The organism is Streptomyces gottesmaniae (assembly GCF_031845845.1).
In the GTDB taxonomy this organism is placed as follows: domain Bacteria; phylum Actinomycetota; class Actinomycetes; order Streptomycetales; family Streptomycetaceae; genus Streptomyces; species Streptomyces akebiae.
In genome coordinates this window covers 56677-105794 of the sequence record NZ_JAVRFJ010000039.1, presented here as the reverse complement: position 1 = coordinate 105794, position 49118 = coordinate 56677, and the positions used below count along the sequence as shown (strand labels likewise).

The following is a 49118-nucleotide window of genomic DNA, read 5'->3' as shown; positions in this document are numbered from 1 at the left end:
CGCTCAGAGCAGGAACGGCGCGACGCCTTCCCCCGCTGGCTGCACACCTACAATCACCACCGCGGACACACCGCGCTGAAAGGCCAACCACCCGCCAGCCGCGTCCCCAACCTCTCAGGGCAATACACCTAGCGCTCCCCGTCCACCACGTCCGCCACCACGCAGCTGACGTTGTCGGGGCCGCCCGCCTCGTTCGCCTCGGTGACGAGGGCGCGTACGGCGGTCTCGGGGTCGGGGGCCGAGGACAGGGTGCGCCGGATGGCCGGGTCGGGGACGACCGAGGAGAGGCCGTCGGAGCACAGCAGGTAGCGGTCGCCGGGGTGGGCGTCGTGGAGGCGCAGGTCGGGCGGGGCGGTCGTCCCGCTGTTGGTCAACGCCTTGAGGAGCAGGGCGGGTTGGGGGTGGGCGGTGGCCTCCTCCGGCGTCAGGCGGCCCTCGTCGATCATCGACTGGACGACGGTGTGGTCATGGGTGATCCGGAACAGTTCGCCGGCGCGGAGCAGGTACGCGCGGGAGTCGCCGATGTGGACGAGGGCGAGCTGCGAGCCGGTCCACAGCATCGCCGTCAGGGTCGTGCCGTCGTCCCCGGTCCCCGCGACGTCCCGTACGGCGTCGGTCGCGCCGCGCACCGCGTCCTCCAGCACGTTCAGCACACCGCCCGCCGGGAGGGTGTCCCGGTCCAGGGTCCTCAGCGCTTCCACGGCGGCCGTGCTCGCGGGGGCCCCGGCGGGGCCGAAGCCGTCGGCTACGGCGAGGACGCGGGAGCCGGCGTAGGCGGTGTCCTGGTTGGCGGGCCGGACGAGGCCGGTGTCGGAAAGGGCGGCGTAACGGAGTTCGAGCATCGCGGTGTCCTCCTCGGACGTGTGGGTGAGGTGGTCCACGAGGAAGGCCGCCAGGTCGCGTCGGGTCGCCGTCTCGGCCTCGACGCCGGCCCAGTACGCCCGGATCTCCCAGGCGGCGGGGCCCGGCTCCAGCGCGCACACCGTACGGATACGGGCCAGCGGCATGCCCAGTCGGCGGAGCCACGCCACGAGCCGGGCCTGCTCCAACTGCGCGGCGGCGTAGTAGCGGTAGCCGGTGTCGGGGTCGACCCGGGCGGGGCGCAGCAGCTCCAGCTCGTCGTAGAGCCGTAGTGCCTTCGGCGACAGCCGGCACGCCTTGGCGAAGGCCCCGATCGTCAGCATCCGCATGGCTCCCCCTGGCTCTCGCGCTGTCCTGGCGTTCCTCGTTCCGCTCTCGATGCTGGGGCTTCACCGAAGGTGAAGGTCAAGCGCTGGTGCGGAGCCGAGTCGATCATCCGTTATCTTTTCGTGACTGACTCGGCCACATCCGATCACATACTGATCACACTCTGAAGGAACATGAGCGCGCACAAGGCAACACGTTCTCGTACCGGCTCTCGTACCGGCACCGGCACCGGCACCGGCACCGGCACCGGTATCGGCACCGGCCGTCGGCGGAAGGCCCGTGAGCCGCGCGCGAGAGTGCCTCTGCGGAGCGGCCTCGGGGCGGTGGCGGTCGTCGGTGTCGCCGGATTAGCCGCGGTGGGGTGGATGGGCGGCGGTACGGGCGAGACGGCACGTGAGCCCGCGGCCGGCACATCCGCCGAGCCCTCGCCCGAGCGGTCCCGGCGCTCGACCGCTCCCAGCCGGAGCGCCGACGCCGACGCGGGTGCCTCCGGCAGTCCCTCCTCCTCGCCCAGCCCGTCGTCGAGCGACTCCGGGTCGCCCTCTCCCAGTAACTCGCCCATCACCATCCCCAGAACCGGGCCCGGCACCTTCACCACGGCCTCCGGCGGCAGCCCCAAGGTGGGCAAGAGCACGCCCCTGCGCTACCGGGTCGACGTCGAGAAGGGACTGTCGCTGTCGGCCGCCGAGGTCGCGGGCGAGGTGGAGGCCGTGCTCGCCGACCCGCGCGGCTGGACCGCCGACGGCGAATCGGCGTTCCAGCGGGTCTCCCGCGGCCCCACCGACTTCGTCGTCAAGGTGGCGACCCCCGGCACGGTCGACGAGTTCTGCGGCCGGGTCGGGCTGAACACCCGCGGAGAGTTCAACTGCCAGGCCGGCGACGACGTCATGGTCAACCTCGAACGCTGGGAGCTGGCGACCCCCGTCTACGCCGACGACGTCAAGGCCTACCGCGCCCTGATCATCAACCACGAGGTCGGCCACTTCCTCGGCCAGGGCCACGTCACCTGCCCCGGCAAGGGCAAGCCCGCCCCGGCGATGATGCAGCAGATCAAGGGCATGAAGGGCTGCGTCCCCAACGTCTGGCCGTACGACAGGGACGGCCGCTTCATCACGGGGCCCGCGGTGCCGTGAGCCGGAACGGGCCGACGGCGACCCGGACGCCCGCGAGAACCGGGTCCCGTCACGTCACCCGCGGTTGTTAGCCTGCGCCGGAGCGCCAGTCAGCCGAAGACGTAAGAGAACGGAGCCCCCCGTGGCCCGCACAGCCGCCGCCCCCCGCATCGCCCTCGCCACCTACGACCCCGGGCCCAGGGTCAACCACGACCGGGATCTGCCGGTGCTGGTGGAGGCACTGCGGGAGGCCGGGGCCGACGCGGTGGCCGTGCGCTGGGACGACCCGGCGGCGGACTGGGCCGGACACGACCTCGTCGTCATCCGGTCCACCTGGGACTACAGCTGGCGCGCGGCCGAGTTCGTGGCCTGGGCGGAGAAGACCGGTGAGGCCACCCGGCTCGCCAACCCGGCCGAGGTCGTGCGCTGGAACACCGACAAGCGGTACATCGGCGATCTCGCTCGGGCCGGTGTGCCCGTCGTGCCGACGGACTATCTCGCGCCCGGCGACCCCGTGCGGCTCCCCGAGGCACACGAGTACGTCGTGAAGCCCACCTCCGGCGCGGGCGCCCGGTTCGCCGCCCGCTACACCCCCGAACAGCGGGAGACGGCGACCGCGCACGTCGAGCGGATGCGCGCCGAGGGGCTCACCGCGATGGTGCAGCCGTTCGTGACCAGCATCGACAGCGAGGGCGAGCGGGCCCTGCAGTTCTTCGGCGGCCGACTGCTGCACGCCAGCCGCAAGGGCGCGGTGCTCGCGCCCGGCACGGCGTACGACGCAGAGAAGACCGCCCACCCCGACCTGGAGCCCTGGACTCCGACCGCGGCCGAACTCGCCGTCGCCGAGCGGGCGTTGGCCGCCGTGCCGGGACGGCCCGAGCTGCTGTACGCGCGCGTCGACCTGGTCACCGGGGCGGACGGGCAGCCGTGTGTGATGGAGCTGGAGCTCGTCGAGCCCAACCTCTTCCTGTGGCTGCACCCGGCCTCGCTGCCCCCTGTGGTCGGGGCGATCGTGGCCGCCGCCACCGGCTGACCCCGCCCGCCGCCCTCACTCGAAGAGGCGGGAAATCCACGAAGCGGGCGTCCCGCCCGTGCCCGCTGCCTACCCTTCGGGGTTACAACAGCGCGTACGGGAACCACAACTGAGGGCGTGACCAGCATCGTGGGCGGATCGGAGTCGCGGCGCACTCCCGGTTTCCCGGCGGAGCTGACGAGCTTCGTGGGGCGACGGGACGAGGCGGCCGATGTCAGACGGTTGTTGTCGGCGGGCAGACTGCTGACGCTGACGGGGCCGGGCGGGGTGGGCAAGACCCGGCTCGCCGGGCATGTGGCGGGACAGGTGGCACGGGCCTTCCCGGACGGCGTGTGGCTCGTGCCGCTGGCGGCGCTGAGCGACGAGGCGTTCGTCCCGCACGCCGTCAACGACGCGCTCGGCGTCCGCAACGAGACCGTGCGGCCGCCGCTGGAGATCCTCGTCGATCATCTGCGCGAGCGACGCTTACTGATCGTGCTCGACAACTGCGAGCACCTGCTGCGCAGTTGCGCGATCCTCGCCGGGACGGTGCTGGCGGCCACCGAGGGCGTACGGATCCTCGCCACCAGCAGGCACCGGCTCGGGCTGGCCGGGGAGCAGCTGTTCGAGGTGCCGCCGCTGCCCGCGCCCGCGCCGGAGGAGCTGACCCCCTCGGCGGTCGAGTCCTTCCCCGCGCTGCGGCTGTTCGCCGACCGGGCGGCGGCCGTGGTCCCCGGCTTCACCGTCGGCGAGGCGAACCAGCAGGCCGTGGCCCGGCTCTGCCGCCGCCTCGACGGGCTCCCGCTCGCCATCGAGCTGGCCGCGGTCCGGGTGCGGGCCCTCGGCGTGGACCAGCTCGTCGAACGCCTCGACGACCGCTACCAGCTCCTGACCTGCGGCAGCCCCACCTCCGCGCCCCGCCACCGCACCCTGCGCTCCGCCGTCGACTGGAGCCATGAACTGTGCACCCCGCAGGAGCAGTTGGTGTGGGCGTGGCTGTCGGTGTTCGTCGGCGGCTTCGACCTGGCCGCCGCCGAAGCGGTCTGCGCCGGGAAGGACACCGGGACCGGGGAGAAGATCACCCCGTGCGCGGTGCTGGACGCCGTCGCCGGGCTCGTCGACAAGTCGGTGCTCGTCCGGGAGGAGCACGCCGGCCAGGTCCGCTACCGGTTGCTGGTCTCGCTGCGCGACTACGGGCTGGAGAAGCTGCACGACCTGGGCGAGGCGGCCGAGACCCGGCGACGGCACCGGGACCACTTCGCGCGCCTCGGCGCCGAGTACGAGCAGGCCTGGTTCGGCCCCGACCAGACGGAGATCACCGAACGCATCCGGATCGACCAGGACAACTTCCGGGCCGCCCTGGACTTCTGCCTCACCACCCCCGGCGAGGCCCAGCACGGGCTGCGGCTCGCCGCCGGGCTGTGGTTCCACTGGGTCGCGGGCGGCATCTGGGGCGAGGGACGGCACTGGATGGACGGCGCCCTGCGCGCCGGGGCCCGGCCCGACGTGGCCCTGACCCGAGCCATGTGGGCGGGCGCCCTGACCTCCCTGGTCCACAGTCGCTCCGCCGCCGTCCTGGCCGGCCTCGACCCGGTGCGGACCGCGGTCGACGCCGACGAGGAACTCCCGGTGCCCGCGCCGCCGCCCGTGCCGGCCGGCGCCCTCGTCCCGGGCCGGGCCCGCGCCTCCACCGCCTTCGTCGTCCTCACCCGCGTCGAACTGGCCTGCACCCTCGTCAGCCGGGGCCGTGCCGACGAGGCGATCCCGCTGTGCGCCGAGGCGGTCGCCCTCTGCGAGGCCCACGGTGAACAGTGGGCCCGCTCCTGGGCGCTGCGCACCCTCGCCCTCGCGCACTGGTCGGCCGGGCAGTACGACCGGGCCGCCGAGCACGCCCGCGACTGTCTGCGGCTGCCGTACACCGTGAGCCAGCACCAGAGCCTCGCCCGCACCCTCGATCTGCTCGCCGCCGCCGAGGCGCTGGCGGGCGACGCCGAGCGGGCCGGTGTGCTGCGCGGCGCCGTCGACCGGATCTGGCACGACATCGGCGGCAACCCCGTGGACGCCCTCCAGCCGGGCGGCCCGCGCGCCGCCGAACACCACGCGCGCCTCGCCCTCGGCGACCACGCCTACGCCCTGGCCCACCGTCGGGGCGGCCGTCTGACGCCGGAGCAGGCGGTGGCCTACGCCCTGGGCGAGCAGCGGGAGGGACCGGCCGCCGCGCGCACGGGCGGACGGCGGGACGGCGCGGGTTCGGCCTCGCGCACGGGTGTGCGGCGTGACGGCGTGGCCTTCGCGCCGAGGACGGACGACGGGCGGGACGGCTCGGGTCCCGGTGTGCGCGAGGGGGAGGTGTCCGCCGTACGCCGGAACGCGCGGGGCTCCTCCTCGGGCACGAGGGAGAGCTCCCTCACGGCCGGGGGCCCGGCCCGCGCCCCGATTTCGACGAAGGCCTCGCCCCCCGGCACCGTCCCCGTCGTCGACCCGGTCCCGCTGACCCGCCGTGAACTGCAGGTCGCGGCCCTCGTCGCCCAGGGCCGTACCAACAAGCAGATCGCCGACCACCTCGTCATCGCCCGCCGTACCGCCGAGGGGCATGTCGAACGCATCCTCGTGAAGCTGGGCTTCCACAACCGCAGTCAGGTGGCGGCCTGGTTCAGCGCGCGGGCGGGGCTGTAGCGGGCGGCGTACGCACCGGGCCGGGCAGTGGGGCGGACAGGGTGACCATGGTGCCGCAGGGGGTGTCGCGGACGTCGATCCGGGCGGGAGGGCCGATACCCGCGATCAGGGACTCCGCGAGACGGGGGCCGTGCCCCTCGGGCCGTCCCACCGGCGGGACGGCAGCACCGTACGTCACCTCGCAACGCAACCCGCCTTCCCCCAGACACAGTTCGACGAACGCCGGGTCGGCGCCCCGGGCGGCGGCGTCCGTGGCGATCTCCGCAGCGGCCTGCCCGAAGGCACCTCCGGCGGAGGCGCTCAACCGGGCGCGCAGCGACGCCTCCTCCACCAGGGCGCGCACCAGGGGGAGTTCGGGACCACGGAACTCCATGCGCAGCCTCAGCCCCTCGTTCACCCGGCGTCCCCCTCGTCGCCTTCACCCTCCACGCGGACCAGCAGCTGGGGCACCTCGTCGGCGCCCAGCTGCTCCAGCACCAGCCCCAGCAGTTCGCCGCAGCGCACGGTGACCTCGCTGCCGTCGGGGAGCGAGGCGGCGAGGCTGATCAACTGCCAGGCGCAGTGGGCCTCCATGAAGCACAGGTCGCGGAGGTCGAGGACGAAGTGGCTGGGCCCCGAGTCGTCACGGTGTTCAAGCGCCTCGCGCAGCGCCTCGACGAACTCGCTCCGGGTGCTCAGCTCGGCGGTGCCGGCCATCCGGCCGCCGTCCGGTGTCCCGGTGACCTCCAGGGAGTCCAGACGTTCCATGACCCGCAGCGGATGGACCTTGCCGACGCGGGCGGTCAGCTCGTCGTCGAAGCGCTGACGGTCGTACCAGCAGATCGCGGTGAACAGCGGGTCCGCGAAGAGCGGCGCCACCGAGGCCTCGTAGTCGAGCAGCCGGTCGTGGCCGAGGCCCGCCCGGGGCGCCCAGCTCATGTCGGCGGTGACCCGCAGCCCCGCCCAGCCCTCGTCGCAGGCACGGTCGACCTCGGAGGCGTAGGTGTCGATCGTGCGCCGCTCCTGGAACCGGCCGTCGGGCAGGTAGACCTCCGTGTTGCGCCTGACCGACAGCTGGCCGCTGTCCCGCGCCGCGGCCACCTGCCCGCTGCCCCGGTCCAGCAGCGACACCACCTCGTCGTCGCTCAGGTCGTCCGGGTCCATGACCAGCAGGACCTTCTCGCCGCGCGCCAGGCTCGTCCGGGTGTACGCGGTGAAGACCTTCCACGGCGACTCCCCGGTACCCTCCAGGTCCCCCTGCCCCATACACGCGTGATCCCCCAGCCGCAGCCGCTCGACGGGCACGGTTCGCTCCGCGGGGTGCTGGGGCGTCATGAAGGGCCTTCCCGTGAGGATCAGAACTCTGCACGGACAGTAGGCCCACCGGCGTCCCCAGCGGCCGGATGATCGCCAATCTTCTGCTTGGAAGGATTTCGGGGCAGGTCGGGGAGAAGTCCGATCGTGAATGTGCGCTGTCTGAACGGGGACGACCGGAGGTTTTCCGCTCTTAGGTGACCCTTTGCAACAAACCCCAGGTGAACTCCGCGACGCACTCCCGCCGCACCCCGTCCCCGTCCGGCGCGACGAACCGCAACCCCCACCGCGTCGGCGCCGTCCCCTCCAACGGTCGGGCCGGCGGGAACGCCCGTGCCACCTCGTCCACCGTGCAGGACCACGGGGTCAGATCCTCCAGGGCACGCGGTTCGGGCCCGGCCGCCCCCGGCGCCCGTACCAGCCACTCGTTCCACACCGCCCCGTTCGGCGCCAGCAGCACCTCGAACCGGAGGTCGTCCCACAACGGCACCGGCCACCGCCACGCCTCGCACTCCAGGTCCCCGATGCGGCGCCGGGTCACGGACTCGGGCGCGCCCAGGACCGACCGGTACCGGGACGCCGACCCCCGGGCCCGGGGGGAGCGCACCATGGCCTGCCACCGTCTGTTCGCCTCACGCATCTGCGCGATCGAGACGCCCAGCTCGCGCCGGGCGTCCTCGACGAGCTCCGGATTGTGGTCGGCCATCCGGCGCAGCAGCACGAGCTGGAAGTCGAGCGGGGTGAACGGGCCGGAGGGCCTATCCGGCCCGGGGCGCTTCGCGGAGGACATGCCCTCCATGGTCGCCCACGGCGCCGGACGCGGCGGCCGGCTCACCCGGGCGGCGCCCGTCCGGCAGGAACAGCACCGAGTTGACGTACCGGGGCCCGGAGAACGGCAGGACCCGCCGGAGCAGTCCCTTGGACGCCATGTGGGACGTACGCGCCTGGTGGGCCTCCAGGGTGGCCGGGTCCAGGGGGAGCCAGGTTCCGGCGGGGAGGACCCAGCCGGCGTAGCCGAGGCCGGCGAGCAGGTCGACGACCGGGGCGATCGGCTGGATACGGGATTCCAGTTCGACGAAGAGCGCCGGGCGGTCCCGGGCGAGGAGGCCGGACGCGCCGCGCAGGACGGCCAGTTCGTTGCCGTCGACATCGATCTTGACGAAGCCGACATCGGTCAGCCCGAGCCCGTCGAGGGTCACACAGCGGACGTCCAGCGCGCGGGCGTGGATGTCCCGGCGGACCAGGGACGACACACCGCGCCCCCCGTCGTCGCCCGGCGGCAGCCAGAGACGGGCCGTGCCCGGCTGGTCCGAGGCGGCGGCCTGGACGACACGGACGTTGCCGGGGACCGCCGAGACGAGCAGCCGGGCCAGCCGGGGCACCGGCTCGACGGTCACCACCCGCCCGGCGCGTCCCGCCAGCCGGCGCGTCCAGGGGCCGTACCAGCCACCGACGTCCACGGCCGTGCCGCAGCCCGGCGGGCACATGTCGTCGAGCCGGGCCAGCTCCGGCTCGAAGCGCGGGTAGACGAACCGGGCGGCCGCGGCGACCAGCCGGTCCGGGAGGAGCGGCGCGAGCCGCGCGGCGAGAGTGGTCACGAGTCCGACTTCCTGAGCAGCGCGGAGAGCTTGACGTGCTCGTCCTCCGTCACCTGCTCGCCCGATGACGGCAGCAGCTGCGGAATGCCGTCGACGATGGGGTAACGGCGGTGCAGCCGGGGGTTGTACAGCGACTCCGGCGCCCGGGCGGCGTCGGCACCGGAGTCGCCGAGGCGTTCCTCCTCGTGGACCACCAGATGCAGCGGCCCCTTGTCCAGCGGGCACGCCAGGATCTGGAGCAACGGGTCGTCGGGGTTCATGGAGGGGTCAACTCCTTGGCTGGTGCGGAGGATGGGGAGGACGGCGGGGGACTGTCGTGCTTGGGCATGCTCAGCAGCACGCCGACCGCCAGCACCGTGCCCGACAGCCGCAGCGTCAGCCGCAGGGGATCGTCGGGCAGCGACTCGCCGAACGACAGCGTGCCGAGCACGGCGGTGAACAGACAGGTCACCGTCGTGCAGACCGGCACGATCAGCGAGGCCCGGCAGCGCTGGAGCGCCGCCTGCGACATCACCAGACCGAACGCGCCGGTGAACATCAGGAGATACGGGTACGGGGAGCGCAGCAGGCCGACGACCGCGTCCCCGAGCGCACTGGTCGTCAGATAGCTCGACACGCCCTTGATCGCGAGCGAGCTGACGCCGTACAGCAGGCCCACGGCCACGCCGTACTCGACGCCCGTGGTCGGCAGCCGGTGCCGGTGCCGGGCGCGCCGCTCGGCGGACCGGTACAGCCCGACCCCCGCCGCCAGCGCGGGCAGACAGATCGTGAGGACCAGCGCGTACGGCGCCTCGCGGCTGACGGTGTCGGTGCCCTCGTCCAGCGACAGCACCACCATCAGCAGCGCGAGGAGGATCGCCCCGAGGGCGTACCGCTCCCGGCCCGTCGTCTCCTCGCCGAGCAGCCGCGCCGACAGCAGGACCAGCAGCACCAGGCCCGAGACGAAGATGCCCTGGGCCGCGGCGATCGGCAGTGTCCGGTAGACGGCCAGCTGGGCGGCGAACCCGGCGGCCAGCGACAGTGAGCCGGCGATCCACAGCGGGCTGCCGACGACCAGACGCAAGAGTTTGAACGGTTCCCGGACCGTCACCTGGGGCATCGCGGTGAGGGCTCGTTTCTCCAGGACGAATCCCGTGCTGTACAGCGCGTTCGCCAACAGGGCCGCGGCCACTCCCCACCACATCGCCTACGTCCTCCGCGCGTGCAGCAGCAGGATCGACGCCGCCGACGGGGCCGCGCAGACCAGCCGGTCCAGCGGCCGCAGCGGACGCGGTACGCCGTGGAAGGGCGCCCCGCGCAGCCGGACGACCTCGAAGCCGGACGCGGCCACGAACTCCCGTAGCGCGCGGGCGGTGTAGAGCCGCAGATGGCCCACGACCTCCGTCCCCGGGCGGCCGTGGATGCCGCGCAGGCTCACCTCCGAGAACACCGGCTGGACACCCGCGAGGAGCAGGGCGCGATTGTACCAGGCGGCCAGATTGGGCGTCGACAGCATCAGATGGCCGCCCGGACGCAGGACGCGGCGGATCTCGTCGAGAGCCGCGTCCGGGTCGACGAGGTGCTCGATGACCTCGCTGAACAGGACCGCGTCGGCGGACTCCGACCGCAACGGAAGCCCGCCGTCCGCCAGTTCACCGCGGATCGCGTACGGGACGCGGGTGCGGGCGCGGCGGAGGGCGTCCTGGGACCAGTCGACGCCGATGATGCGGTGGCCGGGCAGGAGGGGCGCGGCGGTGGCCGCCGCCGTGCCGTCGCCGCAGCCGATGTCGAGGATCGTGCGGGGGCCGGTGCGGGCCGCCGGGCCGAGGGCGGCCGCCAGCATGCGGGCCTGGGCGAGGCTGCGGGGGGTGCCGGAGGCGACCGGGACGGACGGGTCCTCGTAGAAGTCACGAAGTCCCTTCGCCGGCGCCCGGGTCGAGGACTCGGTGGACGAGGCGGGTGAGCTGGACGAGGTGGTCGGCATTACAGGTTGTCCTCTTCCGTCGCGTGCAGATAGTGCTCGAAGAGGTCGCGGAGGTGGGCGCCGTCGCCGTGGCTGAGCAGGGCCCGGGACCAGCGCAGGGCCAGGTGGAGGCGGCCCGCCGTCGAGGCGGTCGTGACGGTGAGACCGCGGGGCATACGGGCGGGGGCCGAGAACCAGACGGCGTGGGCACGGCCCGCCCCCTCGCCGAAGTTCAGCGCGTAGGGGATGCGGCCGATGTTGCTGAGCAGGGTGGTCGACGTCCAGGGCCCGGCTGCCCGGCGCAGGCCCCTGGTGAGGGTGGCACGCCAGGACACGGGGACCACCGGGGCGGTCAACAGGGAAGCGCCGTGGCCGAGTTGGGGTCGGGGGAGGGATTTCAGGGCGCGGGTGCGGTCCGCCGTGCGGCGCAGGAGCACGGCGAGCGGCGTGGTGGCCGGTTGCAACTCGGCGGGGAGGAAGGGGACTTCGACCAGGCGGGTGCCATTGCCGATCGGCATGTCCGTGTCCCTCGGGCGGTCGTCCACCGGCATGGTGATACGGAGGGGGCGGGGGCGGGCGCCGTGCTCCCGGTTCCAGTGGGCGAGCATCAGGGCCGTGGTGACCATGAGCTGGTCGTTCACGGTGTACGGGGCGGACTTCGGGCGGCGGGGCACGGGCAGCTCGGTGACGAGCAGGCCGTTGCCGGGGGACGGCTCGGGGGTGCCGGGGGCCACGCGGGCGGGGCGGGCCCAGGGGGAGGGGTTCGCCGTCTCGACCGGGGCCGGTTCGTCCTGGGCGGGGGCGGGGCGGACGGGTGGTGCGGCGGGGGCGTTGTCCTGTCCGCCGTACAGCTGCGCGGCGGTGGCGAGGATACGGAGGCAGGCCGGGCCGTCCAGCGCGGTGTGGTTGATGGTGAGGAAGAGGACGGTGCCGTTGTCCTTCGGGCGCCCTCGGGCGGTGTGTGCCGAGGGGTGTTCGCGCTGCTCGGCGGCGCGAGGTGCCGCCGCCCCCGCCCTGAGGCCGACCGCGTCCGACGCCTCGCTGCCCACCGCCGGGCCCGCTCCCTCCACCACCTCCAGGCGGATCGGCGGGGAGAGGGTCAGCGGCGGTGCCTCCATCAGGGCCCTGGTCCGTGCGTCCCGCAGCGCATGGGGCCCGGCGGACAGGAAGGTCACCACCTCCACCTCCGGGTCCCGCGTCAGCTCCCACTCGTAGCGGCGCCGGTACCAGCGCCCCGGGGCCTCGCGCATGAGGATGCGGGGGTGGTGGTGGAGCGCGGCGGTGAAGGCGGTGCGCAGCCGGTCGGGGTCGAGCCGGCCGGGGAGGTGGACCTCGATGTGGACGGTCTCGGGCTCCTCCTCCTGGAGGCAGTGGCGGGAGACCTCGTCCACCACGGGGAAGGGGATCCGCACGGGCCCCGGTGCGGCGTCGTCCCGCGCGGGACGGTCCAGCGCCGTCATCCCGGCTCCCCCCTTCCCGTACCACCGCTTCCCGTGCCACCGCTTCCCGTGCCGTCGTTCGCGGGACCGCCGGCGGCCGTACCGCCGTGCCCGGGGCCGTCGGCTCCCCTGCCCCCGCCGTCCTCCGGAGGCGTCGCCCTGAACTTCGGCTTGGTGAAGGGGATGCGACGGGTGGGGGTGTCGGGGTCCCCTTGCCAGGAGCCCGGCCCGCGCGCCGAGATCGTCGGGCTCGCGACCGATCCGCCGCCCTCCGTGACCGGCCCGCCGTTCAGCCTCTTGCCCACCCGTCGCCGCTGCGGCAACGGCTCCGTCGGTCCCTCCGCCCCCGGCGGACGCTCGAACTCCCGGGTGGCGCCGGGCCGTTCCGGTGAGGTCGCGACATCCGCGCCCACGCTCACCAGCGCCGCGAAGAGGCCGACAAGCGCGAGGAGTTGGGCCACGGGCCCGAACGCGCCCTCGCCCGCCGCCACCGGTTCCCCCGCTCCGAACGCGGCGGCGAGCCCGGCGCCGGCCAGCGCGAGGAAGGCGATCGGCACGAGCAGGGTGTGCCGTTTCCAGGCGAGGAGTGCCAGCAGCGGCACGAGGAGGGCGAAGAAGCCCGCGATGACGATGCCGACGAGGGTGAGCGCGATCGTGCCGAGCCAGAGACCGGGGCCCGGGGGCGTCGGCTGCGGAGCGTCCGGGTTGGGCTCCTGCCGGCGCCAGAGGGCCAGCCCGATGAGGGCCACCAGGCCGACGCCCGCGCCGATCAGCCCGGCCTCGTACGTCACGGACGGCTCGTACGACAGCTTGACGGTGCCGCCCGCGCCGCCGGGGACGCGCCAGCCCTGCTGCCAGCCGTCGAGCCGGACCGGGGTCAGCTCGCGGCCGTTCAGCGTGGCCTTCCAGCCGTCGTTGAAGTTCTCGTACGTCGTCAGGTAGGAGGCCGCGCCGTCGCCGACGGTGATCTCGCGGCGGTCGCCGAGCCAGTCCCGGATGCCCAGGTCCCGCCCGGAGGCGGCGGGTTCGGTGACCGTCCCCCGGGTGAGCGTCACGGCCGTGACCGCCAGGGCGCCCGAGTCCTCGGACTCGAAGGTGTGCCGGTCGGCGGCGTCGAGCTCCAACCCGCCGCCCGCACGGTCGCCCTGGCAGAGCGTCAGCTCGATGGGCCGACGCTCCACCAGGTCCCGGACCGTCCCCCGCGCGCTCGTCTCGTACAGCGTCCCGTCGACCTCGACCACCGGGCCGTCGCCGCACGGGAGCTCGAAGTCCCGGGTCGGGGCGGGCTGCGGTGTGCGGTACTGGTCGAGGGCGGGGACGTACGCCTCCGTGAGCCCGACCGGGAGTTGCAGGTCGTCGTCGGCGACGGGGTTGTGGACGGTCATCGGGGCCGTCTCGGTGACGGTGATGTCGAGCTGGTCGGTGTTGATCGGGTCGAAGCGGACCCAGCCGTTCTCGTCGACCGCGGCGATGACCGCGCCGTCCGGGGAGCTGATCTCGACCTGCGTCGGCCGGGCCGACAGCCCGCCCGCCGGTGCCAGGACGAGCGAACCGACCGGCCACTTGTCACCCCAGCGGAGGTGGATCGTCGGCTCGTCGCCCGCGATCCACGCCGTGGTCAGGTCGCCGTCGGTCAGGTTGCGGGGCGACAGCCCGGCCCCGAGCGAGGCCGTGGAGTCGGCGGTCGCCGTCATCCTGGTCTGCTGGTCGGGGGCGACCTCGTACAGCAGCTTGTCCAGCTCGTCGCCCGGCACGGGCACGGCCGTCGCCTTCATCTCGTACGTCCCCGCCGTGGTGGTGGCGAACGTGCGGTGCAGGCCCGGCTCGGTGCCCGTGGGCGAGAGGCCGGTCGGGTCGGCGGCCCGCTGGAGCGAGATCACCTCGGCGGAGGCGGCCGTGCCGTCGGGGGCCTGGGCGTCCGTCGGCAGCCGCAGCATCCGGGTGACCTTGACGCCGGGGAGGTCGATCTCGGCGAAGCCCGCGCCGACGAGACCGGTGTGCCGCTCCGCCGAGTCGAGAATCGTGATCTTCAGCCAACTCGTCTCGCCGGGGCGGGCGTTGACGGTCTGCGTGGAGCCGTCGGGCTGGAGGTTCGTGGAGCGTGAGCCCCGCTCCGTCTCCACCTTGATCCGGGTCGGCGCCGACCGCACCCCGTCCTGCGGCAGCGGGGTGACCTCGAACGTCTCCGGGATGTCCTGGCTGCCGTCGAAGTCGATCCGCAGCCACTGCCCGTTCGCCGACCCGGCCGCGCCCTCCGCCCAGGCGGTGTCCCGGTCGCCGTCGAAGGCGTTCACCGGGTCGTACTGCGGCAGATGGAACAGCCAGTTGCCGCTCGTCGACGCGGTCACCGACTCGGCACCCCGCAGCTCGGCCACCGTCTGATGATCGAGCCCGGACACCGGCAGGATCTGCTTCGGCTGCTCACCGGCGTCCTGCACACTCCCGCTCGGGTTCCGCTCGTCCGCCGTGTACGTGTACGACGTGTTGGCGTTGACCAGGCCGAACCGGGTGTCCGCCCGGCGCAGCCCGTCACCGACCACCTGGACGGCCGGGGTGCCGAGGCCGGGATGGTTGTCGCCGGTCAGCACGGTGGCCCGGTCACGCAGCTCCGGGTCGGCGGCCAGCGGCAGCAGCGACTCGGGCCCGCCGGAGACGACGGCGGTGTCCGCGATCGCCTTCAGCCCGGCCTGCCCGGGACGCGGTACGTCCTCGGCGGGCCGGTAGATCTCCACGGCCCGCTGTCGCGCGTACAACCCCTCGACCTGCAACGGGGTGCCCTCGGCGATCCGCCCGCCGGTCATGACCGGCCCGAGCCCGGTGACCCGCTCGTACCCCGACTGCTCCAGGGTCCGCTTCACGGTCGTGGTCGGCACGGCCCCGACCTGGTCGGGGTCCAGGTCATTGCGTACGACGACGTAGTACAGACCCGCCCGGCTCAAGTAGTCGGCGAGACCCGGCACTTCGCCGCCCGTGAGCAGCGCCTGCTCGACGGCGTCCATCGCGCGACGGTTGCCGGGGGTGCCGAAGGGCACGTAGTCGCGCTGCGCCCAGCGGGACTCGGCGAGCACGTCGAGGGGCTGGTCGACGGTGGTGCCCCAGGTGTGGATGCCGTGCGCGGTGGCCGGCACGACCAGCGCCCGCGAGTCCGGCGAGTACTTCTCCAGCCAGTCGGCCGTCGCCTGCCAGTACTTGGGCAGCTCCTGGAACGAACCGGGCTGCAGCACCGACCCGTTGAGGTACGGCCACAGCAGTCCGGGGACGACGAGTACGGCGGCGATCAGCGGAGCGAACCGCCGACCCCGCACCCGGCGGGCCCCGCGCGCCTGCGCGGCCACCCCCACCAGGTGCGCGAGCCCCAGCACGAGCGCCAGCGCCAGCCCGGTCTGGAACTTGTAGATGTTCCGGAAGGGCGCGAGGCCCCCGTTCAGCCAGTCCTGGACCACCCCGTGGAAGGGCGCCCCGAACGCACCGCCGTACCCGGCGAGCGTGATCAGCGCGACGACGAGCACGGTCAGCACCAGCCACCGCCGCTCCGGCATGTCCCGTCGCGCGAGACCGGCGAGGCCCAGCCCCGCCGCCAGCGCCGACGACAGGATCACGAGCACGGACGCGGCGACGGACCATCCGGCCGGCAGCCAGGGCTCACCGAAGTTCAGATACGCCACCCAGTTCCCGGCGCCCCGCAGCGCCTCGGTGGCCGACATCGTGGCCGTCGTGGTCTGCGAACTCTCCACGTACGGAAGGAAGTTCTCCCCGTAGAAGCCGAGCAGCAGCAGCGGGACCACCCACCACGCCGTCGCCAGGATCACGCCCGGCACCCACCAGGCGATCAGTCCGCGCTGCCGGGGCCCCGGCGTCCGGGTGAGCAGATACAGCCCGACGGGCAGCAGCGAGGCCAGGGTCGCGGAGGCGTTGACGCCCCCCATGAAGGGGATGACCAGCGCCGACCGCAGAGCCGCCACCCGTGCGCTGTACCGCTCGTTCGTCAGCGGCAACAGCACCCACGGCAGGAAGGCGCCGGGCAGCGCGGCGGCCGAGGTCGACCCGACGACCGTGGTGAACACGGGCCAGAGCGCGTAGGCGCCGGCGGCCAGCAGACGCGACGCGGAACTGCCGACTCCCAGCCGTTCCGCCAGCCGCAGCGCACCCCAGAAGGCCACCGTCACGATCAGCGACAGCCACAGCCGCTCCGCCAGCCACACCGGCAGCGCGACCAGATCGGTCAGCCCGTAGTACGGCAGCATCGGCCACAGGTAACCGACGTACTGGTCCGCGATGCCGCCGAACCCACCCCGGTCGTGCCACAGCTGGCCCAGGTCGGAGACGAACTGCCAGGGATCGGTGGTGACGCCGAGCTTGGTGTCGAAGGTCTGCCGCCCCGGCTGCGCCGCGACCAGCAGCACGAACACCACGGCCCAGAACCCCAGCAGCCAGCGCCGCGACCGAGGGCCCTCGGGGGGTCCCTCGGTCGTGCCCGGCGGCCGTACCGGCGCGGGAGGTGGAGCCTGGACCGTGCTCGTCATGGTGGACACCGCCGGAGGATGAGGAGAAGGTTCCAGGTGGCGAACTCACGCAGGCCCGGCGCCTTCACGACGGTCTCCGCGAGGAACGGCCAGTAGCGGGAGCGCGCCGACACGATTGTCACGTCGTCCCGGTCGCGCACCTGCCGCAGAGTGCGTCCGATGTGCACGGCGAAGAGGTTCTCGCCGAGGGTGTGCTTGGCGTCCTTACCCGTACGGCGCCGATAGCGGGCCCGTGCCCGCTCCGCCCCCAGGTAGTGCCAGGGCGCCCACTCGTGACCGCCCCACGGGGACAGCCAGTTCGTGAACGAGACATAGATCAGCCCGCCGGGCCGGGTGACCCGTACGAGCTCACTGATGAAGGTCGGCGGATCGGCGACGTGCTCCAGCACGTTGGACGTGAAGGTGACGTCCGCGACCCCGTCGGCCAGGGGCAGCAGATACCCGTCGGCGACGACGGCCCCGTCCGGCGGCTTCGTCCCCAGCTCCCGCAGATCCGGCTCGAAGAGATAGGCCTGCGCCCCGCGCCGCCGGAACTCCTCGGTGAAGTAGCCGCTCCCGCCGCCGACATCGACCACGGTCAGCCCGTCGACGGGCCCGCCCCGGTATGCCTCGACCTGGTCGACGGCATCACGGGCGAGCAGGGAGTAGCAGTACTCGGGATCGTCCTGCTCGCGCATGAAAGCGCGGAAAAGGGTGAGGGAGCGTCGAAAAGAGGGGTCCTTGAAACGAGTGTCGACTGCCGCGCCCCGATAGGGGCGCGGGGCTGCGTCATATGCGGCTCCGCCGCGTGGGCGCGACAAGCCACGACGCACCCGCACCCGCCAACGCACCGTCGAGGCACCCCGTTTGGCGCTCAAGGTGCCCAACCCCGCACCGCCTCCGCAGCGACCGCACGGAACTGCCGCACCGTATGCCCCCACCGATAATGCGCGGCGCGCTCCCGCGCCGCCTTCCCCATCAGCACCCGCCGATCGGTCGACAGCGTGAGCGCGCACCAGGCCGCCGCGAACGACGACTCGCCCCGGGCGAGCACACCGGTCTCCCCGTCCACGACGGAGTCCCGCAGGCCGGGCACGTCGAAGGCGACCGAGGGGGTCTCCCGCACGGCGGCCTCCGTGACGACCAGTCCCCATCCCTCCACCGAGGACGGATGCAGCAGCAACCAGGCCGCACAGAGCAGCCGGTGCTTCTCCTCCTCGGAGACATGCCCGGCGAACTCGACACCGGCCCCGGCCATCGCCTCCAGGCGCGCCCGCTCGGGCCCGTCGCCGACGATCACGAGCCGTCCGCCCGTGACCGGCCGTACCCGTTCCCAGAGCCGCAGCAGCAGATCGATCCGCTTGTACTCGACCAGCCTCCCCACCGCCACGAACAGCGGTTCGGGTGACCGATCGGCACGCGGGCCGGGCTCTTCGACGCCGTTGTGCACGACCCGTATCCGCTCCCGCTCCACACCGATCGAGCGGAGCGCGGTAGCCGTGGACGAGGAGACGGCGACCAGCAGGTTCCGGCGTTGCGCCGCCGTCAGCGACCAGTGTTCGAGTCTTCGGCCGAGCCGTGCGACCGGGGCCAGTGGGCCGCCGAACCGCTGCTGCCACAGATCCGTGTGCACATGGTTGACCAGGCACATCGTCGGACCGCGGTGCCAGAGCGGCGCGAGGTAGGGCATGCCGTTGCACACCTCGACGAGGAGGTCGCAGTCGCCGACCTGACGGGCGAAGGTCGACTTGGCGCGCAGATGGTGGCTCAGGTCGCCGCCGGCGGAGACGACCCGGTAGTCGCGGTAGGCCGCGGGGCCACCGCACAACAGGGTGACCTGGTGGCCGAGTCGGGTCAGTCCGTCGGCGAGCCGGTCGACGAGGAGCTCGGAGCCCCCCGCCGCCGGATTACCGAGGTCACGACGGGCGAGAAAGACGATCCGGCGCGGCTGTGGGGGGCCTGCCGAACGGTGCTGGTCCAGGCGCGGAAACACCTCGACCAGCGAGAACGGCACGTGCTGGGGCATGGGTGCTCCAACTCGTCTCGGGGTGCGGAACTCAGCGGGGAGAAGGACGTTCGCTGTGGGGGATGTTCCGGTGGGCGGGGGGTCCGGATGGGTCTGTTGGTTCCTACGGCTTCTGCGGTCTTCTGCGGTCTTCTGCTGGCTTCGGGTGGGTTCTTGTGGGCGAGGTGTGGGTGGGCTGTGCTCGGGTGGGGTGGACAGTTTTCGCCCAGCGGTTCGAAGCTGCTACTCACCGACGTGACAATTTCCGGGGTTTGTTGAACTGACGCCCTGTCACTTCGTGATGACAGCCTGGGACGACTCGGGCGTATCGGGGCGCCGCCTCCCGCGCGTGACCAAAACGGCACCCGTCGCGGCGAGGGCGAAACCGAGCACAGCACTACCGATCGGTACCGTCCGCCCCACCAGTCGCAGCAGCCCGCTGTCCTTCTCCGCCTGGTCCACCGCGAACTTCTGCGTCGCCGCGGTGAACGCGAGCTTCCGGCTGTCGAGCAGCACCGCCGCGTCCTCGTCGCCGCCGGGGGCCCGCAGCGTCCGGCGCGGCCCGGTCTGCGCGTAGAGCACACGTCCCGTGCTCTGGTCGACGACCAGTTCGAGACCGTGGTTGGCGTACCACTCCTCGGCGAGCACCTGCGGCCGGTTCGGCTCGTCGACGAGGGCGCCGGGCACGAGACGCGAGCCGGTCCGGGTGGCCGGAACCTTCGCGGTGAAGCGCAGCCCCTCGTAGCCCCGGATCTTCTTCCGGCCCTCGTAGTGGAGCGTCACCGTCGCGCCGAGCGTGTTGTCCCACCAGCGGTAGGAGCGTTTCTGCACGTCGAAGGGGAACTTCAGGTACGCCTCGCCCTCGATGTACGGCTTCTCCTCGCAGCAGTGCACCGGCCGGTTGGTCTTCCGGTCGCTGACCCAGCGGTGCGGGGTGAAGTCCAGCGCGTCGTGCGGGTCGGCCGCCGGCAGCGACTTGTCGGTGTCGACCGAGGTGATCACGTCCCACACCGCGGCCCCGCTGCGCTCACTTTCGGCCACATCGCCGCGTACCCGCTGGGTCACGGTGATCTTCTGGTCCGGCACGGTCTTCACCTGCTCCACGTCGAAGACGCTGCCGGTGCCGGTGTAGACGGCGGTCGTGTCGATGTCGATCGGATTCACTGCGGCCCGTGGCTGCACGTACCACGCGAGCAGCGGCGCGAGCACCAGCAGGAAGGTGCCCAGGCCCAGCAGGACCAGTGAGAACGGTGAGGCGGTACGGCGCATCCGGGCACTCCAGGGGGCGTTGGGAGGTGCGGCTCGGGTAGATGTGCGGCAAAGACGACGCCAGGGGAAGGTGCGCGTGACGTATGGGCCGGGAACCGTAGGCGGAGTCTTGACGCAGTGTCAATGCATTGCTGACACTGAGTCGGCGGGGTGCCTGGGTGGGGACGACCTGTCGATCGAGAGGCTGACCCTGCGATGTCCAGAATGCTCGCCGCCGTGCTCACCATGGTGGCCGCCGCCGCTCTCGCGCTGGGGGCCGCGCTCGGCATCGTCGCGCTGCTCGACGCGACGCCGGACCAGCCGAACACGCCGCTCATCACGTACGAGAACGCCGGCCGGGAGCGCTGAGGGGTGACCGGTGTCCCGGGAACCGTCACGGTCCGCTCCGCCTGGCACGACGTGCCGCGTCTCCAGGTGCGCGAGTTCGCCGCGATCGCCATGGCCGAGGCCCCCGCCCTCGCGGAGGAGATCCTGGGCGAGATCCGCCGCGAGTACCCGCACCTGCCCGTCGTCCTCGACGACTCCGGCGAACCGATGGCCCTCATCGGGATCCGCCGGGCGATCGAGGTCTTCGTGCAGCACCTGGAGACCGCCGAGGGCCGCCCCCGCGTCCCTCCCGGTGTTTTCCAGGAATTCGGCCGCGGCGAGGGCCTGAACGGCCGCAGCCTCGACTCCCTCCAGGCGATCTACCGCCTCGGCGTACGCCTCGCCTGGCGCCGCTTCGCGGAGATCGGCCAGCGCGTGGAGATCCCGCCGCCCGCGATGTACGAGCTCGTCGACGCCGGATACGAGTACCTGGACGGTCTGGTGGACCAGTCGGTGCGCGGTTACGCGGAGGCGGCGGCCCGGCAGGCGGGCGAGCGTCTGCGACTGCAACGCCGACTGATGGAGCTGCTGCTCGCCGAGCACCACCGGGGTGACCCGGCCGACGCGCTCGCCGAACGCGCGGCCCGGATCGGCTGGACCCTCCCGGAGAAGGTCGCCGTCGGGGTCCTGTTACGCCCGGCCCGTGAGGCCATGGCACCCGCCGTCGGCCAGGGCGTCCTGCTCGACATGGAGTACGAGCAGCCCCGCATGGTCGTCCCCGAACCGGACGCGGCCGGCCGCCACGAACTCCTGCACCGCGCGCTGACCGGCTGGTCCGGCGCGATCGGCCCGCCGGTGCCGCTGGCCGACGCGGCGAAGTCGCTGCACTGGGCGGAGGCGGCGGTGCGGTTGATGGAGCGGCGGCTGCTGCCCGCCGGAGAGGTCCTGCACTGCACCGAGCACACCGAGGCCCTCGTCCTCCTCCAGCCCGAGGAGTTGATCGACGACCTCGCCCTGCGGTGCCTGGCCCCGCTCGCCCACTGCGGCCCCACTCACGGCCGACGCCTCGCCGAGACGCTGCTCGCGTGGCTGGAGACCCGAGGCGGGGCACCCGAGATCGCCACGCGACTGGGTGTGCACCCGCAAACCGTTCGGTATCGTCTCCGGCAGATCCGTGAACTGTGGGGCGACGAGATCGATGATCCCGATCGCCGCTTCGAGCTGGAGCTGGTGCTCCGGGCGCAGCGGTTGCGTGGAGAGCTGGGGGATCCGCGCGGGAGGCGCTGAGTACGCCTGATGCGTCGGCGGATGCGGGCGGCTCGTGGTTGCTCGCGCGGTTCCGCGCGCCCCCGCGTCTCAGGGGCGCGCGGAACCGCGCGAGAAGCCCCGCCTGCCCGCACCCGGCGACGCATCCGACAGCACCCCGCCCCGAGGTCGATCGTCCGCGGTTATTGCCCGGTCAAGGCACTATGACTAGCCTGTGTTCGTCATGCCGATCGACCGTTGAAATTTCGAACACCGCCGCAGACAGACCGACCGACAGAGGAAGGGGGCCGACCGTGGGACGCCTTGTACCTGCCGTGACCCGGGCGCTCGACATATTGGAGCTCTTCCTGGACGGGGACGGCACGCTGTCCGCCCCCGACATCGTGCGCAGACTCCAGCTCCCCCGTACCACCGTGCACGAGCTGGTCACCACGCTCGCCGCCCGGGGGTACATCGTCCAGGTGCAGGGCCAGCCCGGGCGCTACCGCCTCGGGGTCCGCCCCTACCAGCTCGGCAGCCGTTACGCCGAGCAGCTGGACCTCGCCGCCGAGGGCCAGCAGGTGGCCCGGTCCGTCGCCGAGACCTGCGACGAGACGGTGCACGTGGCGATCCTGGAGTACACCGACGTCATCTACATCGCCAAGGTCGACTCCACGCACGCCGTGCGCATGGTCTCCGCCGCGGGCCGCCGCCTCCCGGCGCACTGCACCTCCGTGGGCAAGATGCTCCTCGCCTCCCTTCCCGAGGTCGAGCTGAACGCCCGGATCCCGGACGACGCCGACCTGGTCGCCATGACTCCCAACAGCATCACCGACCCGGCCGCTCTGCGCGAGGCCCTGGCCCAGATCCGTGAGCGGGGTCTCGCGGTGGAGAACCGCGAGTCCAACCCGGACGTCTCCTGCGTCGCCGCGCCGGTCCGCGACCGCACCGGCAGGGTCGTCGCCGCGATCTCCATCTCCGTCCCCATGATCCGCTGGAGCGACGAGCGCCGGATCGAGCTGGAGCAGCTCGCCGCCAAGGGCGCCGCGGAACTGTCCGAGCGCCTCGGCCACCGGAGCGTGGCATGAGCGCGAACACGAGTCACCCGGGGTACGAGGTCGCGGTCCGGGAGTACGCCGCCCTGGGCGAGGGCCCCACCTGGGACGCCGCTGCCCAGCGCCTGATCTGGATCGACATCCTCGGCTCCCGGGTCCACACCTACGACCCGGCCTCCGGCCGCCGCACGGTCCTCGTCACCGAGCAGCACGTCGGCGCGGTCAAGCCCCGCGCCGGCGGCGGCCTCGTCCTGAACCTGCGGGACGGCGTCGGCCTGACCGACCCCGACGGTTCCTTCCGGTGGCTGCACCACGAGCCGGTCCCGGGCCGTCGCGCCAACGACGCCGCCGTCGCCCCCGACGGCTCCCTCTTCGCCGGCACCATGCGCTACGACGAGGCCCCGGGCGGCGGCACCCTGGCCCGCTTCACCGCGGAGGGCCTCGCCACGACCGTCCTCGACGACGTCGCCGTGAGCAACGGGACGGGCTGGAGCCCGGACGGCGGTCTCATGTACTACATCGACTCGCCGACCCGCCGGATCGACGTCTTCGACTACACGGACACCGGCGACGGCGTCCGCCTGCCCGTCGACCGGCGCCCCTTCGTCACCATCGAGGACGGCGCCGGCTTCCCCGACGGACTCACCGTCGACGCCGAGGGCTGTGTCTGGGTCGCCCTGTGGGAAGGGAGCGCGGTCCGCCGCTACACCCCGACCGGCACCCTCGACCGCGTCATCAGCCTCCCCACTCCCCGGCCGACCGCCTGCGCCTTCGCCGGCCCCGACCTCACCGACCTCTACATCACCACGGCCCGCACGGGAACGCAGACCCCGCACCCCCTGTCGGGCTCCCTGCTGGTGGTACCGGGCGCGGGGAAGGGCTTGGCGCAGCCGGCGTTCGCGGGCTGAGCCACGGGGCACCTCCCGGTCCGGGGTTCCGTGGCACCGCCGAACGCGGTGCCACGCGCCGCGCGAGGGCCCGCCGGGGCGGGAGCGGCGCACGCACGCACGCGGCACCAGGTCGACGTGTTCGCCCCGGCCGGGAGAGCCGACCGAGGTTCGCCCGGACCGGGAGAGCCGACCGGCCAGGGCGCTGCCGCGGGCATCCGGCGGGCTGGCCGCCGGGCACGGCGGCCGACCGCGACGCCGCCCCGGCCAACGGACTGGCGGGGAAGGGGTGTTCACTCACGCACGGGTACACCGTTCTCTGCCGGGGAGGACGCGGCGGCGAGCGCTCGTACCGCCTCGATCTCGGCCGGCTCACGCAGCACCAGCGACACGGCCTCGATGTCCTGCAGCAGATCGGTGGGGTCGGAGGAGACCGTGAGCTCGGGGAAGGCCGTACGACCGGACGCCCCCGCCGGATCGCCCGCACCCGTCCCGAGACCCGGGAAGACGAGTGGGCCCGTGACCAGTGTGGCCGTGGCCCCGCTCTCCGGCGACCGCCTCCGCGTCGCCACCGCGTCCTGGATCGCCACGGCGGCGGCGAGGGCCTTCGCCCGGTCGGCCTCGTGTCCGAGGTCCAGCGCGGCGTCGTACGCGCGGCGCCGCAGATCCTCGTCCAGGTGACGGGTCAGCCGGAGCAGGGCGTCCCGGATGAACGTCTCCCGGCGGGTCAGGCGCAGCTCAGGGGTGGCGCGCAGCGTGAAGGGGACGCGGGAGCCGTCGACGGTCCGGGTCAGCAGGTACAGCGGCCGCAGCCGCCGATGGCTCCTGCGCACCCGCCAGCGGTCCTGCAGATACTGACCGCTGTGCGGCAGGATGAAGCCCACCGCGATGCAGATGGCCGCCAGGGCGACGACCGGCGGCGCCACGTCCGTGCTCAGCCAGTCCAGGTCGTGCCCCGTCCACCGGGCGACCACCGCCGTGAGCTTCGCGGCGTCGAACACGAGATTGAGCGCGCAGCCCAGGGCCAACGCCTGCAGGCCGCCGCGCAGCCACACGTCAAGGCTCTCCGCGCGGACCCAGTTCCGGATCAGCCGGTAGGTGATCAGGCAGGCCACCGTGTGCGCGACGAGGTAGAGCAGGATCTCCTCGCGCATGAAGGGCGTCGTGGCGTAGTAGGTGTCCAGGTCGCGCAGCCGCTCGCGGGGGACGTCCGCCAGCGCGAACAGCACCCACAGGACGACGATCACCCCCGAGTACACGGCGACGACCCACCGCATCAGCCGACGGGTCGCCGGCGAGCGGTCGGCGGGGCCGTTGCGCCAGGCGACGAGCAGCAGCAGACAGCACGCGCAGAACGCGGTGATCAGGGAGTACACCCAGGGCGCGGCGACGTTCGGCACGCCCACGACGCGGTTGGTCCACGCGATGACCGAGGGCACCGCGAACACGAACACGCAGCAGGCGAGCAGCAGCAGCCCGCCGACCGCCCGCAGCAGCGAGTCCCGCCACAGCTTCACGATGCTGGGCAGTTTGATCACCAGGGCGGCGGTCAGGACGGCCGTGGGGATCCAGAACGAGATGTACAGCTCACCGAAGAAGTCGGCGGGACCGGTGGCGCCGAGGGGCCCGGTCGTCGTCGCGGGCACGGCCGTCCCCCTCACCTCCTGTGCCGGCGATAGCCCAGGGCCGCCTGGATGGCCTGCCCGACCGGGTCGCCGGCCCCGGCTGTTCCAGCGGCTCCGGCGGCTCCGGCGGACCCGCTCTGCCCGGTGTCCACCCAGGGACGGAAGGCGGTCGCCAGCCGATGCCCGAAGTCCTCGGCCTCCTGCTCGTCCGACTCGTGCGAGCCGTTGCGGGCCGCGATGGGCGTACCGCCCTGCCCGAGGGCGGCCGACAGCTCGGGGGAGAGCGGCGGCACCGCGGACGCGTGCCCGGCCGGCTCGCCCGGCTCGGCCGGGCCGCCCTGGTCCGCGGGCACGAGTGCCGCCGCGTCCGCCCCCGGCAGAGGGTGATGGCAGTGCCCGGCGTGCATGTGCCACAACTCATGCCCCAGGATGACCAGTTGCTGCACGGTCTCGGCCCGCTCCTCGACGATCACCAGATCGAAGTCGGGGAACTCCATCCACAGTCCGGTCACCCCGATCCCGTCCGGGAACCGCTCGAACCGCAGTTTCACCGGCCGCCCGCCCCGCCGCGCGCTCATCTCCGCACACAGCGCCGCGCCCAACTCCCGTACGCCGACGGGCGCGTCGAGCCTGCCCCGCACCGCCTTGCTGAGCCCGGCCGTCAGCTTCCGCATCTCGGCGGCGGACCGCGGCGGCAGCAACGTGCCCCGCACCCTGGCGAGTACTCCGCGCACCCAACGCACTCCGCGTGGCCCGGTGGACTCGCGCGGCCCGGTGGATCCCATGGCCCGCCCGGTCCCGGTGCGCTCGCCGCGGCTCATCACCGGGCCTCCTCGTCGTCGATGCCGAGCAGCCCTTCGAGCATGACAGCGAGTGCCTCCTGCTTGCGAGGGGTGAGCCGTTGCCCGCGCAGCGCGAGCGTGACGACCCCGTGCCGGGTGGCGAACTCGACCAGCGGGCCGTCGTCGTCCGCGCCCCCGTCGAGTCCCGCCAGGACCCGCCCGAGCTCCCGGTGCAGAACGGTCGCGGCCGGGTCGGTGAAGAACCGGACGCCCTCCTCGATCCCGAAGAACTCGGCGAGTTCGGTCAGATCGGGCACGTTGGGCATCTTCCTGCCGAGCAGCAGCTGCCGGGCCCACTCGGGACTGATCGAGAGCCGCTCCGCGACCTCCCTGCCGACCTCCCCGGCCCGCTTCCCGCTCCGGGCGACGTACGCCTCGTGCACCGCCCGCAGCCGCCGGCGCACCCGGTCGTCGACCCGGTCCGGCACCGGCGTGCCCCCGTCGAGCAGGGTCCGCACCTCGTCCTCACCGAGGGCCGTACGTTCCGCCAGGGCCCCCGCGTCGAGAAGTCGGCCCCGGTCGGCACCGGTCTGCGCGATACGGACGTCGAGTCGGGCCAGGGTCTCGGCAAGGGCGTCGGGGAGCGAAGACACCCGCCGACCCTACGTGCCGCCGCCCACCCGGCACCATGAGAATCCAACGATCGTTGAATTTTGACGAACGATGGTTGGGTCGCGCCCCGTCAGGGGCGCGGGGACGGGGCCCCATTGACTCGCTCCGGCTTCGACCCTAACGTCCCGTTCGGCTCAACGAGCGCCGTCCGTAATGCCGAACGGCGAGCACCGAAGACCGAGCACCGAAGACCGAGCAGCGAGCACCGAAGACCGAAGACCGAGCACGGAACATCGAAGACCGAGTACCGAACACCGAGTACCGAACACCGAAGGGCCGCCCCGAGATGACCCGCACCGCCCGCTTCACCCTCGACCCCGCTTTCAAGGTCGGCGAGGTCAACCCCCGACTCTTCGGCTCCTTCGTGGAACACCTCGGCCGCTGCGTCTACACCGGCATCTTCGAACCGGACCACCCCAGTGCCGACGAGGCGGGCCTGCGCACCGACGTACTGGACCTGGTCCGCGAACTGGGCGTCACCACGATCCGCTATCCCGGCGGCAACTTCGTCTCCGGCTACAAGTGGGAGGACTCCGTCGGCCCCGCCGAGGACCGCCCCCGCCGACTCGACCTCGCCTGGCGCTCCACCGAGACCAACCGCTTCGGCCTCTCCGAGTACATCGCCTTCCTGAGGAAGATCGGGCCCAGGGCCGAGCCCATGATGGCCCTCAACCTCGGCACCCGGGGCGTCGCCGAGGCCCTGGAACTCCAGGAGTACGCCAACCACCCCGCCGGCACCGCCCTCTCCGACCTCCGCGCCGCCCACGGCGACAAGGACCCCTTCGGCATCAGACTCTGGTGCCTGGGCAACGAGATGGACGGCCCCTGGCAGACCGGCCACAAGACGGCGACCGAGTACGGCCGCGTCGCCGCCGAGACGGCCCGCGCGATGCGCCAGATCGACCCGAGCGTCGAACTCGTCGCCTGCGGCTCCTCCAGCCAGTCCATGCCGACGTTCGCCGAGTGGGAGGCGACGGTCCTGGCGGAGACGTACGACCTCGTCGACTACATCTCCCTGCACGCCTACTACCAGCCCGAAGACGGCGACATCGACTCCTTCCTCGCCTCCGCCGTCGACATGGAGTCCTTCATCGAGAACGTGGTCGCCACCTGTGACCACATCGGCGCCAGGCTGAAGTCCAAGAAGAAGATCAACCTCTCCTTCGACGAGTGGAACGTCTGGTACATCTCGGAGTGGCACGCGATCGAGAACTCCGGCGTGCGGGACTGGGCGGAGGCGCCCCGTCTGCTGGAGGACAACTACAGCGTCACCGACGCCGTCGTCTTCGGCTCGCTCCTCATCGCCCTCCTCCGGCACGCCGACCGCGTCACCGTCGCCTGCCTCGCCCAACTCGTCAACGTCATCGCCCCGATCATGACCGAGCCGGGCGGCCCCGCCTGGCGGCAGACTACGTTCTTCCCGTTCGCGCAGGCCGCGCGGTACGGGAGGGGCGAGGTGCTCGACGTACGGGTGGACTCGCCGACGTACGAGACGAAGAAGTACGGCGAGGCGGATCTGCTGCACGCGACGGCGGTGCGGGCCGAGGACGGGTCGGTGACCGTGTTCGCGGTCAACCGGGGTCGCACCGAGGCGCTGCCACTGGAAGTCGCCCTGAACGGGCTGGAGGTGACCCGGATCGTCGAGCACAGCGTGCTGGCCGACGCGGACCCGGACGCACGGAACACGCTGACGGAGCCCGAGCGGGTCGCCCCGCACGCGGGTGAGGGGGCGTCACTCCGGGACGGCGTGCTCAGCGCGGTCCTCGAACCGCTGTCGTGGAACGTGATCCGGCTCGGCTGAGAGAACGTACCCGGTCCCGCGCCCTCCGCAGGGCGCGGGACCGGGTGGCACAGCCGTGGCGTCCGCGTGGCCGACAATGTTGGCCATGAGGATCTCGGCACGGGCGGATTACGCCGTACGCGCGGTACTGGAAGTCGCCGTACGGCAGGACAGCGGTCCGGTGAAGGCGGAAGTCATCGCGACCGTGCAGGAGATTCCGCACAAGTTCCTGGAGGGCATCCTCGGGGACCTGAGGCGGGGCGGCGTGGTCACCAGCCGGCGCGGTGGCAGCGGCGGTTACCGGCTCGCCAGGGACGCCGCCTCGATCACCGTCGCCGATGTCATCAGGGCGGTGGACGGCCCCATCGTGTCGGTGCGCGGCGAACGGCCCACCGGCCTGACCTACACGGGCTCCGCCGAGCCGCTGCTGCCGCTGTGGATCGCGCTGCGGGCCAACGTCCGCCGCATCCTGGAGGGCGTCACGGTCGCCGACATCGCGGCGAACGCGCTGCCGGAGCCGGTGAAGGAGCTGGCGGCGGAGCCGGCGGCGTGGGAGAACCCGTAGCGGCGGTCCCCGTCTTCGTCCCGTGCACAGGATCGTCACCTCCTCCTCAGCCTTTCCTCAGCTTGATCTCGTACCGTTGCCGTTCGGCGTATCCCTACTTAACCGGTGGGAAAGCCAGGAAACAGCGGTGGCGGAAGACGGGACGAAGGACGCATGCGGACGCTGGTACTGCTCGCGCTGGCGGGTCTGGGCGCGCAGCTCGTGGACGGCAGCCTGGGCATGGCCTACGGCGTGACCTCGACGACGCTGCTGCTCGCCATGGGCACCAACCCGGCCGCCGCCTCGGCCACGGTGCACCTCGCCGAGATCGGCACGACCCTGATGTCGGGCGCCTCGCACTGGCGGTTCGGGAACGTGGACTGGAAGGTCGTCGCCAGGATCGGCGTACCGGGCGCGGTGGGCGCGTTCCTCGGGGCGACGGTCCTCTCCTCGCTGTCGACCGAGGTCGCCGGCCCCCTGATGTCGCTGATCCTCCTCGGGCTCGGCCTCTACGTCCTGTCCCGCTTCACCCTGCGCGGCCTGCCCGAGGAACGCCTCGGGCAGCCCCTGCGCAAGCGGTTCCTGTCCCCGCTGGGCCTGGTCGCCGGCTTCCTCGACGCGACCGGCGGGGGCGGCTGGGGCCCGGTGGGCACACCGGCGCTGCTGGCCAGCGGCCGTATGGAGCCCCGCAAGGTCATCGGCTCCATCGACACGAGTGAGTTCCTCGTGGCGGTCTCCGCGAGCCTGGGCTTCCTCTTCTCCCTCGGCTCCCAGGGCCTGGACTGGGCCTGGGTCGCCGCCTTCCTCGTCGGCGGCCTGATCGCCGCCCCCATCGCCGCGTGGCTGGTCCGCCTGGTCCCGCCGAGGGTGCTGGGTTCGGCGGTGGGCGGCGTCATCATCGCCACCAATGTCCGCACGCTGCTGAACAGCGACTGGATCGCGGCGCCGGGGGCGGTGAGCGCGGTGGTCTACGTGGCGGTGTACGGCCTGTGGGCGGCGGCTCTGACGTACTCGATCCGGGAGCACCTGAAGGAGAGGGCGACGACCGCCCCCGCGCCCCTCGCGGACACGGGGAACGGCGCGACCGGCCACGAGGAGCCGGTGGCGGCCAGTCGATAACGGCTGACCGGCCCGGACTTGAGCGGCCGATCAGGAGGAACATGGGACATGGAATATGAGCCATGAGCCATCAGCCATGGGGCATGCGCGCCTCTGGTTCCTGTCCCGCGTTCAGCCACGTTCGCAGCGACCGAGTGCGGCACGAAGCCGGCTGAGTCCCTCCTCTCTCCAGTGGCCCCGGTCGGGCATCTGGTCGTCTCGGCGCCATCGCCAGGCCGAGAACATCGCCCAGTTCAGGGCGCGGCACCGATGGATCAGGTCATGATCGGCTTCTGGATAGTGCCGTGCCACGTCCTCGGGCGCGTGGGCGAGGTCGAACTCGACCGGCCCACGGCAACACGTGGCGAGGTCCACGAAAAGCGGGCCTCGCCTCGTGTTGAGGAGGTTGCCCGGATGAGGCTCGCCGTGCAGGAGCTGTTCGCCGGCCTTCTCGATGCTGATCGCGGTGCTCAGCCCACTGAGTGTGTCGCTGAGGAGTTCCCGGCCGGAATCGGGCAGCTCGGGGGAACGCTCCCGGTCGTTCACCTCTCTGAGAGCCGCGGCGACTCGATCAGTGACATGCGGTGCGTCCAGAGCGATCCGGCGCAGGGCGGCATGATGCCGCAGGAACGCGTCCGCGTAGTCGGCAGAAGCGATCTCCGGTCCCATCGGTTCGTAGTAGGTCCAGAGCGAGAGGGCGAAGGCATCCCGCACATGGACCCGTGGTTCGACCCGGGGCTCAAGCTCCGCCACCGGAGCCCCGGCATCGGTGAGACGGCGAGCAACCTCCACTTCGAACGCGGAATCGGCCAGATGCCCCACAGGCGCGATCCGAACCAGCACATCGCAAGGAGTCAGGCGCAGCGCGACGCGGTCCGAGTCGTGGACGACGACCGCCTCGTCGACCTGAAGGCCCAGGCTGGAAACGGTCGCCCGTCCCACCTCGACCGCGCGGCGGAGCTCCGACGGCTCCATACGCCCTCCCTGAATCTCACGTTCGCGGACATGTTCGGGGACGACTCCTGGACAACCGTGACGCCCCCGAAGCCTTCACGAACGCCCCCTCTGCTGGAGGCTGTCCACACCCACGGTGATGGCTCGCTGGACCTCCAGCCAGCCGGCGACTTCGAGCAGCCGCGAGTGCTGCCGGAGCGCGCTCTCCACGCTCTGCAATGGGCCGTCAGGGCATTCAACGGGCTGCTGTCACCCAACCCGTCCATCACAGCCGGCGTTCCTCCATGAGTCGATGGCCGATCTTCGTCAACCGCTCTGCATCTGAGTGACCCACTCGTGATCGAGCATCGCGTGGACGATGGAGTCACGCCACACCCCGCCCTTACGGATGTGCTCACGGATCCGGCCTTCCTCGACCATCCCAGCCCGAGTCATCGTTCTCGCGGAGGCTTCGTTGGCGGGGGACCGCGCGCCCCAGATCCGATGCAGGCCCAGCTCTTCGAATCCGAGGCCGAGCAGCAGCCCTACGGTTTCGACACCGTAGCCGCGCCCCCAGGAAGCCGGGCGCACGGCGAACCCCATGGTCGCTCCGGCGGGTTGGTGCGGGTCCAGGGCCAACCGCCCGAATCCAACCAGTGTTTCCGTCTTCCGCTCGACCACGGCAAGTACGTACTCCGTGCGTTCCACGGCATTCGCCGCCTCGATGGAGCGGCCCACGATCCGGCGTACCTCGTCGCGCGTGCGCGGTTCGAAGGACAGGTGCTCGGTCGCCTGCTGACTGCCGTAGATCGCGAACACGGCGTCCGTGTCGTCGGACCGCAGTTCGCGTACTTCCAGACGCTTGCTCACACGATGGACCGGATGCATGTCCCGGACTCTACTGGGACCGTCAGCGCACCAGGGTCGGCCTGTTCGGCGGGTACAGGGCGATCTCCTCGCGCAGGTCTCGGGCGACGGCGGCGGTGCGGACGGGTTCCCGGCTCAGCAGCGCTTGGACGCGCTGTGCGGAGACGACGATGCCTCTGTTGCGCTGACGGGGAGGCAGGTCGAGCACGGGTCGGATGGCGTCGGCGGCCCCGTCCAGGTTGCCTGCGTGGAGTCGGATCAGGGCGAGATTGCAGTGGGCGCCCGCCTGGTCGCCGAAGGCCCAGTGCGGCGCGTCCGGGTCGCTGAAGATCTCTACGGCCCGCTCCGCCTGGCGCGCGGTACGCGCGTCGCCGTGGCCGAGGAGGACGTGTGATTCCACGGCGTAGTAGAGCTGCTTCTCCGGGCGGAAGCGGAGCAGGCCACCCAGGCTGTCCACGTCGTCCGGCACGGTGCGCTCCCGCAGCCGCTTGGCGCGTTCAATCGTGACGAGCACGGTCTCCGCGTCTCCCAGCAGCGCCGCGGCCCGTGCCTCCAGACTGGCCAGCCACACGCTCGTCGTGCCTCGCAGTTCCGGGTGTTCGGCGGCGCCCTTTCGCGCGTAGTAAAGGGCGTCATCCGCGTTGCCCGACCAATAGGTGATCAGGGACTTCAACCCGTCGGTCAGCGCGATCAGCCCCGGGTGCTCGGCCTGCTGTGCGCATACGCCGGCCGCTCGGGCCTGGGTCATCGCAGTCGCCGGATCCCCCATGTCGTGACTGGCCTTCGCCATGAACCACGACAGCAACGTGGCCATGATGTGCAGCTGCCGCAACTGCGACGGCCGTGACCGCCCACCCTCGATGTGCCGGAACACCTCGTCCTGCGCGGACACCAGGTCGTCGAAAACGTCCGTCAGTGGCACGCGGGGGTAGCGCTCGGCGATGCTGCGCACCTCATCCTGCAAGAACCCGAGGGTCTCCTCGCCCAACTGCCCCCGCTCCGCTCCCATGGCAAAGTCTCGTGCACGGCGTGCTGCCATTTCAGCGCCCTTTCTCATGTCTCGCAGTTCCGCGTCCGACGTGGGGTGCTCTTCCGTACGTGACGTCTGATCGGCAGCTACGGGGAGGGGGGCCTCGCCGGGACTCCAGAGCCGTTCAAAACTGAACTCGAACATAGCCACTAGAACCCGCCTCGCGTCGCGGTTCGGCTTCCGTTGGTTGTAGTACCAGGCCTCGAAAGTGCTGGCCGCCGGAGTACACGTCGCCAGATCCGGATCCTGATCCGTCTCCGACAACCTCTGCGCGGCCTCGCGGAAACGTGGGAGGAACGCCCTGGGGTCCTTCCACTCCCGTTGATCAACCAGATAGCGGAACAACGTGCTCATGACGTCCTCCCTGCACGGCTCCGTGCTGCGTTACTGCCACACGACGGTAGAGCGGTCGTGTTCTCAAACTGCCCTGTGCGGAAGGTGGTTACAGCCGCAGACGGAGTTCCGATGGAAGAGCGATGGAAAGCCGCGCCACCTCGCCTCCAGCCGATGGGATGTCGATGTGGATGCGGGGGTGGAGACGAACGTACCCGGATGACCACACTCGGAGTGCGGCTACAGAGCGCGCCCGTGCGAGCACGCTCAAGTCCTCCGTGAGTAATCCGTATCCGACACACCAGGGACCCCGGCGACCGCTGACACGGCCCCGGGGCATGGCCGATCTGACCAGGAGACCGACAATGCACCTTGTATCACGCGCACTGGCCTGGGTGAGAGGCGTCTTCTTCGGTGCACCCGACTACGCCCGAACCACCCTCCCCGCGGCTCCACAGTCCGTCCCGGACGGCCACGCACACCACCCGTCCCCCGAGATCTGGGCCGCGCTCCTCACAAGCGCCCGCCGCCGCCGAGCCCCACACCTCTGGCCGCCCAGTCCACTGCCCACGATCACCGCCGCCGACATCACCAGCCGCCTCGTCGGTCTCTATCTCCTTCCACCTGAAGTGCACCAACGCGCACGCGCCGCAGCCCGGTTGGCCGAGGAGGCTCGCCCATGACCGACGTACAGAGCCGTCGGCCCGACGTTCCCCGCGTCGAACTCCCCATGCTCCGCGCCTACCGGCTGTGGTTCGAGCACACTCGCACGTGCGGCATCGGCTGCAAGGGCACGCCCAAGGCCCAGGACGGTTGCGAGGACGGACGGCGACTTTGGGGTGCGTACCGCCTCGCGCGCATCGAAAGGCCGACGGCACCATGACCTGGACCATCGAACGCCCACCGGGTCGGCCCGTACGCCGAACCGCTGACAACCGCCTCGCCGTACCCCTACGCCTGTCTCTCACCGACGGTCACACCACGGACACCGAACTGACCCTCACCCTCGCCGAGGCCGAGCACCTGCACGCCGCTCTGTGCCGCGCACTCGACGGTGAACCGACGCCTCCGGCAGCGCCCGACTGCCGCCAGTCGGTCCAGGCCTCGTCCGGAACGGCACACATCATCGGGCGGGCGTAGCGCCTGGCTGCCCGGGCTCGGCCTTCACGTCCTGTCCCGCTTCACCCTGCGCGGCCTGCCCGGGGAACGCCTCGGCCAACCCCTGCGCAAGAGGTGTCCCCTCTGGGCCTGGATCGCCGCCTTCCTCGTCGGCGGCCTGATCGCCGCCCCCATCGCCGCATGGCTGGTCCCGCCGAGGGCGGGCTCTGACGTACTCGATCCGGGAGCACCTGGAGGAGAGGGCGACGACCGCCCCCGCGCCCCTCGCGGACACGGGGAACGGCGCGACCGGCCACGAGGAGCCGGTGGCGGCCGAAGCGGCGGTCGCCCGCAGCGGCTAGGACTTGTCCGTCCGGTCATGTGGCTGCCTGATGGCCGGCTACGCACGCCACCGGCTGTGGTCGGCGGAGAACCGTGGACTCAGCCGAGGTGTCGGGCGAAGAACCTCAGCGTGCTTTCCAGCTCGAACGCCGGGAGTTCCCCGTGCTTGCCCGGGTTGGCGTGCAACGTCTTCTCGGCCGATGCCAAGGCGTCGAACAGCGCCAAGCTCTGAGCTCGCGGTACCCGCTCATCGTCCCACTGCACCAAGAACTCCACCGGAACGGTGATCCGCGCGGCGGCCTCGGCCGACGCCAGCACCCCGCCCAGGCCCAGTACCGCCGCGCGGACCCGTGTTTCGGCAGCGACGAACGGCACACCGAGTCCGCATCCCAGCGAGACACCCCAGTAGCCCACCGGGCCGGCGCCTACGTGCCCCAGTTGCTGAACCGCGTCCAGGACCGCCCGCCATTCCGGCACGGTCTGGCGGGCCACGAGCGCCTGGAAGCCGGCGATCAGCGGGGCCAATTCTTCACCGGCCGCCACGCGAGCCTGGTACTCAGCCACGATCCGGTCGTACTCCTCGACCTTCGGCCGGTCGCCGTGGGCGGGAATGTCGACCGCCACGACCGCGAAGCCGCCGTCGGTCACGAAGCGGTGTGCACGAGCCAGGATGTCCGGGGCCTTCTTGTGCTGACCGCCACCGTGTCCCATCAGGACGAGCGGACGAGTGGCGACGGCATCTTCCGGCGTCCACAACACGCCAGGAATGTCGCCGAGGGTGAAGAGCTGTTCGCGGACGCCGTCGGACGACGTCTCAGAGATGAAGTGCATAGCGATTCATGCCTTTCGGGATGCCTCTGCGGGCAACTCCCTAGGCCATGCGAGGGAGGGAGGCCCGACCTGTCAAAGCGTTGATCGGTCTCACCTCCTCAGTTCGCGGCAATGCACGGCGGCAGGAACCTATCACGAGGCACTCCACCCGGGCGTGGACGGGGACATCGACCGTGATCGTGGCCCTACCCCAACCGCATCGCCAGCGTCACTTCCGTCCCCGTCCCCGTCCCCGTGCCAGCCCCCGCCCCCGCCCCCACCGTGTCCGTCGTCACCGTCAGGCGGTCGGTGACCAGGTGGGCGAGCCAGAGGCCGCGGCCGGGGCAGGTGCCGGTGAGGCCGGGGAGGAGTTCCGGGATGGCGGGGGTGAAGCCGGGGCCGTCGTCGGTGATGCGGCACTCCAACTCGTGGGGGAGGAGGCGCAGTTCGAGGCGGCCCTGACCGCCGGCGTGCTCGACCGCGTTGGCCGCGATCTCGCTGACCGCGAGGGTGAACTCGCCGAGCCGTACGCCGCCCAGGCCCGCCGCCGCGGCCGTGTCCTCGACCTGGGCACGCACCAGGGGGAGGTTCTCGGCAGTGAAGTGGCGTTTCAGCAGAAGCGTTTCGGGAGGGAGGGCCGGGGCGTCGCCGCCCGCTCCGCCCGTCGCACGGACTCCGCCGTTCCTCTCCCCGCCCGGCATCACGGCCGCCTCCTCTCGATGGGTGTCGATGGGTACGAACACGGGGCGCTGGGCGTCAAAGGTGAACTGCCGCACACCGCCCACGCTAGCCGTGCTCGCCCGATGAGTACCCAGTGGATCGAGAGGACATCGCACCTGGTCGTAACCGTATGAATTCGATCGAATGGTGATCGAATTCGCCCGCCCTCGGTTGATCGGTTTCCGTCCATCGATCAGTCGAGGGGGCCTGCGACGCGGCGTCGGCCCCCTCCCGCACGGTCTGGGAGGGGGCCGACGAGCCGACGAGACGACGAGGAGTGCGGGGACCACGACGACTACGAGGACGGCACAGCCGATGTGGCCGACGCGGGCCCGCCAGGTCAGCCGGACTCCACCCCCACCGTCAGCGCCCCCGCGTACCCGGCGTCGGCGAGCTGCCCAGGGCCGTCAGGGTGAGGAGCCCGGAAGCGGCGCCCCCGTCGTCGTAGCTGGAGTCCTGGGCGAGCGTGGTGCGGGGGACCGTGTTCGCCTTGTAGGGGGAGAGCGCGGCGATCAGCTGGTCGACGCCTCAGGTCGCGACGTAGCCGCCGTCGGCGAGGAGCACCGCACCGGTGATGTAGCCGGCCCTGTCGGAGGCCAGGAACGCCACGGCCTCGGCGATCTCCTCGGGCTCGCCGGCCCGGGCGAGCGGCGTGCTCCGGCTGAACGCCTCGAAGCTCTCGCCCACCATGTGGACGGCCATGTCGGTACGGATCAGACCGGGTGCCACGGAGTTGACGCGCACGCCCGCCGCGCCGAACTCGACGGCCCACGACCGGGTCAGCGAGTCCAGCGCGGCCTTGGAGGCGTTGTACACGGAGCTTTCCGGGGTGCCGATCTGCCCGGCCATCGACGACACGTTGACGATCGCACCCTTCTTCCTGGCCACCATGGCCGGCACGAGCGCGGCCGTCAGGAAGTAGGTCGCGCGGACGTTGACGTCGAATATCTGCTCGTAGGCGTGGCGCGACTGCTCGGGGGTCGGCGAGGACGGAAAGACGCCCGCGTTGTTCACGAGCACGTCCACTTCACCGACCTCCGCGGCGAGCCTGCGGACCTCGTCGAGGTTCGCGACGTCCGCGACGACGAAGTGGCCCGTGCCGCCCGCCCGCTCGATCAGCTCGACGGTCTCCTTGCCGAGTTCGGCCCTGCGCCCTGTCGCATAGACGGTGGCACCCGCCTCCGCGAGCTTGACCGCGATCGCGCGGCCGATGCCCGAGGTGGCCCCGGTGACGAGTGCCTTCTTGCCCTGAAATTCCTTGGTCGACATGGGTGCAAACGTGGCCCCGCTGGATCTTCAGCGCATAAATTCCGTATATATCGCCTGGTCAGGGAGGTAGGGAGGGAACGGCCCGGTCTCGACGCACTGCGCCTCGGCTCGCCCCTCAGCTGACCGGCGCCGGCGTGCGCAGTGCGAAGTAGACGCGCACGAACGGCGGCAACCGGTAGTGGCCGACCACGAGCGGCTCGATGAGGTGGGCCCCGGCGAGCGACTCCAGCACCCGCTCGATCTCACCGGGGCCGGCCCCGGACATCCGCGCCGCCTCGTGGTAGTCGATCACCTCGGTGTCCTGGCGCGCGAAACACCTGAGCAGGTGGCGTTCGGGATCGGCGAGATCCTGATCGGCCGCGATCATCGGGGCCAGCATCGCGGCGCAGTCGGACGGGAGCGCCTCGGCGGACCTGCCCTCCCGCCGCATCTTCAGCAGAAACAACTCGATCGTCCAGTCGGGGCGGGAGCAGAGCTTGCCACCGGCCACCCTGATCGGGGTCGGCAGTCGCGAGAGGTGTTCCAGCAGTTCCTCGACCTGCTCGGGTTCCGCGTCCGCGCGCACCGGTCCGATGGTCCTGCGGAAGAACTCCCGCGCCTCCGGCCCGGTCAGCCCGGCGATCCGCACCCAGCTCACGCCGGGCAGCTCGTGCAACCGGCGGACGCTCGTGAGGATCATCGCCGATCCGGGCGTGGCCAGATCGCGCACGGAAGCCGCGTCCCGCACGTCGTCGACCACGACGAGGAACCGCTTGCCGCGCGCCTTCTCCCGCCACAGCGTGGCCTTGTCGCCGACGGAGTTCTCCACACCGACCGCCCGCAACAGCTCCCCGGCGACGTCCCTGCCCCTGACGAAGATCTGCCCGTCCGGGAAGCGGCCCTTCACGAGATGGCCGATCCGGGTGGCCAGCACGGTCTTGCCGCTGCCCCGCATACCGGTGATGCCCACGGTGCCCGGCAGCGTCCGCAGAGCCCGCGCGATCTCCTCCGTACGGCCGGTGAAGTCGACCAGGTCCGGCGGCAGTTGCTCAGGCCTGCGCGGCACGGTGAGATCGCCGCTGAGGATCTGCGCATGGACCCTGCGCAGCTCCGGCCCCGGTTCGAGACCGAGCTCCTCGCGGAGGAGGGCGCGTGCCCGGTGGAAGTGGTCGAGTGCCTCGCCCTGCCTGCCCTCCAGGTAGAGCGCCCGCATCAGGAGGGCGCGGGGACGCTCCCTGAGGGGGAAGGCGGCGACATGGGTCTGTAGCTGAAGTACGTCGAACTCGCGTTCCAGGCAGTCCTCGCGTGCCTTGAGCCGTTGGTCGCCGAGCCGCACCCGCTGCGCGTCGAAGTAGGCACTGTGCAGGCCCTCCAAGGGTTCGCCGTCGTAGCCGTCGACGATCTCCGCGCGGACCGTGTACCCGCCGTCCCTGGACTTCAGGTCCAACTCCGGAAGCGCCTTGCGGATCTTGTACACGTACGTCCGCAACGCCATCACCGCGCTCGGCGTCGGGTCGTCCCAGACCATGCCGATCAGCTGGTCGTTGCTCAGCCTGACGCCGTTGTTCAGGAGCAACGCCGCCAGCACCGAACGCTGTTGGCGCGGCCCCAGCTCGATCTCCTCCTCGCCGCGCCAGGCTCGTACGGGACCCATCAGCGAAAATCGCAGGCTCATGCGTCAGCACAACGCGCACGCGGATCGCCTGCTTCCCGGCCTTCTCCGCGTGGGGCCACGTTCCGAACCGCCTCTCCGCGCCAGGACAACCCGCCCCTGCCGTACCGGTCCTCCTACCGCGCCACCTTCGCGATCGACTCCAGCACCTCTTCGGGGTCTCCGCCCGGGGTCACCGCCTTGCCGATCCGGCGGCGGATCTCGGTGGCCACCTCGGACCAGTTGGTCTCGGCGACAGGGTAGAGGCGGAGGTTCTGGAGGGTGTCGAGGCCGTTCCAGAGGGGCTTGTGGGCCTTGTCGGCGCGCATGGTGTCGGCGGCGGACGTGGTGACGGGGAGCAGTTCGTACTGGGCGGCCTGCTCGGTCACGTACTTGTCGGTGTAGAGGAAGTCGAGGAACTGGCCGATGGCGGTGCGGTGGTCGTCGTTGCGGAAGGCGACGACCCAGTCGGCGGTGCCCATGGTGGGCGTCTCCTTGCCGTCGCGGCTCGGCAGCGGTACGGCACCGTAGGGCACGGAGTCGGAGGAGTCCTTGATCTGGCGGATCAACGACAGGGGCGCGTTGACCATGGCCGCCTCACCGGTGAGGAAGGCCTCGACCGCCTCACCCCGGTTCAGGTCGCCGGGCGGTACCGGGCCGGTGAGCCCCTCGCCGATCAGGTCCTCCTTCAGCCAGGTCAGCGTCGCCACGTTGGCGGCGGACGCGATGTCGTAGCGGTTGGTGGAGTCGGTGTAGCCCCCGTCGCCGGCCAACAGCCACGTCAGCGTCTCGGCCTCCGCCTCCTCCGGGCCGAGCGGCACGGCGATCGGGTACGTCACCCCACTCGCCTTCAACACCCGGGCGGCGGCGACCAGTTCGTCCCAGGTCTTCGGGGGCTCCAGGCCCGCCTGGGCGAACAGGTCCTTGTTGTAGTAGAGCAGCCGGGTGCTCGCGGTGAAGGGCATGCCGTACTGCGCGCGGTCCATCTCTCCGGCGTTCGCGAGGCTCCGGACGAAGGAGGCCTGGACCGGGACCGACAGCACCTCGTCGGCGCTGTAGAGGAGGTCGCGCGCGGCGTACTCGGAGTAGCTGTCCGTCTGCACGATGTCCGGTGCCTCGCCCCGCTCGACGAGCTCCGCCACCTTCTCGTCGACCTGGTCCGGGTCGTGGACCTGGACGTCCACGTCGATCCCCGGGTGCTCGGCGCCGAACGCGAGGGCCACGCGGTCCCAGTAGCCCTCGGAGTTCTTGCGGACGCTGTCGCCGTAGTTGGTCGCGACGACCGTCAGGGACACCGTCCCCGACTCCGCGTCCGCCGCGCCGCCACAGCCGGACAGCCCGGCCGCGAGTCCCAGCGCGGCCGTGACCGCCACGATCGTCCGGGCGTTGTGGCGCACGGTCCACCCACTTCCAGCTTCCAGTCCGGCTTCCGGCCGGTTCGAGACGCGCGACTGACGGGACGCGACTGCGGGAGTCGTGATCGGGCTTGATCGTATGGTGCGTGCCGGTGCGTTCGGGGCCGTGGGCGTTGCATTTTGATTCCGACGGCGTGACGGGGTGACCGGGCGTCGAAGTGACCGAGATGTCCCACCGGCCACAGGAAGTACGGATTCGGGCTCACCGTCGTTCACTTCGCCGGAGACCGCCTTGTCCGTGCGGGGTGGGGCGGGCTGCGGTGCGAAACGCCGACGCCCCCGACAGCGGCCCGTCGAGGGCCCGTTGGGGGCGTCGGTGCCGAGGGCGAGCCCTCAGCCCACCTGGTTGTACACCGCTCCCGCCGCAGGCCACCCCTGCGGCTCCTCCAGGGGCTCCGGCTGGGTGCGGCCGCGTACCTGGGCGGCGGTGAGGCCCTGGGCCGCGCCCATGGTGCGGCGGCCCTGGGCGGCTGCCGCGAGGCCGGGCATGCCGGTCTGGGCGACGGGCTGGAGGCCGGGGGCCGGCATGGCGGCGGCCGGTGCGGCGGGCATCGGGGCCGGCGCGGGCACCTGCACCGGCACCGGCATGGGCATCGGGGCCGGAGCGGGTGCCGGGGACGGGAACTGCATGGAGGCGGCGGCGGGCGCGGGGGCCGGAGCGGGCGTGGGTGCGGGGGACGCGAACTGCATGGAGGACGCGGGCGCCGGGGCCGGCATGCTCATGGCCTGCGCGGAGAGGTTGTGCATACCGGTGCCGTTGGTCTCGCCCATCAGGCGGTCCACGGCCGCCGTACCCGAGCTGTAGCTGGTCCCGGTGCTCAGCTCGGGTACGGCGGCTCCCCTCCTGGACCCGTAGAGAACCGACTCCAGGCCTGACACCAGGCGACGCACGTCCACCTGGGGCCGGACCACGAGTCGCAGGAAGCGACTGGACGAGCCGACCTTGTTGCCGCACTCGCGGACCAGGATCCGGTGCTCGGTGAGCAGCCGGTCGCGGACCACGGTGCCCTCGGCGCCCACGGGCAGGCGCACGAAGAGGAAGTTCCCCTGCGACGGGTACACCGTCAGCCCGGGGAGGGCGGAGAGCTGGCGGGCCATGTCCAGCCGGTCACGCCGGACCTGGTGCAGGCTCTCCATGTACTCGGCGCCGTGGTTCTTCAGCATGAACACCACGTGCTCGGCGAAGGAGTTGAGGTTCCACTTCGGCAGCATCGAACGGACCTTGCCGGCGAGCGCCGGGTTGGCGACCAGATAGCCGAAGCGGATGCCGTGCAGACCGAAGTTCTTGCCGAGGCTGCGCAGCACGACCACGTTGGGCCGCATGACCGCGTCCTGGACCGTGGACGGCTCGGACTCGGCGTCGGCGAACTCCAGGAACGACTCGTCGATGACGATCAGGTCCAGGTCGGCCATCGCGTCCATGAACTGCACCAGCGCGTGCCGGTGGAGGAAGCCGCCGTCGGGGTTGTTGGGGTTGCAGATGACGGCGACCCTGGTGCCGCGGGCCCGGATGAACTCGGCGTACTGCGCGAGGTCGAGGGCGAAGCCGCTGGACTCCTGGAGCGGGAACATGTCGACCCGCTTGCCGGTCTCCATGGGCTGGTCGGTCCAGCGGCCGAAGGTGGGGACGGGGACGGCGAGGGACTCCCGGACGAGCAAGTGGTCGATCCAGGTGATGAGTTCGGTGGAACCGTTGCCCATCGCCACGCACTGCGGCGGCAGTTGGAGCAGGTTGCACAGCTCGGCCGTGATCGTGTCGGCGCTGCTCGGGTAGTACGTGATGATGTCGCGCAGCTTGCTCGCCATGTCGTCGAACATGGCGGGGGTGGGGAAGTAGGGGTTGCAGGGGATACAGAAGTCCACCGGACCCGCACCGTCGCCGCCCTCACGTGTCAGCGCAGCCATCGAGGGGCTGTGCGCCGCAGTGCTGCGGAACAACGAGGTGACGTTGTCGGCCATGGAACCTCCGTAGGGGGCGGACCCGTTGGGGACGACCGGGTCCGACGACTAAGGGCGGCCCGGGCGGGGGCGCACGGGCCGCCCCTACATACGGAGGCTTGGGGGGCGCTGTTCAACCACTGAGGATTCGGTGGGAAATTGTGAGTGAGCTGTGAAGGCGGTCGCCGACCGGCCGGGAACGGGGCGCCCGACCGGGCCGTCGACCGACCTCAGCCGAACGTGTGGACCGTCGTCGAGCGGTATGTCTCCCCAGGTCGCAGCACCGTCGACGGGTAGGACGGCTTGTTGGGCGAGTCCGGGAAGTGCTGCGTCTCCAGACAGAGCGCGTCCCCCTGCCGGTAGATCGTCCCGGAGGGTCCTACGAGGGTGCCGTCCAGGAAGTTCCCGGAGTAGAACTGCAGGCCCGGTTCGGTCGTCGCGATCCGCAGCGTACGGCCCGACGCCGGGTCGGTCAGGGTGGCGGCCCACTCCGGCTCCGCCGTGACGCCCTTGTCGAGCACCCAGTTGTGGTCGAAGCCCTTGGCGTACAGCAGTTGCGGGTCGGCCGTGCGGAGGTCCTCGGCGATGGTCTTGCCCGTGCGGAAGTCGAAAGGGGTGCCCTCGACCCCGGCCGGCTCACCGGTGGGGATCAGGCCGGCGTCGACGGGGGTGTAGCGGCCGGCGGCGATCGTCAGGCGGTGGTCGCCGACCGAGCCGCTGCCCTCGCCCGCGAGGTTCCAGTACACATGGCTGGTGAGGTTGACGACGGTGGCCCGGTCGGTGGTGGCCTCGTAGTCGATCCGCCACTCGCCCCGCGAGGTGAGCGTGTACGTCACCTTCACGTCGAGCGTGCCCGGGTAGCCCATGTCGCCGTCGGCGCTCGTGTGGGTCAGATACAGCCCGACCTCGGAGTCCCGCGTGAACGGCTCGACCTCCCACACCACCTTGTCGAAGCCGCCGGAGCCGCCGTGCAGGCTGTTGGCGCCGTCGTTGACGGACAGCTCGTAGGGCACGCCGTCCAGCGTGAAGCGGCCCTCGGCGAGGCGGTTGCCGTATCGGCCGATCAGCGCGCCGAAGTACGGGGAGCCGGCGACGTACTCCTCGATGGTGTCGAAGCCGAGGGAGACGCTTGCGTACCGGCCCTCGCTGTCCGGGACCTCCAGTGACTGCACGATGCCGCCGTACGACAGGACCTTCAGCCGTGTGCCGCCGTTCTCCAGCGACCAACGGTGGATCTCGGTCCCGTCGGCGAGCTTGCCGAAGAGTTCCTTCACGGGTGACGCCCCACTTTCATGAAAAAAAGGGGGCCCCGCCTGTCGGCGAGGCCCCCTTCCGGTGTGTCAGGAACCGCTCTTGCGCTTGTTCCACACATCGAAGCCGACGGCCGCCAGCAGGGCCAGGCCCTTGATGACCTGCTGCCAGTCGGTGCCGATGCTGAGGAGGTTCATGCCGTTGTTGAGCACGCCCAGGACGAGGCCACCGATGATCGCGCCGAGGACGGTGCCGACACCGCCGCTCATGGACGCGCCGCCGATGAACGCCGAGGCGATGGCCTCCAGTTCGTAGCTCAGACCCGCCTTCGGCGAGGCCGCGTTGAGACGGGCGGCGATCGCCAGACCCGCCAGCGCCGCGAGCACGCCCATGTTGACGAAGACCAGGAAGGTGACCTTCTTGTCCTTCACGCCGGAGAGCTTCGCGGCCGGCAGGTTGCCGCCGATCGCGTAGATGTGCCGGCCGAAGACGGAGTTGCGCATCACATAGCCGTAGCCGACCACCAGCGCACCCAGGACCAGGAGGATGATCGGCGCGCCCCGGAAGCTGGCGAGCAGCATCGTGACCGTGAGGAGCGCGGCCGAGATCGCGACCAGCTTGAGCAGGAAGATGTTGCGCGGCGCCACCTCGAGGGCGAACTCCTGCTGGCGCTTGCGGTCGCGCATCTCCTGGAGGACCACGAAGGCGATCAGCGTGAAGCCCAGCAGCAGCGTGATGTTGTGGTAGTTCGTGGTGGGGCCGACCTCGGGAAGGAAGCCGTTGCCCATCTTCTCCAGACCCTTGGGGAAGGGGCCGAGGGTCTGACCCTCCAGGAGGATCTCGGTCACACCGCGGAAGACCAGCATGCCGGCGAGGGTGACGATGAACGACGGTATCCCGAGATACGCGATGAAGAACCCTTGTGCCGCGCCCGCGGCCGCGCCCGCCATCAGGCAGAGGACCACGGCGAGCGGCCAGGGCACGTCGTGCTGCACCGTCAGCACGGCCGCGAACGCGCCCACGAAGGCCGTGAGCGAACCGACCGACAGGTCGATGTGGCCCGCGACGATCACCAGCATCATGCCGATCGCGAGGATCAGGATGTAGCTGTTCTGCAGGACCAGGTTGGAGACGTTGCGCGGCAGCAGCAGGTCGCCGCCGGTCAGGATCGCGAAGAAGCCGACGATCAGACCGAGGGCGATCAACATGCCGTACTGCCGCATGTTGCGGCGCATGCCGTCCAGCACCAACTGCAACAGGCCGCCGCCCGTGGCCGATCCGGTGCCGCCCGGCGGCGCCGGGGCCGGGCTCTTGGCGGTCACATCCGTGCTCATCGGGTTACCTCTTTGTCCTTCGTCATCTGGCGCATCAGCGATTCCTGCGTGGCCTCTGCACGCGAGAACTCGCCTGTCAGCCGTCCCGCCGCCATGGTGTAGACGCGGTCGCACATCCCGAGGAGCTCCGGCAGCTCCGAGGAGATGAAGACGACCGCCTTGCCCTCGGCGGCCAGCTTGTCGATCACCGTGTAGATCTCGTACTTGGCACCGACGTCGATACCGCGCGTCGGCTCGTCCAGGATCAGCACGTCCGGACCTGCGAAGATCCACTTGCTGAGGACGACCTTCTGCTGGTTGCCGCCGGACAGCTTGCCCACCGGCTCGAACACCGTCGGTGCCTTGATGTTCATGGTCTTGCGGTAGCGCTCGGCGACCTGGCGTTCCTCGTGCTCGTCGACGACGCCCCGCTTGGCGACCTTGTTCAGGGCGGTCAGCGAGATGTTCCGGTTGATCGTGTCGATCAGGTTCAGGCCGTAGTGCTTACGGTCCTCGGTGACGTACGCGATGCCGTGCTTGACGGCCTCGGCGACCGACTTCGTACGGATCTCGGTGCCGTCCTTGAGGACCGTGCCGCCCACGTAGCGGCCGTAGGTCCGGCCGAAGACGCTCATCGCGAGCTCCGTGCGGCCGGCGCCCATGAGGCCCGCGATCCCGACGATCTCCCCGCGCCGCACGTTGATCGACACGTCGTCGACCACCTTGCGCTGCTGGTCGATGGGGTGGAGCACGGTCCAGCCGCGGATCTCCAGGGCCGGCGCCGCGCCCACCTCCGTCTTGTGCGGGGTGCGCTCGGGGAAGCGGTTGTCGAGGTCCCGGCCCACCATGCCGCTGATGATCCGGTCCTCGGTGGTCTCCGCGGCCTTCACATCGAGGGTCTCGATCGACTTCCCGTCGCGGATGATCGTCACCGAGTCGGCGACCTTGCGGATCTCGTTGAGCTTGTGGGAGATGATGATCGAGGTGATGCCCTGCTTCTTCAACTCCAGGATGAGATCGAGCAGTTTGCCGCTGTCCTCGTCGTTCAGGGCGGCGGTCGGCTCGTCCAGGATGAGCAGCTTCACCTTCTTGGACAGGGCCTTGGCGATCTCCACCAGCTGCTGCTTGCCCACACCGATGTCGGTGACCCGGGTCTCCGGGTGGTCGTCGAGGCCGACCCTGCGCAGCAGCTGGGTCGCGTGCCGCAGGGTCTCCCGCCAGTTGATGAACCCGCCCTTGGCGTGCTCGTTGCCGAGGAAGATGTTCTCCGCCAGGGAGAGGTACGGCGACAGCGCCAGCTCCTGGTGGATGATGACGATGCCGCGCTGCTCGCTCGCGCGGATGTCCTTGAACTCGCAGACCTCTCCCTCGAAGAGGATCTCGCCCTCGTAGCTGCCGTGCGGATGGACGCCGGAGAGCACCTTCATCAAGGTGGACTTCCCGGCGCCGTTCTCACCGCAGATGGCGTGGACCTCGCCCTGGCGGACGGTCAGTGTGACGTCCGACAGCGCCTTGACGCCGGGAAAGGTCTTGACGATCGAGCGCATTTCCAGGACGGGTCCCGCCATGGTCGTGCCTTCCAATCAGTTGGTACCGGCGGTTACTTGAGGTCGCTTTCCTTGATGTAGCCGGAGTCGACGACGACCTCCTGGTAGTTGGTCTTGTCGACGGCGACCGGCTTGAGGAGGTACGCCGGGACGACCTTGGAACCGTTGTCGTAGGTCTCGGTGTCGTTGGTCTCGGGCTTCTTGTCGTTCAGCAGCGCGTCGACCATGTTCGAGGCCACCTTGGCGAGTTCGCGGGTGTCCTTGTAGACGGTCATCGACTGCTCGTCCGCGATGATCGACTTCACCGAGCCGACCTCGGCGTCCTGGCCGGTGACGATCGGCAGCGGCTTGCTCTTGGAGCCGTAGCCGTCGGACTTCAGCGCGGAGAGGATGCCGATGGAGATGCCGTCGTACGGCGAGAGGACGGCGTCGACCTTGCCGCTCTTGTAGTCCTTGGTCAGGATGTCGTCCATGCGGCGCTGGGCGGTGGCGCCGTCCCAGCGCAGCGTGGTGACCTTGGTGATGTCGGTCTCGCCGGACTTCACGACCAGCTGCTTCTTGTCGATGTACGGCTTGAGGACGTTCATCGCGCCGTTGAAGAAGTAGCGGGTGTTGTTGTCGTCGTTGGAGCCGGCGAACAGCTCGATGTTGAACGGGCCCTTCTTGGAGCCGTCCTTGAGGCCGAGCTTCTCGACGATGTAGTTGCCCTGGAGCTCGCCGACCTTCTCGTTGTCGAAGGAGGCGTAGTAGTCGACGTTCTCGGTGCCGAGGATCAGGCGGTCGTAGGAGATGACCGGGATGTTCGCGTCCTTGGCCTGCTGGAGCACGTTGTTCATCGACTTGTTGTCGATCGCCGCGACGATCAGGGCCTTCACGCCCTGCGTGATCATGTTCTCGATCTGCGAGACCTGCTTGGCGGGGTCGTCCTCGCCGAAGACCAGCTGGGTCTTGTAGCCCTTGGACTTCAGGTCCGCGACCACGTTGTCGCCGTCGGCGATCCAGCGCTCGGAGGACTTGGTCGGCATCGAGATGCCGATGGTCGCGTCCCCGGTGCTGCCGCTCTCCTCCTTGCTGCCACCCTCACCGCTCTGGCCGCAGGCGGACAGAGTGAGGGCGAGAGAGGCGGCGGAGGCTATGGCGGCGAGTGCGGCTCGGCGAGTGCGCATGATCATCATCCTTGATGTCTTGAAGGCCTGGAACGTTCTGGCGAGGACGGCGCTTCATGAGCCGAAAGATGCCAGAGGAGATGTGGGGGATTCTGTGTGACTGCGTCTTCTTCTGTGAAGACAGTTGTCCGGTTCGTTATGAGGGATTTCCGAATCGCTTCAGATCGCCGGGCAGCCGGGAGCCCAGCGGAGCCATCTCCCCGTCCGCTCCGTGCCGCGCGAGCAGGTCCAGGGCCAGCCGGCCGCGCCGCACCCGCTCCTTGGCCGTGGCCAGCGTCAGGTCGCGCATGTGGTTGCCGTAGGGGTAGATCCCGGGGGCCTTGGACAGGCCGAACTTCAGATAGATCGGCGCGCCGCGCCGGATCAGCTCGGCGACCTCGTACATGCGGACGTAACCGCCGAGGTCGTCGGGGGCCTCGATGTACATGTCCATCGGGGCGCCGGACACCCGCCGGATCTCCGTGAGGTGGTCGAGCGTGAGGTCGCTCGGCACATTGATCGAGTCGCCGCCGAGGTTCTCGTACACGGCGTACGCGGTGGGGTTCACCGGTCCGATCAGCGCCGACACCTTGAAGGTCGTGTCCGCCGGCAGGATCCCCTCCACGCGGGCCCTGTGCAGCGTCCACAGCACGCCCTCGTCCGCGATGAGCAGGCACTTCACGCCCAGTTCGGTCGCGCGTACGGCGTCCTCGACACAGCCGGCCACCGCGTCGTGGCCCCGGGCGCGCAGGCCGGCGCCCTTGGAGTCGGTCCGGGTGGAGGCGCCGATGTCCCAGGTGCCGCGCGGGCCGGTGAACAGGCAGAGCTCGATGTCACGCTCGGCCGTCGCCTCCACCATCTCGGTGATCTCGGCGTCGGTGAGCATCCACACGCCGCTGCCCTGGCTGATCCGGTGGATCGGGACGTCGAGCCGCGAGGCCTCCTTGAGGACCACGGCGAGCGCCTCGGGACCCTCCACGGAGGGCACCTCGGTGCGCCAGCGGCCGCCACCGGGGAAGGTGTGCGGTGAGGCGTCGGAAGGGTCGAGGGCGGGTGCGTTCAGCCCGAGTGCGGCGAGGGCCTGCTCGCCGGGTCGGCGCGGCGCCGGAGCGGTGGTGTCGGTCACAAGCTGTCCTTCATGTTCGATATTTCGGACGAGGTTCGCGGCTCTTGGTGCACAAAGCTCTTGGGTGTACGCCGGTACGAAGTCGTCAGGTACCCCGTACCGGCGTACGGCTCAGGGGTGTGTCATGGCCGCAGCAGGACCTTTCCGACCGTCGGGTCGCCGGACCCCACCAGCTCGATGGCCTGCGGGAACTCCGCCAGCGGCAGCTCGTGCGTGACGAGCGGCAGCGGGTCCAGCAGTCCGGCTCCGAAGACCCGCACCGTGTGCGCCCACGCGTCCGGCGCCGCGCCGAACACCGTGTGCACCTCCAGCTGCCGGACG

The 49118-nt window shown here is 71.2% G+C and carries 42 protein-coding genes and 3 pseudogenes (1 of these 45 running past the window's edge); 13 read left to right on the top strand and 32 right to left on the bottom strand.

Annotated features, from left to right (window positions below; all coding sequences use genetic code 11):
* Positions 1–132 (top strand): annotated as a pseudogene (locus RM704_RS34800) (IS481 family transposase); the annotation flags it as partial.
* Here the strand turns inward: RM704_RS34800 and RM704_RS34795 are convergent.
* Positions 129–1190, bottom strand: a complete 1062-nt coding sequence (locus RM704_RS34795) for a MerR family transcriptional regulator (RefSeq protein WP_033527217.1) — start codon at positions 1188–1190, stop codon at positions 129–131. The pseudogene RM704_RS34800 and the gene RM704_RS34795 sit on opposite strands and share 4 nt — an antisense overlap.
* 321 nt (positions 1191–1511) lie before the next feature.
* On the opposite strand from RM704_RS34795, the gene RM704_RS34790 reads away from it, so the two are divergent.
* From RM704_RS34790 to RM704_RS34780, 3 genes are all read left to right on the top strand, one after another.
* Positions 1512–2321: a DUF3152 domain-containing protein gene (locus RM704_RS34790; RefSeq protein ID WP_033527474.1), complete on the top strand. Its 810-nt coding sequence runs from the start codon at positions 1512–1514 to the stop codon at positions 2319–2321.
* Positions 2322–2442: 121 nt separating this feature from the next.
* Positions 2443–3333, top strand: coding sequence for an ATP-grasp domain-containing protein (locus RM704_RS34785; protein ID WP_033527218.1), 891 nt, complete (start codon positions 2443–2445; stop codon positions 3331–3333).
* Between the two features lie 117 nt (positions 3334–3450).
* A complete protein-coding gene (locus RM704_RS34780) occupies positions 3451–5988 on the top strand; it encodes a LuxR C-terminal-related transcriptional regulator (RefSeq protein ID WP_033527219.1) in 2538 nt (845 codons plus the stop codon).
* Here RM704_RS34780 and RM704_RS34775 read toward each other — a convergent pair.
* From RM704_RS34775 to pgfA, 12 genes are all read right to left on the bottom strand, one after another.
* Positions 5966–6385: an ATP-binding protein gene (locus RM704_RS34775; protein WP_311591946.1), complete on the bottom strand. Its 420-nt coding sequence runs from the start codon at positions 6383–6385 to the stop codon at positions 5966–5968. The two genes, RM704_RS34780 and RM704_RS34775, sit on opposite strands and share 23 nt — an antisense overlap.
* Positions 6382–7302 (bottom strand): MEDS domain-containing protein, encoded by a 921-nt coding sequence (locus RM704_RS34770; protein ID WP_033527220.1) that lies wholly within the window; start codon positions 7300–7302, stop codon positions 6382–6384. Before RM704_RS34770 ends, RM704_RS34775 begins: the two co-directional genes overlap by 4 nt.
* A gap of 172 nt (positions 7303–7474) precedes the next feature.
* Complete coding sequence (locus RM704_RS34765; protein ID WP_052146013.1) at positions 7475–8080, bottom strand: hypothetical protein; 606 nt, start codon at positions 8078–8080, stop codon at positions 7475–7477.
* Positions 8040–8879: an FkbM family methyltransferase gene (locus RM704_RS34760; protein ID WP_033527222.1), complete on the bottom strand. Its 840-nt coding sequence runs from the start codon at positions 8877–8879 to the stop codon at positions 8040–8042. The genes RM704_RS34765 and RM704_RS34760 overlap by 41 nt, the downstream gene beginning before the upstream one ends.
* A complete protein-coding gene (locus tag RM704_RS34755; protein WP_033527223.1) occupies positions 8876–9139 on the bottom strand; it encodes a Trm112 family protein in 264 nt (87 codons plus the stop codon). Before RM704_RS34755 ends, RM704_RS34760 begins: the two co-directional genes overlap by 4 nt.
* A complete protein-coding gene (locus RM704_RS34750; protein WP_033527476.1) occupies positions 9136–10050 on the bottom strand; it encodes a hypothetical protein in 915 nt (304 codons plus the stop codon). The genes RM704_RS34755 and RM704_RS34750 overlap by 4 nt, the downstream gene beginning before the upstream one ends.
* A gap of 15 nt (positions 10051–10065) precedes the next feature.
* Positions 10066–10842: a class I SAM-dependent methyltransferase gene (locus RM704_RS34745; RefSeq protein ID WP_033527224.1), complete on the bottom strand. Its 777-nt coding sequence runs from the start codon at positions 10840–10842 to the stop codon at positions 10066–10068.
* On the bottom strand, positions 10842–12281 hold the full coding sequence (locus RM704_RS34740; RefSeq protein ID WP_033527225.1) for a condensation protein: 1440 nt from the start codon (positions 12279–12281) through the stop codon (positions 10842–10844). The genes RM704_RS34745 and RM704_RS34740 overlap by 1 nt, the downstream gene beginning before the upstream one ends.
* Entirely contained in the window at positions 12278–16783 is a 4506-nt protein-coding gene (locus tag RM704_RS34735) for an alpha-(1->3)-arabinofuranosyltransferase domain-containing protein (protein ID WP_033527226.1), read from the bottom strand. Before RM704_RS34735 ends, RM704_RS34740 begins: the two co-directional genes overlap by 4 nt.
* Positions 16780–17460, bottom strand: coding sequence for a class I SAM-dependent methyltransferase (locus tag RM704_RS34730; RefSeq protein WP_033527227.1), 681 nt, complete (start codon positions 17458–17460; stop codon positions 16780–16782). Before RM704_RS34730 ends, RM704_RS34735 begins: the two co-directional genes overlap by 4 nt.
* A gap of 176 nt (positions 17461–17636) precedes the next feature.
* Complete coding sequence (locus RM704_RS34725; RefSeq protein ID WP_033527228.1) at positions 17637–18788, bottom strand: glycosyltransferase family 4 protein; 1152 nt, start codon at positions 18786–18788, stop codon at positions 17637–17639.
* A gap of 270 nt (positions 18789–19058) precedes the next feature.
* Positions 19059–20036, bottom strand: a complete 978-nt coding sequence (gene pgfA, locus RM704_RS34720; RefSeq protein ID WP_033527229.1) for a cell envelope lipid trafficking protein PgfA — start codon at positions 20034–20036, stop codon at positions 19059–19061.
* A 195-nt stretch (positions 20037–20231) separates the two neighbouring features.
* Between pgfA and RM704_RS34715 the strand changes: the two genes are divergently transcribed.
* The 4 genes from RM704_RS34715 (at position 20232) to RM704_RS34700 (ending at position 23550) form a co-directional block, all read left to right on the top strand.
* On the top strand, positions 20232–20384 hold the full coding sequence (locus RM704_RS34715; RefSeq protein ID WP_192829653.1) for a hypothetical protein: 153 nt from the start codon (positions 20232–20234) through the stop codon (positions 20382–20384).
* Between the two features lie 3 nt (positions 20385–20387).
* The gene (locus tag RM704_RS34710) at positions 20388–21629 is read left to right on the top strand and encodes a PucR family transcriptional regulator (protein WP_033527230.1); all 1242 of its coding nucleotides are present in this window, start codon (positions 20388–20390) and stop codon (positions 21627–21629) included.
* Positions 21630–21901: 272 nt separating this feature from the next.
* A complete protein-coding gene (locus tag RM704_RS34705) occupies positions 21902–22675 on the top strand; it encodes an IclR family transcriptional regulator (RefSeq protein WP_033527231.1) in 774 nt (257 codons plus the stop codon).
* Positions 22672–23550, top strand: a complete 879-nt coding sequence (locus tag RM704_RS34700) for an SMP-30/gluconolactonase/LRE family protein (protein ID WP_033527232.1) — start codon at positions 22672–22674, stop codon at positions 23548–23550. The genes RM704_RS34705 and RM704_RS34700 overlap by 4 nt, the downstream gene beginning before the upstream one ends.
* 272 nt (positions 23551–23822) lie before the next feature.
* Here the strand turns inward: RM704_RS34700 and RM704_RS34695 are convergent, their stop codons facing one another.
* Genes RM704_RS34695 through RM704_RS34685 form a run of 3 tightly spaced genes read right to left on the bottom strand, consistent with a single transcriptional unit; the run spans position 23823 to position 26589 of the window.
* Positions 23823–25175 (bottom strand): MAB_1171c family putative transporter, encoded by a 1353-nt coding sequence (locus tag RM704_RS34695; protein ID WP_033527233.1) that lies wholly within the window; start codon positions 25173–25175, stop codon positions 23823–23825.
* A gap of 11 nt (positions 25176–25186) precedes the next feature.
* The gene (locus RM704_RS34690; RefSeq protein WP_052146030.1) at positions 25187–25939 is read right to left on the bottom strand and encodes a hypothetical protein; all 753 of its coding nucleotides are present in this window, start codon (positions 25937–25939) and stop codon (positions 25187–25189) included.
* 35 nt (positions 25940–25974) lie between these two features.
* Entirely contained in the window at positions 25975–26589 is a 615-nt protein-coding gene (locus tag RM704_RS34685) for a hypothetical protein (RefSeq protein ID WP_033527234.1), read from the bottom strand.
* A gap of 305 nt (positions 26590–26894) precedes the next feature.
* On the opposite strand from RM704_RS34685, the gene arfA reads away from it, so the two are divergent.
* From arfA to RM704_RS34670, 3 genes are all read left to right on the top strand, one after another.
* A complete protein-coding gene (arfA, locus tag RM704_RS34680) occupies positions 26895–28409 on the top strand; it encodes an arabinosylfuranosidase ArfA (protein WP_033527235.1) in 1515 nt (504 codons plus the stop codon).
* 85 nt (positions 28410–28494) lie between these two features.
* Complete coding sequence (locus tag RM704_RS34675; RefSeq protein ID WP_033527236.1) at positions 28495–28953, top strand: RrF2 family transcriptional regulator; 459 nt, start codon at positions 28495–28497, stop codon at positions 28951–28953.
* A gap of 153 nt (positions 28954–29106) precedes the next feature.
* Positions 29107–30051: a sulfite exporter TauE/SafE family protein gene (locus tag RM704_RS34670; protein WP_033527237.1), complete on the top strand. Its 945-nt coding sequence runs from the start codon at positions 29107–29109 to the stop codon at positions 30049–30051.
* A 111-nt stretch (positions 30052–30162) separates the two neighbouring features.
* Here the strand turns inward: RM704_RS34670 and RM704_RS34665 are convergent, their stop codons facing one another.
* The 3 genes from RM704_RS34665 to RM704_RS34655 form a co-directional block, all read right to left on the bottom strand.
* Positions 30163–31005 carry a phosphotransferase gene (locus RM704_RS34665; protein WP_033527238.1) on the bottom strand — a complete coding sequence of 281 codons (843 nt, stop codon included), beginning with the start codon at positions 31003–31005 and terminating at the stop codon, positions 30163–30165.
* 285 nt (positions 31006–31290) lie between these two features.
* Positions 31291–31851, bottom strand: coding sequence for a GNAT family N-acetyltransferase (locus RM704_RS34660; RefSeq protein ID WP_033527239.1), 561 nt, complete (start codon positions 31849–31851; stop codon positions 31291–31293).
* A gap of 22 nt (positions 31852–31873) precedes the next feature.
* Entirely contained in the window at positions 31874–33214 is a 1341-nt protein-coding gene (locus RM704_RS34655) for a hypothetical protein (protein WP_311591936.1), read from the bottom strand.
* 658 nt (positions 33215–33872) lie between these two features.
* On the opposite strand from RM704_RS34655, the gene RM704_RS34650 reads away from it, so the two are divergent.
* Both RM704_RS34650 and RM704_RS34645 read left to right on the top strand, forming a co-directional pair.
* Complete coding sequence (locus tag RM704_RS34650; RefSeq protein ID WP_033527240.1) at positions 33873–34076, top strand: hypothetical protein; 204 nt, start codon at positions 33873–33875, stop codon at positions 34074–34076.
* The gene (locus tag RM704_RS34645) at positions 34073–34333 is read left to right on the top strand and encodes a hypothetical protein (RefSeq protein WP_052146014.1); all 261 of its coding nucleotides are present in this window, start codon (positions 34073–34075) and stop codon (positions 34331–34333) included. Before RM704_RS34650 ends, RM704_RS34645 begins: the two co-directional genes overlap by 4 nt.
* 399 nt (positions 34334–34732) lie before the next feature.
* On the opposite strand, the gene RM704_RS34640 is transcribed toward RM704_RS34645, so the two are convergent.
* The 13 genes and pseudogenes from RM704_RS34640 to RM704_RS34580 all read right to left on the bottom strand — a co-directional run.
* A complete protein-coding gene (locus RM704_RS34640; RefSeq protein ID WP_033527241.1) occupies positions 34733–35464 on the bottom strand; it encodes an alpha/beta hydrolase family protein in 732 nt (243 codons plus the stop codon).
* Positions 35465–35649: 185 nt separating this feature from the next.
* Complete coding sequence (locus RM704_RS34635) at positions 35650–36144, bottom strand: ATP-binding protein (protein WP_052146031.1); 495 nt, start codon at positions 36142–36144, stop codon at positions 35650–35652.
* Positions 36145–36503: 359 nt separating this feature from the next.
* Positions 36504–36676: pseudogene (locus RM704_RS34630) on the bottom strand (intradiol ring-cleavage dioxygenase); the annotation flags it as partial.
* A 15-nt stretch (positions 36677–36691) separates the two neighbouring features.
* A complete protein-coding gene (locus RM704_RS34625) occupies positions 36692–37432 on the bottom strand; it encodes an SDR family NAD(P)-dependent oxidoreductase (protein ID WP_033527242.1) in 741 nt (246 codons plus the stop codon).
* A 115-nt stretch (positions 37433–37547) separates the two neighbouring features.
* Positions 37548–39086 carry an AfsR/SARP family transcriptional regulator gene (locus RM704_RS34620; protein ID WP_078937107.1) on the bottom strand — a complete coding sequence of 513 codons (1539 nt, stop codon included), beginning with the start codon at positions 39084–39086 and terminating at the stop codon, positions 37548–37550.
* 113 nt (positions 39087–39199) lie between these two features.
* Positions 39200–40459 (bottom strand): ABC transporter substrate-binding protein, encoded by a 1260-nt coding sequence (locus RM704_RS34615; RefSeq protein ID WP_192829654.1) that lies wholly within the window; start codon positions 40457–40459, stop codon positions 39200–39202.
* Positions 40460–40810: 351 nt separating this feature from the next.
* A complete protein-coding gene (locus RM704_RS34610) occupies positions 40811–42436 on the bottom strand; it encodes a pyridoxal phosphate-dependent aminotransferase (protein WP_033527244.1) in 1626 nt (541 codons plus the stop codon).
* A 209-nt stretch (positions 42437–42645) separates the two neighbouring features.
* Positions 42646–43701: pseudogene (locus RM704_RS34605) on the bottom strand (aldose epimerase family protein); the annotation flags it as partial.
* 54 nt (positions 43702–43755) lie between these two features.
* Positions 43756–45000 (bottom strand): multiple monosaccharide ABC transporter permease, encoded by a 1245-nt coding sequence (mmsB, locus tag RM704_RS34600; RefSeq protein WP_033527246.1) that lies wholly within the window; start codon positions 44998–45000, stop codon positions 43756–43758.
* Positions 44997–46547, bottom strand: a complete 1551-nt coding sequence (gene mmsA / locus RM704_RS34595; RefSeq protein WP_033527482.1) for a multiple monosaccharide ABC transporter ATP-binding protein — start codon at positions 46545–46547, stop codon at positions 44997–44999. Before mmsA ends, mmsB begins: the two co-directional genes overlap by 4 nt.
* Positions 46548–46579: 32 nt before the next feature.
* Positions 46580–47692, bottom strand: a complete 1113-nt coding sequence (chvE, locus tag RM704_RS34590; RefSeq protein WP_192829655.1) for a multiple monosaccharide ABC transporter substrate-binding protein — start codon at positions 47690–47692, stop codon at positions 46580–46582.
* Positions 47693–47828: 136 nt separating this feature from the next.
* Positions 47829–48797 (bottom strand): hypothetical protein, encoded by a 969-nt coding sequence (locus tag RM704_RS34585; RefSeq protein WP_033527248.1) that lies wholly within the window; start codon positions 48795–48797, stop codon positions 47829–47831.
* Between the two features lie 122 nt (positions 48798–48919).
* Positions 48920–49118 carry the 3' end of a zinc-dependent alcohol dehydrogenase gene (locus RM704_RS34580; RefSeq protein ID WP_033527249.1) on the bottom strand. The gene runs 824 nt beyond the window's last position, so only the last 199 of its 1023 coding nucleotides appear in the window; the start codon falls outside the window, past its right edge; its stop codon occupies positions 48920–48922.

Coding starts and splice junctions, on each gene's coding strand:
- RM704_RS34795 (WP_033527217.1), bottom strand. CDS start 1,190: ATGCGGATGCTGACGATCGGGGCCTTCGCCAAGGCGTGCCGGCTGTCG.
- RM704_RS34770 (WP_033527220.1), bottom strand. CDS start 7,302: ATGACGCCCCAGCACCCCGCGGAGCGAACCGTGCCCGTCGAGCGGCTG.
- RM704_RS34765 (WP_052146013.1), bottom strand. CDS start 8,080: ATGGAGGGCATGTCCTCCGCGAAGCGCCCCGGGCCGGATAGGCCCTCC.
- RM704_RS34755 (WP_033527223.1), bottom strand. CDS start 9,139: ATGAACCCCGACGACCCGTTGCTCCAGATCCTGGCGTGCCCGCTGGAC.
- RM704_RS34745 (WP_033527224.1), bottom strand. CDS start 10,842: ATGCCGACCACCTCGTCCAGCTCACCCGCCTCGTCCACCGAGTCCTCG.
- RM704_RS34740 (WP_033527225.1), bottom strand. CDS start 12,281: ATGACGGCGCTGGACCGTCCCGCGCGGGACGACGCCGCACCGGGGCCC.
- RM704_RS34735 (WP_033527226.1), bottom strand. CDS start 16,783: ATGACGAGCACGGTCCAGGCTCCACCTCCCGCGCCGGTACGGCCGCCG.
- RM704_RS34730 (WP_033527227.1), bottom strand. CDS start 17,460: ATGCGCGAGCAGGACGATCCCGAGTACTGCTACTCCCTGCTCGCCCGT.
- RM704_RS34725 (WP_033527228.1), bottom strand. CDS start 18,788: ATGCCCCAGCACGTGCCGTTCTCGCTGGTCGAGGTGTTTCCGCGCCTG.
- pgfA (WP_033527229.1), bottom strand. CDS start 20,036: ATGCGCCGTACCGCCTCACCGTTCTCACTGGTCCTGCTGGGCCTGGGC.
- RM704_RS34715 (WP_192829653.1), top strand. CDS start 20,232: ATGTCCAGAATGCTCGCCGCCGTGCTCACCATGGTGGCCGCCGCCGCT.
- RM704_RS34700 (WP_033527232.1), top strand. CDS start 22,672: ATGAGCGCGAACACGAGTCACCCGGGGTACGAGGTCGCGGTCCGGGAG.
- RM704_RS34690 (WP_052146030.1), bottom strand. CDS start 25,939: ATGGGATCCACCGGGCCGCGCGAGTCCACCGGGCCACGCGGAGTGCGT.
- arfA (WP_033527235.1), top strand. CDS start 26,895: ATGACCCGCACCGCCCGCTTCACCCTCGACCCCGCTTTCAAGGTCGGC.
- RM704_RS34675 (WP_033527236.1), top strand. CDS start 28,495: ATGAGGATCTCGGCACGGGCGGATTACGCCGTACGCGCGGTACTGGAA.
- RM704_RS34670 (WP_033527237.1), top strand. CDS start 29,107: ATGCGGACGCTGGTACTGCTCGCGCTGGCGGGTCTGGGCGCGCAGCTC.
- RM704_RS34665 (WP_033527238.1), bottom strand. CDS start 31,005: ATGGAGCCGTCGGAGCTCCGCCGCGCGGTCGAGGTGGGACGGGCGACC.
- RM704_RS34660 (WP_033527239.1), bottom strand. CDS start 31,851: ATGCATCCGGTCCATCGTGTGAGCAAGCGTCTGGAAGTACGCGAACTG.
- RM704_RS34655 (WP_311591936.1), bottom strand. CDS start 33,214: ATGAGCACGTTGTTCCGCTATCTGGTTGATCAACGGGAGTGGAAGGAC.
- RM704_RS34650 (WP_033527240.1), top strand. CDS start 33,873: ATGACCGACGTACAGAGCCGTCGGCCCGACGTTCCCCGCGTCGAACTC.
- RM704_RS34645 (WP_052146014.1), top strand. CDS start 34,073: ATGACCTGGACCATCGAACGCCCACCGGGTCGGCCCGTACGCCGAACC.
- RM704_RS34640 (WP_033527241.1), bottom strand. CDS start 35,464: ATGCACTTCATCTCTGAGACGTCGTCCGACGGCGTCCGCGAACAGCTC.
- RM704_RS34635 (WP_052146031.1), bottom strand. CDS start 36,144: ATGCCGGGCGGGGAGAGGAACGGCGGAGTCCGTGCGACGGGCGGAGCG.
- RM704_RS34625 (WP_033527242.1), bottom strand. CDS start 37,432: ATGTCGACCAAGGAATTTCAGGGCAAGAAGGCACTCGTCACCGGGGCC.
- RM704_RS34620 (WP_078937107.1), bottom strand. CDS start 39,086: ATGAGCCTGCGATTTTCGCTGATGGGTCCCGTACGAGCCTGGCGCGGC.
- RM704_RS34610 (WP_033527244.1), bottom strand. CDS start 42,436: ATGGCCGACAACGTCACCTCGTTGTTCCGCAGCACTGCGGCGCACAGC.
- mmsB (WP_033527246.1), bottom strand. CDS start 45,000: ATGAGCACGGATGTGACCGCCAAGAGCCCGGCCCCGGCGCCGCCGGGC.
- mmsA (WP_033527482.1), bottom strand. CDS start 46,547: ATGGCGGGACCCGTCCTGGAAATGCGCTCGATCGTCAAGACCTTTCCC.
- chvE (WP_192829655.1), bottom strand. CDS start 47,692: ATGCGCACTCGCCGAGCCGCACTCGCCGCCATAGCCTCCGCCGCCTCT.